Below are 57,671 nucleotides of genomic sequence, written 5' to 3'. Positions count from 1 at the left end.
ATTGCCACGCTCGCGGTCGCATTCGCTGGCTACCTCGGCCAGTTCCTGCCGCTCTCCGTTTGGGAAAGCCGTGCTGTCGCGGCGGGAATGGTTGTGGTGCTCGCGGTGGTGAATGTCATCGGCACCCGGCAAAGTGCGAACCTGCAGAACTGGACGACGGCGATCAAGGTCGGCGCGATTCTGCTCATGAGCGCGCTCATGCTGGCCAAAGGCGATGGACTGGCGGAAGTTCATTTGTTGACTACGCCCAGCGAATCTTCCTTGCTGTTGGGAATGGGCGCGGCGCTGATCGGCGTGATGTGGGCCTATGAAGGCTGGCACTGCATTACCTACTCGGCGGGCGAAGCGATCGATCCACAGCGGACGGTCGGCAGAGCGATCGTCGTGGGCACGGCAGCGCTCATTGCCATCTATTTACTGGCGAATGTCGCTTACGTCGCGGCACTCGGGCCGGAGCGTAGCGCGCAGTCCGAGCGAATCGCGGCGGAAGCCATTGAGGCGATGCTTGGGCCGCGGGCTGGCCAACTGATCGCGCTGGTGATCCTGGTTTCGATCTTCAGTGCAGCCAATGCGACGGTGCTGACCGCGACGCGCGTCTACTTCGCAATGGCACGCGACGGCATCTTCTTCGAGCGCATGGGCGAGGTTCACCCTCGTTGGCAGACTCCCGCGTTCGCAGTCATTGTGAGTTGCGCCTGGGCAGCGGTCATGGCGGCCTGCGGCGGCTTCGAAGAGTTGTTGACCTATGTCGTTTTCGCCGGCTGGATCTTCTATGCACTGGGCGCAGCGAGCATCTTCTATTACCGACGTCTCGAGGCGCATGGCACGCCGGTGTTTCAAACGCCCTGGTATCCCTGGACGCCGATCGTGTTCGTGCTCGCTGCCGGGGTCCTCGTGTCGAACACGATCGTTCTCGAGCCGGGCCGGGCATTGGTGGGCGCAGGCCTGATCCTGGTCGGCGCGCCGGCGTATTGGTTCTGGCGCAGGAAGCGCGGTGTCGTTCCACAAGAAAACTTAAGTCGAGTGAACCCGTGAAGTTCTCATTGAGTCGCACACTGCCAATGTTCGTCGCGCTTGCCTTGTCTTCGGCGGGTCCTGCTTCGGCATCGTCCGATGGATTGAGCTCGGCTCAGCGACAGCAGATCGATGCGCTGTTCGCTCAGTATGCGGATCCGGCGAGACCGGGCTGCGCTGTCGGCGTCGTGCGCAATGGTCAGGTGGCTCATGCCAAAGGCTATGGGCTGGCGGATGTCGAGCGAGGCGTGCCGATTACGCCCGCGACCGTATTCGATATCGGCTCGACGTCGAAGCAGTTCGCGGCAACGTCCGTGATCCTGCTGGAGCTCGACGGCAAGCTTTCGCTCTCCGACGATGTGCGGAAGTACGTGCCGGAGCTGCCGGACTATGGCAAGCCGATCACGATCGATCACTTGCTCAGGCACACCAGCGGGCTGCGCGATTACACGGCATTGCTGTCGCTGTCCGGTCTGGAGGTCGAGGCGGTGACGACGGATGAGCAGGCGCTGGCCATCATCGCGCGTCAACGTCAACTCAATTTTCCCACCGGCTCCAGATACGAGTACTCGAATAGCGGGTTCTTTCTGTTGTCGGTCATCGTCGAGCGCGTGAGCGGCAAGCCGCTGGGTGAGTTTGCGCGCGAGCGGATCTTCCAGCCGTTGGGAATGAATACGGCGCAGTTTCGTGACAAGCATGCCGAGGTTATTGCGGGGCGTGCACTCGGATATGCCGTTGACGGCGAGGCGCCGGAGGGAACGGTTCGTTTCAAGAACGCGCTGTCGAATTGGGAGCAGACGGGCGACGGCGCGCTGCATCTGTCCATCGAAGACTTGTTCAAATGGGATGAGAACTTCTATCAGCCTCGCGTCGGCGGGTCGGCGTTGATTGAGAAGCTGACTCATCAGGGCGCGTTGGATAATGGCGAGAAGATCACATACGCGCGCGGGTTGTTCGTCGATGAGTATCGCGGCGTGCCTCGCGTGCATCACGCGGGAAACTGGGTTGGCTACAACGCGATGCTGGCTCGATTCCCGGCGCAGCACACGTCGGTGGCCATTCTTTGCAATTTCGGGGGGGCTGAGGCGTCGGAGTTGTCGGAGAAGGTCGCGGATGTCGTCCTCGCGGACGTGCTGAAGAGTTCTGCTTCGGCGGAGAAGGTTTCGGGTGGTAAGAAGGCGTCGGGCAAACCGGTGCCGCATTCCCAGTTGGTCGGCAGCTATTTCGTGTCGACGACAGAAACTATTCTTAGCGTGGTCGAGCAGAAAGGGGCGCTGGTTCTGAACATTGGGGCCATGCCGCTGCCGCTCAACGCCACCGGACCGACGAGCTTTGAAGTGCAGGGCTTTCCGGTGAAGATTGATTTCTCGGTTAAGGCGAAGCAACCGGCGCAGGAGCTGCAGCTTCGCATCGGCAGCGACGATTCGATGACCGCGACTCGATTTGCAGCGGCCGCCCCCAGCGCGGAACAGCTGCAAGGCTATACCGGCACGTTCTACAGCCCGGAGCTGGATGTGACCTGGCCGCTCGTGATCGATCAAGGAAAGCTCGCGGTCCGCGACGAGCATCGGAAGTTCGAGACGAAAGTTCAGCCGCTCGAGCCGGCGATGAAGGATGCGTTCAGCGGCGAGGCCGGGTTGATTCGCTTCACGCGCGATGCGATGGGCAAGGTCACGGGCTTTGATCTGAGCGCGTTGAGGATGCGAGGCATTCGATTCGAGCTGCGCCAGCCCGACTGAACCAGCCAACCTTGATGACTTCCCCAACTTGGTCGCATGCAAGCGGCCGCCACGATAAGCGTCGATCAGCTCTCGATAGAACCATGCAGAAGCAAGCAAACAACGGTTTGAGCCCGGCCCATGCGTGGATTGATGGCGGCGACGGTTCGAACCTGTCCCATGCGCGGATTGATGGCGGCGACGGTTCGAACCTGTCCCATGTACGGATTGATGGCGGCGGAAGTCAGCCGCGTTGGAAACAGGGTGGCCGTGAGATTCGGCTGGCGACCGGTGTGGGCGGCGCTATCGCGGCTGCGGTTCTTGCCCTTGTGAGCAAGGGCGCGGTCGCCGCGCACGCGGAGATTCGCACTACGTCCTACGGCGTTCCTCATGTGCTCGCGGATGATTATGAAGGAGTGGGCTTCGGGCTGGGATATGCTTTTGCTCAAACCGACATCTGCGACATCGCCGCGCGCTGGGTGACGGTGAATGCCATGAGATCTCGATATTTCGGTCCCGACGAGCCGAGCACGGATGCATACCCGTCGGGGCCGGAACCTTTCACCAACGTGCAGAGCGATTTCTTTTGGAAAAGCGTGCTCGACCGCGACCTCGTCGGCAAAGAGCTGCGTTCACCTGCACCGCTAGGCCCGACGGCCGAAGTACGCGACCTCGTGCGTGGCTACGCGGCCGGCTACAACCATTACCTGGCGGAAACCGGCGTCAACAACATTCCCGATGCACGTTGCCGTGGTGCTGCGTGGGTGCAGCCGATCACTGAGCAGGATGTGTATTTGCGAGCGCTGCATTGGAGCTCGTTTCTAAGTTCCAACGCTCTAGCACAGGACTACGTGAGAGCGACGCCGCCTGCCGCCAAGACCAAGAAGAAGAGCGTGCAGCCTAAGATCAAACGGAAGGACCTCGAGTCGAGCATCACCTCGCAGTCACAGGGACCGGGCAGCAACATGATCGCCCTCGGCAAGGACGCGACCGACAACGGTCGCGGCATGATGTTTGCCAATCCGCATTGGGTGTGGCACGGGCCGGAGCGTTGGTTCGAAGCGCAGCTCACAGTTCCAGGCAAGTTGAATGTCTATGGGGGCGGCCTGCTCGGCGTGCCGGTGGTGCTCTTCGGCCACAATGACAACGTCGCCTGGAGCCACACGTTGGCGACGCCGCGGCGGTTTACGGTTTATCAATTGAAGCTGGTGCCAGGGTCTGCCACTTCATATCTATACGACGGCAAGCCCAGAGCAATGACCTCGCGCACAGTGACCGTCGATGTCCGAGGAGCCGATGGCAAGCTCGAGAAGCGCAGTCACACGTTCTGGGAAACCCATTACGGCACGGTACTGCAAAGTGCCGAGTTCGGCTGGAGCAGCGACACCGCGTACGCCGTGCGTGATGTCGCAATGAATTTCCGCTGGCTCAATCAGCAGCTGGAAATGAATCGCGCGCAATCGGTCGAGCAGTTGGATGAGGCGGGACGCAAGTATCTCGGCATCGGTTGGCTGAATACGATGGCCGCGGATTCCGCCGGCAACACCTATTACGCCGATCGCACCGGCGTGCCGCATGTCACTAACGCGCAACTCGACAAATGCGTGAACTCGGAAATCGGCCGCCGGATGCGGGAGCATCGACAGTTCGTCCTCGACGGCTCGCGGTCGGAGTGCGAGTGGGGCAGCGATGCCGATGCGATCGTGCCAGGGACGTACGGAATCGCGGCCTTGCCGACGCTCAAGCGCACCGACTACGTCACGAACTCGAACGACAGTTACTGGACCAACAATCCTCATCAACTGCTCGACGGCTATCCGCAGATTGTCGGCGACGAACGCACGCCGCGCTCGCTGCGAACTCGCAATGGTCTGCTGAAGATCGAGCGCCGGCTCAATGGCACTGACGGCTACCCGGGCAAGCGGTTCACGCTGCATCAGCTCGAAGCAATCACGATGGACAATCGCGTGTTGTCCGCCGAGCTGTGGCGCGACTCGGTGGTGTCGCTGTGTCGCAAGCTGCCGGCTCGCAACGGGCTGCCGACAGCATGCGACGTGCTCGAGCGTTGGGATCTGACGGAGAACCTCGATAGTCCGGGCGCGGTGCTGTGGCGTCGGTTCTTCGAGAATCTCGATTACAAAGCACGGAATGAAGTGTTCGCGGTGCCGTTCGATCCGGCCGATCCCATCGGCACGCCGAAGGGGTTGAAGGTCGACGATCCTCGCGTGGCGAAGGCGTTCAATGCAGCGATATCGGATCTGCTCGACTCCGGTGTTCCGCTCGATGCCAAGTATCGCGACTATCAATACGACACGCGCGGCGAGATCCGAGTCCCGATGCATGGCGGTCTTGCCGATGCCGGTCAATACAATTTCATGCACAACAAGACCGGTTGGGTGCCAGGCAAAGGCTGGCCGGAGATGTATCTGGGCTCAACCTTGATCATGTGGATGCAATTCACCGATCAAGGGCCGAAGGGTCGCTCCATCATGACTTATGGGCAATCCGACAACCCGGCGTCGCCGTACTCGCTCGATCAGGTGCAGTTGTTCTCGCAGAAAAAATCCAAGCCGATGCTCTTCAGTGAGCAAGAAATCCTCGCGGACCCGAATCTCAAACTCACGCGCGTATGCGCGCCCGCCGGCAGCTTCGAGTGCTCGCGATGATTGACCTTAAGGCCAGTCAATGAACTGAGCCACTTCGACGGCCCATTCCGCTTCAACCCGGTATGGAAGCCGTCAACACATCATCGCCAAGCCGCCCTCGCACGGCGCTGTTCCGTCAGGAAGCGATCGATGCTCGTCGGCTGTCTCTGGTCGGCGAGTCGCTGGAAGCGCACCCGGTTTCGTATCCGCGCCTGACCGCGGTCTCCGTTGGCATCGTCTCCGCTCTGGTGATGTTTGCTTGCTTCGGCGAGCTGGCCCGCAAGGCGCAGGTCCCGGGTTACCTCGCGCCGAGCGCGGGTCTGATCAAAGTGTATGCGCCACAACCGGGCACGCTCATGGAGCGGCGGGTTGCCGAAGGTCAGAAAGTTCATCGCGGCGACGAGCTGTTCGTCGTATCGCCGGAAGGTGCATCGACGCAGATCGCCGAGACACAGGCGACCGCCATCGCGCAGCTCGAGCAGCGCTTGAAGAATCTCGAAGCGGAGCGTGCCGATCAGCAGAAGCTCGCGACGGTGCAGGCCAGCTCGCTGCGCGAGTCGGTCGCCAGCCAGGAACGTGAGCTGCAGGAACTGGACGATTCGCTTGCGCTGCAGAGACAGCGCGCTGCCAGCGCCGAGCGCATGGCGAGTCGACATGCCGAATTGCTCGAACAGCACTTCGTGTCGCAGATCGACGCGGATCAGAAGAACGCCGATATGCTCGAACAGCAGTCCCGGTTGGTGGAGCTGCGTCGGGCCCGTACTCAACTCGAGCGTGAGATCAAGCAGCATCGCCAGGAGCTCGCGACCACTGAGATCAGTGCACGTCAGCGCCTGTCGGAGATCGAGCGTGAAACCTTGGCGCTGGCGCAAGAGCGCGCCGAGTACCAGTCGCGTCGATCGATTGTGATCACCGCGCCGGCGGATGGCACCGTCACCGCGATTTCCGGTGAGATCGGTCAGAGCGTCACGGATCGCACCTCGCTGCTCGCCATCCTGCCGAAGGATGCGGAGTTGCAGGCGAAGTTGCTCGTGCCGAGCAGCTCCATCGGCTTCATCGACATCGGCGACCAGGTGTGGATGCGCTACCAGGCGTTTCCTTATCAACGCTTCGGCAGCTTCAACGGTGAGGTCGTGGAAATCGCGCGCACCTTGATGGCGCCCGAGGACCTGGACGTGCCGGTGGCTACCAATCAGCCGTTCTATCGTGTCACGGTGCGACTGGCTTCGCAGCAGGTCGAGACCAAGGCGACGAATTTCCCGCTGCAAGCTGGCATGCAGCTCGATGCCGACCTCTCGCTGGAGCGCCGCCGCCTCATCGAGTGGGCGATCGAGCCGCTGCAATCCGTGACCAAGCGGATGTGAGTCGCCCAGCCATGCAACTCAACTTCTCAGGAAAACAGCGCACGCCCGTCGTGTTGCAGACCGAAGCCGCCGAATGCGGGCTGGCTTGTCTGGCGATGGTCGCCGCGTATCACGGTCACGATATCGATCTGGCGTCGCTGCGTCGTCGTCACGCGATCTCCATGCAGGGCGCGACGCTTGCTCACATCATGCAGGTGGCGAGCCATCTGCAACTCGGCTCGCGGCCCCTGAAAGTGGCGCTCGAGTCGTTGCCGAAAGCGACCTTGCCCGCAATCCTGCATTGGAACTTCAATCACTTCGTCGTGCTCGCAGGCATGCGTGGAGGCCGTGCGGTCATTCACGATCCGGCGTGTGGCGAACGGTTGCTCACGTTGGCTGAGTTGTCGCCGCACTACACAGGTGTCTGTCTGGAAGTGTCGCGGCTCGAAGAGTTCCAGCCGCAACAGGACCGTCAGCAGGTCTCAGTGCTTCAGTTGCTCGGTCGTTTGCGCGGCATGAAGGGCACGCTCGGTCAGATCTTTTGCATGGCGCTGGCGCTCGAAGTGCTAACGATCCTGGCGCCTTTTTTCACGCAGCTGGTGGTGGACAACGCTGTGGTGTCGGCGGACCGCGATCTCATCGCCGTGCTCGGCATCGGCTTTCTGATGATTGCGCTGGTGCACGTCGGCGTTACGGCCGCGCGTTCCTGGGTCCTGATGGTGCTGGGAACGCGCTTGAGCGTGCAGATGATCACCAATCTGTTCGCGCATCTGTTGCGCCTGCCGATGTCGTTCTTCGAGAAGCGTCACCTCGGTGACTTGTCGTCTCGATTCGAGTCGCTGAATGCGATTCAGCGCACGCTCACCTCGAGCTTCGTCGAGGCGCTGGTCGACGGTTCGATGGCGCTCATCACGCTCGCCGTGATGTTCGCCTACAGCGGCACGCTCACAGCCATCGTGTGCGTCGCCGCTGCTCTTTATGCGCTGTTGCGCGTGGCGCTGTATCGCCCGCTGTTCTACGCTCAGCAGGAGCAGATCGCGCACGCCGCCAATCAGCAGAGCAGCTTCCTGGAGACCATTCGTGGCATTCAGAGTGTGAAGCTGTTCAATCGTCAGGCGCACCGGCGCACGATGCACGAGAATCTGCTGGTCCGTAACTTCAATGCCGAGATCCGCACCGAGCGTCTGGATATTCTGTATCGCGGATTGAACGGCGTGCTGTTCGGCGTCGAGAACATTGCGGTGATCTGGATTGCCGCGCTGCTGGTGCTCGATTCGAAGTTCACGGTCGGCATGCTGTTCGCGTTCGTGTCGTTCAAGACGACGTTCGTTACCCGCATCGGCGCGTTCACGGACAACGTCGTTGAACTGCGGATGCTGGGGCTGCATGCCGAGCGCGTGGCCGACATTGCGCTCGCCGAGCCGGAGCCGGCCGCTACGACCGAAGTCGCGTCGACGCTTGCCGCTGATATCGAGTTTCGTAACGTGACCTTCCGCTACGCGAGCTTTGCGCCGCCGGTGCTCCACAACGTGAGCTTCAAGATTGCGGCCGGTGAATCCGTCGCCATCGTCGGCCCGTCGGGCTGCGGCAAGACGACACTGCTCAAGTTGATCCTGGGCCTGGTTGCGCCCACCGAAGGCGAAGTGTTGATCGGCGGCGTGAACATCGCGCATCTGGCGCCGGCCCATCTCGACCTCATCGGCGCGGTGATGCAGGAAGACAAGCTGTTCGCGGGCTCCATCGCCGACAACATTTGTTTCTTCGATGCGAACTCCGATCAGGCCCGCATCGAGGAGTGCGCGCGGCTCGCCGTGATTCACGACGACATCGTGTCGATGCCCATGGGCTACAACACGCTCATCGGCGACATGGGCGACGCGCTGTCCGGCGGGCAGAAGCAGCGGGTGCTGCTGGCTCGCGCCCTGTACAAACAACCGAAAATCCTGGCGCTCGACGAGGCTACCAGCCACCTCGACGTCGACTGCGAGCGCGGCGTGAATGAAGCCGTGCGCTCTCTGTCACTGACCCGAATCAGCATTGCACATCGTCCGGAAACCATCGCCATGGCGGACCGGATCGTTGCACTACCGAATGTCCCGGAACCGCGAGTAAGGGCCCACTCGCGGCATCGGACACGCCTCCCTTCCGAGGGGGAGGGCCTCGCGCAGCAGGCCCGCTCCAATTCAATTCACTCAATCAGGTAATAGGAACCATCGTCATGAACAACGAAGTGCGTATCGAAATCAAAGATCTGGACCAGGCTGTGGGCGTCGAGCTGAGCAGCGAAGAGCTGCAGGCTGTGACTGGCGGTCAGCGCATGATCCCGAGCTGGACCTCCGGCCGCGTCAAGCAGACCGACGAGTGGGACATCGTCTAATCGATGTTCTGGCGCGCTCCGCCGCTGCGGGCGGAGCGCGCTCCTTCAACTCTGCAGAGCAAGTCATGATTCTCATCGTATCCGTCGCCGACGATCCAGCCGCACAGGCCGTCGAACGGCGCCTGCGCAGCCGGGGCGTGAATGTCACATTGTTCGATACCGGCCGCTTTCCATCGGAAGCGCGCATCACGGTGTCGTACCGCGACGGTCTGCCACGCTATGTCATTCGACTGGACGGACAAGTGCTTCGTTTCGACGAGGTCACCTCCATCTGGTTCCGCCGGCCGAATCGGTATAGCGCGCATCCGTCCATTGTCGATGAAGAAGTGCGCTCCGTCGTCGAGCAGGACTGCGGCGAGTTCCTGACCGCGCTCTGGGACAGCATGAGCTGTCTGATGGTGCCGGGCAGCCCGTCGAACATGCGGATCGCGCAGCGCAAGCCGACTCACATGGCGCGTGCCAAAGCCTTGGGCTTTGAGATCGCGCCCACCTTGTTTACCAACGATCCTCAGGAATTTCTCGACGTGTATCGGGCGCAGGAAGGTCGTTTGATTCATAAGATCACTGGCAGCCTGGCGCTCAGGGCGCGCATGGGCACCGAGTTCTCCCGGCTCACGTGCGGCGTCACGCGTCGCGACGTCATGCATGCGCAATCGGTGAGTCTCGCGCCCATTGTTTTTCAGGCTTACGTGCCGAAACGTCTCGAGCTGCGCGTCACTGTCGTCGGCGATCGCGTGTTCGCCGCGGAGATTCATTCACAGCAGTCGAATCGCTCGCACTTCGACTGGCGCCGCTACGACCTCGGCGGCACGACGCATAAACCGCACGAATTGCCGCGCGAAATCGCCGACCGCTGCGTGCAACTGGTCGCTCAGTTCGGTCTCGCTTACGGCACCATCGATTTGATTCTCACGCCCGACGAGCGCTACGTGTTCCTCGAGCTCAATTCGGCCGGCGAGTATGGCTGGATCGAGCAGGTCACGGGCCTGCCGATCAGCGATGCCATCGCCGATCTCCTCATGTCACCAATGCGGGCGCAGGCGCTGCCCGTCGCGGAGCTGGCCCATGCTTGAGACTCATCAGTCCGTACTGACGGATGTTTTGTCGTGCCTCGAAGGGATTGCCAAAGAGGGCATGGCACCGTCGCAAGCTCACGGCCGCATGAACGCCTTGCGCTCACGTCATCCAGCCGCGTCCATCGAACTGGTGTGGGAGGAGCAGGCATTCGATGGCTCACGTCACTACGACGCGCTGGTCCGGCCGCAAGGATTCGAAGGCACCGTCTCGCTCAGCGTCTGTCACGACGAGGCGTTGCCCTGGCCGCTGCGAGGGCTGCAGCCCTGGCGGGATTCCGAGCTGCTGCGGGTGAACGGCACGGTCATGCCGGTCGAGAATGCGATCCGGCATCTGGATCTGCTCTGGCAGCGCAAGCCGCTGATGCAACGCTTGATCGACAGTTGCATCGTCGAAGCCGAGCTGGATCGTCGGCAGATCGAAATCACCGAAGCGGAAGTGCAAGCGTCGGTGAACGATATTCGCCGGCGTCGCGGACTGCTGACCGCCGCCGATACGCACGCCTGGCTCGTCGAAAGTGGCATGAGCATGCAAGGTTTGAAAGATCTGGCGGGCCGATTGGCGCGAGCGGCCAAGCTTCCTGAGGTCGTCGTGAGTGCGGACGCTGAGCAGTATCTCCAGGACCATCGTGCTGATTTCGACGTGATCAACACCCGCGTGTTGCAAACGCCGGACGTGCGCACGGCGCGGCAGATCGCGGATGCCGTGCGGGAAGGATCGCAATCGTTTCTGCATGCGGCGGAAGATGCGGTCTTCGGCGATAGCAGCGGTCGCACCCAATTTTTCTATCGCAGAGAGCTGCGTCATCGTCTGGCCGCTCGAATCAACGCGGATTCCTTTTCCTTTATTGCGGGCGAGCTGCTTGGCCCGATCGAGCAGGGCGACGAGCGCCTGGTGATCAATGTTGTTTCCGTCGAGACGGCGGACCGCAACGCTCAGCTGCGCAGGGCCGTCGTGACGCGTCTGTTCGAGGAATGGTTGCGTGAGCAGCGACGAAAGGCACGCATCGAGTGGTTCTGGGGACCGAACCATGCGACGCAGGCTGCGAGATAGCCGCGAGCGCAACTCGCCGCCGCCCGACGAGCCGGTGACGCCGCCCGGCGTCGACTGGTTGGAGCGAGCGCAGTTTTTCTCGCTCGCGGCCACAGCCATGCGCCGATTTCGCGCGGCTCGGGCCAAGGAAAGACGAGCTTACCGGCGAGAGGACGCATCCATGACTACCGAAGTCATGGAGAACATGGACGCGTTCGACGAGCTTCTGTCGCGCCTGGAATCGTTGGATCCGCGGCAGGCGCGGATCGTGGCGATGCGTTGCTTCGACGGCCTCACCATCGAGCAGACCGCGCACGCACTCGGCATCTCTGACGAAACAGTGGAACGCGAGTGGACGCATGCTCGCGCGTGGCTGCGACTCGAGATGTCACGAAGATCGTCCTGATGATCTTGCCCGCCAGATAGCGGGCGCGCACACTCTCGTGTGTCCGCCCCGCGTCCACCTGTAGCGGCGGTGCGCCGATCCGGCCGCTCGCCTACGAAATACTCGAGGGATAGATGAAGTATCGACTGCTGCTGGGATGGCTGTTGTTGTCGTTATCGTGGCTGGCCCGGGCCGAGGACCCGCCGAAGATCTTCGACGTGCACGTTCATATCTGGGAAGGCGAGAAGTCCGTGAAGGAATATCTCGCTCAACTGGCTGCCGCCGGACAGGACGTGACTCGCTTCGGCGGCATTCACATGGCCGTGCTCGGCAAAGTGGCTGAGACTCGTGCCAAGAATGACGAGCTGATCGCGCTCTCTAAAACCTATCCGAAGATGCTACCCATCGCCTCCGTGCATCCGTACGAAGGCGAGGCCGCGTTCGCCGAATTGCAGCGCCTGGCGGGGCTGGGTGTGCGAGCCATCAAGCTTCATCCGCACACTCAACAGTTCGATGCAGCCGACCCGCGCGTGCTCGCTATTTGTAAGCGGGCGGGCGAGCTGGGCTTGGTGGTGCTGATGGACAACGCGAATATTTTACCGGGCGACAATCAGAAGCTGTTCAACCTGGCGTTGCAGGCGTCTAAGACGCACTTTGTATTCACACACCTCGGCGCGCTCGAGTTCCGCTTCTGGAACATCCTGCCGCTGGCGCGTACCGCCGAAGGCTTGATGGAGGACAACATTCATTTCGACATTTCGGCAACGGTCGTGCTGGTCGCCGACTCGCCCCTCGAAGAAGAGTTCGTCTGGACCCTGCGTAACGTGGGCATCGACAACCTGCTGCTGGGCTCGGATTTTCCACAGCTGTCGTTGAAGAAAAGTGTCGATGCGTTGAATCGGCTGGGGCTGACCGCAGAGGAGACGCGGAAGATTCGCTGGGACAACGCTGAGCGGCTGCTGTTAAAGGAGGGACCGAAGCCGCTGCGATAGCCGCCGGGCAGAAATTCCACAGTCCGGCGGGAACTCGCGCAGCGTCCGCTCATTACCGATTCCATGGACGCGACTGCGAACCGCGACAGGCCCGCCGCGCCGGCGGGCGATGCGCTGAACCGCCGCTTGCAAGTTCCCGGTCGCCGCCTGTTCGTCGGCGGCGAGCGCAGCGTGCGCAAGACCCTCGTGTTGCGCGCGTCGCTGGTACTGATCCTGTTCGCGCTTGTGATGGCGGTCTTCTGGTTCGATCGCGACGGTCTGCACGATAACCTCGACGGCTCGATCTCATTCACCGACGTCGTCTACTTCACCATGGTCAGCGTGACGACCGTCGGCTACGGCGATATCGTGCCGGTGACGCGTCAGGCGCGCCTGGTCGATGCGTTGCTGGTCACGCCGATTCGTTTGTTCATCTGGTTGATCTTCGTGGGCACGGCGTATCAGCTGGTGCTACAGCGTCTGATCGAGGACTTTCGTATGCGACGACTACAGGCGCGGTTGCAAGGGCATGTGGTGGTGTGCGGCTTCGGGCACGCGGGCAGATGCGCGGCAGCTGAGCTGGTCGCGCGGGGCATGGACAAGCAGCACATCTTGATCGTCGACATCGATCAGCGACGAATCGAGGACGCGGCGGAGTTGGGATATATCGGCATCCTCGGCGATGCCAGTCGCGAGCAAACATTGAGCGAGACCATGCTGGAGCAGGCCAAAGCCCTGTTGGTCTGCACGGATCGCGATGACACCAACGTGCTCATCACCTTGACCGCTCGCAACCTCGCGCCCAACGTTCGCATCATCTCCCGCGTCGAGGAGGGCGAGAACGACAAGTTGCTACGTCAGAGCGGTGCGACCTCCACGGTGTTGCCGTCACGAGTCGGTGGGATTTTGATGGCGGATTCGATCGAGTCCTCGCACCTGGCTTCGTATGTGATGGATCTCATCAGCGCCGGGGGCCAGGTGACGCTGATGGAGCGCGAGCCGAAGCCCGAAGAGATCGGCCGCCGGCCCTTCGAGAGTCGGGCATTAATTCTCCGCGTTGTACGTGACCGACACAGCTACAGCTTTTGGGAAAGCGACCTGCGCATCCAGGCCGAGGACAAGCTCATCGTGATCGGTGCACACGGCGCACCCCCTGACCAAGGTCAGTAGTAGCAACGCGGGTTGCATTCGCGAGCGCAGGCGCATCTACTCGGGGCCGGGATCAGAAGAACGAATGTGCTGCGCACCAGCTCTGGGGGTCCTATGCAACGCCGCGAGTTCGTCCATTCAGCGCTCTTGGCCGCCGCCGTGCTGCCGACGATGAGATTCGTGCCGGCACTGGCTCGCTCCGGGCCGACTTCCGATATTCCAGCGGTAACTGTCGATGGGCGCGCCATCACCCTGACCAGCGCCGAGGTTCGTGAGCTCGCGGAAGCGCTGAAGGGCCAACTGCTCCTGCGGGGCGATGCGGGCTACGACGAAGCTCGCCTGTTGTTGAATCCCTCTTTCGACAAACATCCGGCACTCGTCGTACAGCCGACTGACGTTGCCGATATCCAGAAAGCGGTCAACTTCGCACGGGAGCACAACCTGTTGCTCGCAGTGAAATGCGGTGGGCACAGTCATTCGGGTCAATCGAGCTGCGATCGCGGTATGCAGATCGATCTGAAGGACTTTCGCGGCGTGACGGTCGATGCCGCCGGGCGTCGAGTGTCGGTAAAGGGCGGAAGCTTGCTCGGAATGGTCGATCGAGAGTCGATGGCGCAAGGCATGGTGACGCCGCTCGGCACGGTGTCTCACACCGGCGTGGGCGGCTTGACGCTCGGCGGCGGCTTCGGACGAATCGCGCGTCGCTATGGAATGGCGATCGATAATCTCAACTCGCTGGAGGTGGTGACCGCGGACGGTGAGTTGCGTCATGCGAGCTTGCGCGAGAACCCGGATTTGTTCTGGGGCTTGCGCGGCGGCAGCGGCAACTTTGGCGTTGTCACCAACTTCGAGTTCAATCTGCATCCGATGCAGCGGCAGGTCATCGGCGGGCGGCTGTCGTTCCCCTTCGAGAAGGCACGCGACCTGCTGACGATGTACGCGGACTACGCACCGAAGGCACCGGACGATCTATATTTCGATCCCGTGATCGTGCTGCCGCCCGGAGGCGGACCGGGCGCGGCGCAATTAGATATTTGCTACAGCGGACCGGCGAAGGATGCGGAGCGTGCGCTCGCGCCCCTTCGCAAGATCGGCACCCCGGTCAGCGACACGATCAAGCCGATGGACTACGTCGAGCTGCAACGATCCGGCGATTGGGCCGACGCACGCATGCTGGGCACCTATATCAAAGGCGGTTTCGTATCGGCAGTGCCGGGCGACTTGATCTCAGCGTTGGTCGATGGGCTCAAAGGAGACCCGCGTCGAACCACGGCGGTGTTCTTCCAGCATTGCGGTGGCGCTTGCGGCCGCATCGCCGAGGATGCAACGGCTTTCGCCAACCGGTATGCGATCGCCAACATGATGACCATGGCCGGCTGGCGACATGGCGACGATCCCACCGATCACATCGCCGCGACCAAACGTTACTGGTCGACGCTGGAGAAGTTCACCCGCGGCTTCTACATCAACGACATGCCACGAGAGGCGACGGCCAGCGACATCAACGCCAACTATCGCGGCAACTACAAGCGGCTGGCGGCGCTGAAAACGAAATACGATCCAACCAATTTGTTCCGGCTGAACGCGAACGTGCTGCCGGCGCACGCCTGATCAAATCAGGCGTGAGCGCGCCGCGCTGAGCAGGATGCGCGAATAGAGTTTGTGAAAGCCCATCAGCGCGCGATAGCTGGTGCCGAGCGTCACCTCGCCGGACTTGCGGCGCACCGGAACAACTGCGCTGCCGAAATACAAGCGCGTGCCGCCTTTGACGGGAACGACCATCAGCCACGAGCGAGTGCGACGCAGGTAGTCACACATCAATAGTTGATCGGGCGTGCGACCTTCGACAGTCCAGGCGGCGAAGGCATTGATCTCCGCACGCGACAGTCGGTGCACGTCGAGATCGCTGGAGGGCTTGTTGACGATGTGAGTGAGAATGAACCGCTCGAGCTTGAATACCCACGTCGTATAGAACGCTTCTATGTATTCAGGGAATGGGATGGAGCGGGCGACTTCAGTAAAGTAACAATCGGTGTACGCGCCCGGGTAGGCATATTTTTGCAGTAGTGCCTTCGCGGGAAGATCGGAGGGAGTAATCACTCGCTCTCTTCGGACAACCAATCGATGGCCGCCGCCTTGTCTTCATAAAAGACGCGATAGTCGCCCTCGCCGAAGGCGAGGCGCGCGAGGAATGCAAGTTTGCTATTGGGAACAACAATCGCGCGGCGGAGTTTTACGTCGATAAGTTGCTCATCCAGCGCACGCTGCACCCACGGAACACTCACGGGTGGCGGATCCATGTCGAGCGCGTCGTAAAGAACCTTGCGTACGCCGCTCTCACGGACGAGCGATAAGACTTCCGCTTGGCATTCCTGCAACACCGCTTCGGTGGGGCAGCCGCGGACGCGCGCGACGATGAGTCGATCGGCCAAGTTCACAGCGACTTGATTTTGACTGGATTCGCGCATGATGGGCAGATTCTACAGCGATCGCCACGGGTGCAACCACTGGCGGCTGCGAATCGTGTTTATCAATGTATGGGACACCGATGAGCCATTATGAATATCAACGTACTCGTAGCGGAACCCAGCGCCATTGACTGGACCGCGATTGCGAAGGGCATCAGACGACATCTGCCGGAGGCGTCGGTGCTGCGTGTAAAAGATGGCGAGCAAGCGCTGCGATTTTTGTTTCATCGCGGATTGCTGACCGCCGATCCGCCCGTGCCCGATCTGGTGTTGCTGGCGGAGGAGTTGCCGTTGATTCCGGCGGCGGGTGTGATCGCCCGCATGCGCATCGATCCACGCACTCGCCTCACGCCAGTGATCGTGCTTCGTCAGGACCTTGAGGAAGAGTCGCTGGATCCCTATTGGGATGGCGAAATCCGCTCGGCCATGACGTCGATCTGCGTCAGCGAGGCGCTGGAAGCCCGGGTCGCGGACGCGGTGAATGACCTGTGTCATCGGTATCCGCCGTTGCCAGAACGTCAAAAAGTGCTGTCACTTCGTCAATAAACCGGGCCCGACCGGGCAGCCTGCCTGCTTCTGGATGACGCGCGGCCTTCCTACCATAACCACTTGCATAACAAGCATTTGGGCGAGGATAGGAGCATGGTCGACTACGTCGGCATCGCGGACATTCAGCACCTGGTGAACGAGATCGGGCCGGGCGAATTCATGGAGCGGCTGGCCGCCCAGATCGAGTCGGACTATCGGCGGTGGGGCCAGTTCGAGAAGTCGGCGCGACTTGCCAGCCATTCCGACGTCGGTGTGATCGAGCTGATGCCCATCAGCGACGGCGATCTGTACTCATTCAAATACGTGAACGGTCACCCGAAGAACACCAGCCTCGGTCTGCTCACTGTCACCGCGTTCGGCGTGCTGGCGGAAGTTTCCACGGGTTACCCGGTGTTGCTCTCCGAGCTGACTGTAACGACCGCGCTTCGTACTGCCGCCATGTCGGCGCTGGCGGCGAAGTGGATGGCGCGCCCCAATAGCAAGAAGATGGCGCTGATCGGCAATGGCGCGCAGAGCGAATTCCAGGCCATCGCGTTCCAGCGCATGCTCGGTATCAGCGAGCTGCGCCTGTACGATGTCGATCCGCAAGCGACCGCTAAGCTCGCTCAGAATCTGCGCGGCCTGCCGGAGTTCCGAGGCGTTTCGCTGGTCCATGCGACCTCCAGCGCAGAGGCTGCGTTGGGCGCCGACATCATCACGACCGTCACTGCCGACAAACGCAATGCTGTGATCGTGACGCCGTCGATGGTTGTACCGGGAATGCACTTGAATGCTGTCGGCGGCGATTGCCCGGGCAAGACCGAGCTGCACGCCGATATTCTGCGTCGGCCCGATGCGCGCGTCGTCGTCGAGTACGAGCCTCAGTCGCGCATCGAAGGTGAGATTCAACAGATGCCGGCCGAGTTTGCCGTCACTGAGTTTGCTGACGTCGTCAACGGTGTACGGCCGGGACGTGGTACTGACGCTGAAATCACGGTGTTCGACTCGGTGGGCTTCGCGCTCGAGGACTACTCGGCCCTCAAGTTCCTCAATGAGCTGACGCGCGAGCGTCCGGAATTCTGTCGTCAGATCGATCTGGTGCCGGATCTGGACGATCCGAAAGATCTGTTCGGCGGCACGCTCGGCGCGAGCAAGCGTGGCCGGATGCGCAGAGCGGCGTAAGAGGGCTACGTCAGCCTGAATGTTTGCAAGTGGATGCTGGTCTCGGTGTTACCGACGCCTTTGATCTTCCGGATGCGCTCCAGCACTTCGGACAGCTCGGCGATCGAAGCGGCGTGCACCTCGGCCAGCAGATCCCAGCGACCGTTGGTATCGTGAAGCGAGCTCACCGCGGGCTCGCCCAATAGGCGCTTCACCACCTCGCGGGTCTTATCTCCCTCGACCGCGATACTGATCCAGGCCCGGATGCCGGTCGGTTGGCTGTGGGCACGGACCTGCACCGAATAGCCGGCGATCACGCCATTCGCTTCGAGCCGGGCCAGCCGGTTCGAGATCGTGCCTCGGGAGACCCCCAGCTTTCTCGCCAAAGTCGCCGTCGGCGTCCTGGCATTCACGCGCAACAACCCCAGCAGTTGATGGTCGAGCGCATCCAGCGCTGCATTCTTATCGTTGGTCGGCTTGGGGTCGCTCTGCATGACGCGGCATAGATTATCCGATTACAGTCGACCTCGGCAGGACCTTAGGGGCCCCGGATACGTAAGCGGCCCCCTGCAGGGCCCCACGGAGGTCCCTAGGGGTCTTACTTCGTTGCCCGCCCCGTGCAATCCGAGCCGAGTAACAATGCAAGTAGTGAATGACAGCCCGACCTCCGGCGTGGCCCGATTCTTCAAGTCGGCCTCGGTCATCGAAGCGTACGAGATGCGCGCCGTCGTGCTCAGCATGACGTTTTTCTTTCTGCTGTTCGGCAGCTATTCCGTCATCAAGCCGGTGCGCGACGCGATGGGCACGGTGTACGGCATGGACAACATCCAGCAGCTGTTCACCGGCACCTTCATCATCAGCTTCCTGGTCGCGCCGCTGTACTCGTTCATGGCGTCGCGCGTGAAGCTGTCGACGTTCCTTCCCTGGATCTACGGCGTGGTCGCGCTGTCGATCGTCGGCTTCTACGCGGCGTTCGAGTTCGGTGCGGAAGAAGACCGCTGGGTGGCGGCGGCGTTCTACATCTGGGTGAGCACGTTCAACATGCTCATCATCTCGGTGTTCTGGACCTTCATGGCCGATCTGTTCTCGCGGACGCAGGCCAAGCGGCTGTTCGGCTTCGTCGCCGCCGGGGGCACCCTCGGCGGTATCGTCGGGCCCGCCACGGCGACGTTGCTGGTGAAGTCGCTGGGTAACGAGAATTTAATGTTGATCTCCGCCGCGGGGTTCGCCTTGACCGCGATGCTCGTGCACATGCTCTCGGTGGAGAAGAGCCGCATGATCGCCGCCGGCGTCGAAGCGCAGCGGACCACGCTCGATCACAAGCTCGCCGGCAATCCGCTGGACGGCTTCAAGCTCTTGATGAAGTCGCGCTACCTGTTACTGCTCGCGGCATTCCTGCTGCTGATGACCTGGATCTCCACGGTGGTTTATATCCAGCTCGGCGACCTGATCACCAAATCGTTCGAGAGCCGTGAAGCGCGCACGCAGGCGTATGCGACGATCGATCTGATCGTGAACAGCGCGGCCGTATTCATTCAGCTGTTCGGCACCGGCCGGATCATTTCGCGGTTCGGCGTGACGACGGGGCTGCTGCTCAATCCCATCATCATGGTGATCGCGTTCTTCGCCGCGATTCTGTCGCCGGTGCTGATCGTGCTCGCCGGTATTCAGGTGACCCGACGCGTCGCGGAGTACGCCGTCGCCAAGCCCACGCGCGAAATGTTGTTCACCGTCGTCGATCAGGAGAGCAAATACAAAGCGAAGAACGTCATCGACACGGTGGTGTACCGCTTCGGCGACGTGAGCTCGGCCTGGGTCAGCTCGTTCATCCTGCCGTTCGGCGTGACGGGCCTGGCGATCTTCGGGGCCGTCGTATGTTTGATCTGGTTCCCGATCGCCTACACCTTGGGCAAGCGCTACGAGAGCGTGAGCGGCTCGACGCTCACATGAAGTTGCGGGTGTGCATGTCCGCGAGACGTTGCGCCTGATCGGCCGGGAAGCCGAGATGTAACAACCGGGATTTGCGGCCTGCGGCCATGTCGAGCTTCAGTTGTTGAGCGGCTGCGTGTCCGCGTGCGATCGCAGCTGGCGTGAGTGAGCCCGCAGCGAGCAATACCAAGGCGTCGAACACTTCTTCGTTGAGACCGGAGGTCGGTGCCAGGTCTTCGTGGCGCTGTTCGATGGCGTTCTGCAGCCGGGCCAGATAGTCGGGCTCGACCGAGAGCCGATATTTCAAATGCGCCATGCCGAAGGCCACGTGACGGGCTTCGTCGCGCGCGGCGAGTCGGCAGATCTGACGGGTCACTGGATCGGGCCCGAACTCGCACAGGAAGTTGAGCAGGTTCACGAACGTGCCTTCGCCAAGCACCGACAGCAGAAAGGTCGCGGAGGAAAAGTCGGGCGCCTGTAACAACGTGCGCAACGATGCCTGACCCCCGGCGGTCGACAGCATCGGCGCATGCCCGCGCAGGCCGAGGCGACGCGTGAAGACTTCGACGTGTCGTGCTTCGTCGGCACATTGGAGCGCGAGGACCTGCTGCACTTCACGATAGTGGGGATGTAACTGGCCGAGATGCCGTGCGGGCACAATGAGCGCCGCGTTCTCGTTCTCGACGAGGAAGGTCATGACTTGAACGACCGCGGCTTCGATGGCGGGATCGAGCTCGAACGGCGCGTCCCAATCGATGGCTGCCTGAGGATCCCATTGCGCGGCCACGCCTTGACGATAGATCTCATCGGCCGTCGTGGCCCACAACTCGTCGCGATTGCTCAATGTGAAGTTGAAGGCGGGGCTGCCTGCTTCAACCGTGGCGCCGCGTGCCGCCAGGCCCCACTCGGGTTTGGCCGAGGGGGCAGGCGACTGGCTGTGACCCGTGGCGAGCGCGTCACGCCAGCGGCCTTCCGCCCAGGGGCCGCGGGTGATGATCGCCTCACATGTGCCGTCGGGTAACGTCGATGTTTGAATCGCGTGGCCTTGCTGGCGGCACCACGCGGTCAGATGCAATTCCCAATTCGCCGCGCGACCGCGAGCATGCAGGGTGCCGGCCCCCGGCACTTGCGCCAAAGCGCGGCGGACGAGGAGCAGGGCGCCTTCGTCCAGGCCGAGCGCTTCAGTATCGATAGTCGGCGCTGCGGATGCTGCCGTCGGGTCCATAGAAGTTTTCTTCATCGACTGCGCGCTCGAGCGCGGCATAGCCGCTCGTGCGTCCCGGCAGCCATTGTTTCAAGCCTTCCAGTTCCAGCAGCGGGCGGACCTCCGGATCGTCCCAGCGCATCGACAGCAGCAGATCGACGAATTGCGAGATCGCGTAGGCCGGCGCGTCGGGGCTGGTGGTGAAGTTGCAATGATCGTAAGGCATGGTCTTCAAGATCACACGAGTGCTGCCGGCCGGCAGCGTGCCGTCCAGGCTGAAAGCGAGCAGGTTGCTGTCGATCATGCAGGCGGCGTCGATCTCATCGCGTAACAGCGCGAGCGCCGCGTCGCGCTCGCCGCCGATGTGATCGCCATGCTTGCCACCGAGCGCGTCGAAGCGGCGGACTTCAAAATCGCGACCATCGACCAGGTCGGACGAGCGCAAGTGATGCAAAGGAAGCAACGTCGCTTGCGGCGAATCGATCGCGCCGACACCGAGCGTCCGATGGCGGAGATCGGCGGTGCTCTGTATCGGTCCATCGGCTCGAGTGACGATCACTGAGCGAAGATCGCGGTCGGTATCGCGCATGGCTATTGCTTGCACGGATTGTCCGAGGCTGCGAGCGATACGATCCGCGCGCACCCAGGCCAGCGGTGAGTTCCAGGCCAGATGGATCGAGCCGTTGAACTGCGCCTCGACCTGGGCTTCATAGTTCGAATACAACACATAGTCGAACTGCAAGCCGCGCTGCTGGAACCAGGTCTTGAAGCCTTCCCAGATGGTGACGACTTTCGGCGCATACGCCACCGCGCCCAGGACCAGATCGGGTGGATTCATAGCTGAGCCTCAGAACAGCGGCAGGCCGGTGATTGCTTTGCCGATAAAATCGTAGAGCACGTCGGACGTCGGAGCCATCACGCTCGCCGCGCGGGCATCGCGAAACAAACGTTCGATGCCGGCCTCGCCCCGAAACGCGGCGCCACCGCACACTCGCATTGCTGTATCGGTGACTTCGAGTGCGGCTTCGCCGGCGGCGGCTTTGACTTCCAACACCCGGAGCATGGTGTCGCTGCGATTCGTGGTAATCGCGGTGACGGTATCGTTGAGTAACGCGTTTACCGCGTCCGTGCGAATGCGGGCGCGTGCCAGATAAGCACGAATGGTCGGCAAATCGGCCAGCGATGTTCCGATGTGTTGATGCTTGGTGCGGGCGACGTGAGCGACAGCTCGAGTGAGCGCGCCTTCCATCAAGCCGACGGAGCACGCGGCACTGAGCGTTGAAAACCACGGCAGCACGACACCCATCATGATGTCAAAGCCTTTGCCGTCTTCGCCCAATCGATCACTCGCACGAACGCGTACGCCTTGAGCAGTGATTGGCGTGGACGCGTTGCCACGCAGACCGAGGCCGTCGAATGCGCCCGGTTGGCTCAAGCCGGATAGCTTCGCGTCGACCAGCCACAGCGTGCTCGCGCCTTCTGCGGCCAAAGGTTTGCTCGACCAAATGTAGCTGTCTGCTTCGAACGCGGAAGTGACCCAGCTCTTGCGCGCATCCAGCACCACCTCGTTGCCTTCGGCTCGTGCCGTGCTGGCCGGTGCCCAGAAGTGACTGCGCGACTCCGCTTCGGAGAACGCGAGTGTCGAGAGATGTTTTCCCAATGCAATCGCTTCACGCAGTTCGTCGGTACCGAGCTGATCCAACACGGCGGTGGCGCAATAGTGCATGCACACCACCATCGCGGTGGAAGGACAGGTTTGCGCGACGCGCGAAACCACTTCAGTGGCTTCGCGCAAGCCCAGGCCCATGCCGCGCACACGCGTCGGCAAAGTGAGGCCGAGCAGTCCCGATTCACCTAGTGCACTCATTACCTCTCGGGGGAAGCGGCCTTCCTCGTCAGTGCGCTGAGCGAGCGGGGCGAGGGTGGTATCGACGATCTCATCGAGGCGGGCGAGGTGATGCATGAGTACGTCCACATGAGGGAGAAGACGTGGCGGAAGAGGTAGGAGTCGAACCTACCGAAGATGCATGGCACCTTCCTCCGAGTTTGAAGTCCGGGCACCCCGCCGGGGATGTTTCTCTTCCGCGGCTATGGTGCATTCGTGCGGCCTGCATTGTCCAGTTGGGGCCGGGCGCTGTCGCCGACCACGAGGTGGTAGTCGGGGCGCACTTTGCGGCAGTCGCCGTCGCGACGTGTGACGCCGATGCTGTCGAAGAATTCGAGGATGCGGATCGTTTGATTGCGGCCGATGCCGATTGCATCCCGGTACTGAGCGGCGGTGAAGCCTTTGCCGCCGAGTTCTCGAGCTAGCGTGGCGGCGCGTTCAGCCAGAGCCGCGACCTGATCGCGCAACATGAAACGCTCGTCGTCGATGCGCCAGACGTCGCCGCTGCTACGACGCCGATAGAGCAGAGCCTTCATGACCGGCTCGCTGATCTTCGTATCCGCCGCCAGTTCGCTTGGAGAAAACGGCAGCGCGCCGCGGGTTTGCACGAGACGTTGCACCTTGTGCCAGCGCTCATCTTCGGCTGCGCTGAAGCTAACGGTGTGGCCGGGCAGTCTGATGACGGAGCCGCTTGTTTCGATGACGTGCTTCTCGACCAGATGCTTTTGCACGGCCAGAAACGCGTCGGCGGAGAGCGGTGTTCTTAGCGATGCCTTGAGCTCACGTGAGCTCATGCCGCGGGCATCGGGGTTGTCGCGGTGGAATGTTTTGAGCGAATCGGCAATATTCTCTGTGATCTCGGCGAGGCGCTTGCCTGGTATCGCGAGCGGGGCCGGGGTGCCGAGTAACACGGCGTCCGCCTCTCTATAAAGAGTTTGAGCGGCGGCGGAGGTGAGATTGAAGCGGCGCTCGAAGTCGACGGTATTTACTTCATAGCCCGGAAGAGCGAGTAATGCCGCCAACGCCGCCGCCGGGTCTATTAGTTGCAGAGCCGCTGAGGTCTCGGCACGGTGGTTCTGCTTGCGCCGCTCGGTCGGCGGGAGCGGATCGATGATCGTGCCGCCGCCGATGAGCGACCGTCCTGAGTGATCGCGCAAGACAAAGCGGTCGCCGACGATGGCGCAGGTCGGGTGATCGAGGGCGAGTTGGACGATGGCTTCCGTTCCCGAGGCGATAGAGCTTTGTCGCGGGACGAGCACGCGGGCGGGAATGTCTGCTGTGCCGAGATGAAGATGGACCGGCGTGTTGTGCTTCAACACGGCGCTACAGTCGCGTGCTTCAAGTCCACGGCTGGGAACGTCAACGGTGCGACCGTCGAGCAGCTTCAGTCGTACCTCGATCCGCGTCGTCGGCGCATGCATCGACGGGACGAGCAACCAATCGCCGCGATGGATATCGGCGACTTCCACGCCGGCGAGATTGATTGCACATCGTTCGCCCGCTCGAACCTGTGTGCGCGGCTGACCGGCGCTTTGCAGACCACGGACGCGTGTTTCCAAGTTGCGAGGTGACAGCACCAGATGAGCGCCGACCTCGAGCGCCCCGTCACGGACAGTGCCTGTGACGACGGTGCCCGAGCCCGTGACCGAAAACACTCGATCGATTGCGAGGCGGAAATTGCGCTCGTGCGTGGCTCGCTGGTGCTCTGTGCGATTGGCTTCGCGCAGAGCGGCGGCGAGCGCAGGCATGCCGTCGCCGGTCGTCGCGGACACTTCAAACATCGGCGAGTGGGCGAGGGCGGACATGCCGTCGCTAGTCATAGCTGACACTTCAAACATCGGCGAGCCGGCGAGCGTAGTGCTGGAAAGCAAAATTTCGACTTGCTGGCGCACTTCAGCGATGCGTTCTCGTGAACTACGGTCGCATTTCGTGATCGCGACGACACCTCGCTCGATGCCGAGCAGGTCGAGAATCTGTACGTGTTCTACGGTTTGAGGCATCGCTCCGTCATCGGCGGCGACGACGACCAGCGCGAAATCGATGCCGCTCGCGCCGGCCAGCATATTGCGGACGTAGCGTTCGTGGCCCGGCACATCGACGAAGCCGATGATCGGGCCGTCGTCGGGCCGCCAGTAGGCGAAGCCCAGATCGATGGAAATGCCGCGTGCGCGCTCTTCCGGCAGCCGATCCGTCTCAACACCGGTGAGCGCGCGGATCAGCGAAGTTTTGCCGTGATCGATGTGGCCTGCGGTCGCGACGAGCATAAGGTAACGATATGATGGGCACTGCTTGCCGGGCAACGCGGACCCCGATCTATGGCCACTCAGCCGACCAGTCCTTTCCCGTCTGTCGATCGCATCGTGCGGTTCGAAGCCGTGGCCCGCCTGTGCGAGAGCTACGGCCGCGGCGCAGTGATCGATGCGATCCGAGCGGTGCTCGACGATTATCGCGCACGTATGAGCCAGCCGGAATATCTGTCGCCAAGTGACAAGGAGTTGTCGCAACAAATCGAAGATCGCTTGAGGGCACGCTCGACACCGCGACTGCGCCGAGTGTTCAATCTGACGGGCACCGTGCTCCACACGAATCTCGGGCGCACACAGCTCTCGTCGCGAGCGATCGAGCATGCCGCCATGGCGATGCGCGAAGCCTGCAATCTCGAATTCGATCTCGACAGCGGCGGTCGCGGCGAGCGTGACAGCCTGGTCGAAGACATTCTGATCGAGTTGACCGGCGCCGAAGCGGCGACGGTAGTAAACAACAATGCGGCGGCGGTATTGCTCGTGCTCGCGACGCTGGCGCAGAGGCGCGAGGTCATAGTGTCGCGGGGCGAGTTGGTGGAGATCGGCGGAGCGTTCCGGATTCCCGATGTCATGCGCAGTGCCAATACTCGATTGATCGAGGTGGGCACCACCAATCGAACCCACGCCGCCGACTATCAGAAAGCCATCGGTCCGAAAACTGCCGCGCTCATGAAGGTACACACCAGCAACTACAAGATCAGCGGATTCGTTGCTGATGTCGCGGAGCCCGAGGTCGCTCGCATCGCGCACGAGCACCAGTTGCCGTTCATCATCGACCTGGGGGCCGGCAGTCTGATCGATCTGACTGCGTATGGTCTGCCGAAGGAGCCGGTGGTGCGTGAGACAATCGCGAGTGGCGCCGATGTCGTTACATTCAGTGGCGACAAGTTACTCGGCGGTCCGCAGGCCGGTTTGATCGTGGGCAAGAAGGCATTGATCGACAAGATCAAGCGTCATCCGTTGAAGCGCGCTCTGCGCGTGTCGAAGCCGGTGCTGGCCGCACTCGAAGGAACGTTACTTGCGTATCGCACGCCCGATCTGTTGGTGCAGGAGTTGCCGACGCTACGTTTGTTGACGCGGCCGGTAGCAGATATCGAAGCGCTCGCGAATCGGCTGCTGCCGCACCTTGCCGCCGCGCTGGGAACGCAATGGCAAGTAACGGTGACGCCCGTTGCCAGCCAGGTCGGCAGCGGCTCGTTGCCCGTCGAGATCATTCCGAGCATGGCGCTGACGTGTCGTCCCACGAGCGCCAAAGTCGGCACGGCGTTACAGCGCCTGTCCGCCGCACTACGCAAGCTGCCGACGCCTGTGATCGGACGAATCGCAGATGATGCGTTGGTGCTCGATCTACGCTGTCTGGAAGATGAGCCGGGCTTTCTCGCGCAACTCAGTCAGCTTGTCACGAAGTGATCCTCATGAATCCATCCGCTGAACCCCGCCTCAGTTCTCTGTCTCACGGCGGCGGCTGTGGCTGCAAGATCGCACCGGGCCTGCTGTCGCAAATTCTCAAAGGCACGTCCGCGCTGCCCATTCCGCCGGAGCTGATGGTCGGCATAGAAACATCCGACGACGCCGCGGTCTATCGGCTCAACGATGAGCAGGCGTTGATCGCGACCACGGATTTCTTCATGCCCATCGTCGACGATCCGCACGACTTCGGCCGCATCGCCGCGACCAACGCGATCAGCGATGTTTATGCGATGGGCGGACGACCCATCCTGGCACTGGCCATCGTGGGCATGCCGATCAATGTGCTGTCGCCGGCCACCATCGGGAGAATTCTCGAAGGAGGAGCTTCGGTGTGCCGGGCGGCCGGCGTTCCAATCGCGGGCGGGCACAGCATCGATTCCGTCGAGCCGATCTATGGATTGGTGGCGCTGGGGCTCGCTCACCCCGATCGCATCAAACGAAACGCCGATGCTCAGCCCGGCGATGTCCTGGTGTTGGGCAAGCCGCTCGGTGTCGGCGTGTTATCCGCTGCGCTCAAGAAGGGAGCATTGGATGCGCAAGGCTACGAGCAGATGCTGGCGACCACGACTCAGTTGAATACTCCGGGTCCCGATCTCGCGGCGCTGCCTGGAGTGCACGCACTGACCGATGTCACCGGCTTTGGGCTCGCCGGTCACACGCTGGAGTTGGCGCGGGGTGCGCGATGTGACGTGCAGATTGAGTGGTCGACAGTGCCTTTACTGAACGGCGTGCGTGAACTGGCGAAGCAAGGTTTTGTCACGGGAGCGTCGGGCCGCAATTGGTCGGGCTATGGCGCGGAGGTGGTTCTACCGCCGACCTTTGCAACGGAAGACAAAGCACTGCTCAGCGATCCACAAACCAGCGGCGGTCTGCTGGTGTCGTGCTCGCCGTCCGCGGTGGATGAAGTGCTCGGCGTGTTTCGGCGCCATGGTTTCGAGCACGCCGCGAAGATCGGCTCGGTCGCTGCGAAGAGCGCCAAGCCGACCTTGATCCTTGGTTAAAGCCGGTAGTCCAGCCCGATCAGGAATGTCCGGCCGCGCAGGTCGTACTGCGTGAAGTCGTACGGTGCACGGATGCCAGGAAACGAAGCGTCGTACGGCGGCTGCTCATCGAACAAGTTCTCGACTTTGGTGTACACCGTCAGGTTGTCGGATCCCGCCGTCCAGCCCGCATACAGATCGAATTGCTCGTAAGCATCGACGCGCGACTGAACAGCCGTCGCCGCGGCGCTGGCCTTCTGATCGTAGCCACCGGTGTGATACCACGTCAGCGCCGTTCTGATGGCCGCGATGTTCCATTCGACCGTGGTCGTCGCCTTGTTGGCGGGCAGCGAAAAGGACGCGCCCAGGTTGGTGCCGGCGTAGTCGACCAGCGGTCCGCCGGTGGTTTGCGGGCGGCGATAGTCGTGCACGTGGGTGTACACGGCAGTGACACCGAACTCGCCGACGTTCTGCGTCCGCCAGCGTTGCCGCAATTCCACGTCGACGCCCGACGTGGTCAGCTCGCTGAGATTCTGATAGCGGTTGTACACGGCGACCAGTTTGCCGCGAGCGTCGCGCACCACATCGGCTGGACGGTTGTTTTGCACGATGGTGGTCGTGTTATCCGTGCCGATCAGATTGTCGAGCTCGATGCGATACCAGTCGACGCTCAAGCTCGATCCCTGCCACGGCGTCAGCACGACGCCGAGGTTGTAGCTATGAGTCCGCTCCGGATCGAGGTTGGAGTTGCCAACCGTGAAGAACGTCGGATTCTGTCGCGAGCCGGGCACGTCCGGATCGTATGGATCGACCACTGAGCCATAAGAAATATTGGTGCTCGCCGAATTCTCCGATAGGGATGGCGCACGGAACCCACGTGAGGCCGCGCCCCGCACGGCAAGCACATCCAGAGGCTGCCAACGCAAGCTGGCCTTCGGCGAGAACGCGCTGCCGAAGTCGCTGTAGCGATCGCCGCGACCCGCCAACTGCAATTCCAGCGTGGAGAACACGGGAACATTCACTTCGGCGTACGCCGCCGTGACATGACGCTTGCCGTCCACCGCCGCGATCGCGGGACGGATCTGCAGGCCGGCGTCGATCTGCCAGGGATTGCGCGACTCCAGTTCCTCTTCGCGCCATTCGAGCCCGGCCGCGAAGCCGACCGGTCCCGCCGGCAGCTCCAACAGGTTGCCGGTGATTTTGAAGTCCGCGCCATTCAAACGTGAGTCCGCCGGACGCACGGTGCTCAAGCGGATCGAATCGATGACGGACGGCGGCGTGCTGGAAGGATCGTGCAAGTTATAAGTGCCGTTGGCCAGCGCCGCGGCCAGGCCCCAGCGATTCGCGAAGCCGCCCGACACTGTTTCTTCCTCTTTACTACGAGCCGAGAAAGCAGAAGCCTCCCAATCCCAACGTTCGCTTCGACCTCGCACGCCGGCGACGACTCGATACGCGTCGGAACGATTGGTCTTCACCGATTGGCCCAGATCGAAGAATGTATATTCGATCGAGGTGTTGACCCCGTAAGGATTGTAAGGATTGTTGGCGGGCAACACGGCGGCCACGGGCTCGGCGAGCCCGGTGTCGGCGTTCAACGCGAACCGTCCACCCTCCAGCGTGAAGTACGGGCTCGAGCCGAAGATCGAAGCGCCGCGAATGTGGCTGTAGATCACTTCGCCGAACGCGTCGACGTTGTCGTTGAGTCGCAGCGTGCCGTTGATGTAGCCCTGATAACGTTCGGTGGACGGAATCAAAGTGGTGTAGGGCGCGAGGTTGATCGCGCAGGTGTTGCCGGCCAGACCGTCGATGGGCGCGCTGGCGGTCAACTGCATGCCGTCGGGGCAGTTGCCTTGGGCATCGAGCAACGGCACTGAGACACCGTTGACCAGAAAGCGGGCGCCCTTGGCGCTCCAGCCGTTCCAGCGACCGCCGGGCAGATCGGTGTAGATACCCGACCTGGTGAGATCGCGCTCGTCTTGATCGAGGCGCTCCCGATCGTAGGCCTCGAAGCTGAAGAGCACGTTGTAACCATCGGCGTTCTTGTCGCCGATTCCGCCGAGGAATCGCGCACGTTTGGTGTCGAGACCGCCTTCATCGGTGGTGCTGAAGCTGCCGCCGGCCTCGAAGCCTCGATAGTTCTCGCGAGTGATGATGTTGACCACGCCCGCGACCGCATCGGAGCCGTACACGGCGGACGCCCCGTCCTTCAGCACATCGATGCGCTCGACCGCGACCAGCGGCAAAGCGTTGAGATTTACGAACGTGTCGGAGAGGCCGTTCGCGGGGAAACCGTAGTTGGCAAGTCGACGGCCATTGAGCAACACGAGCGTGTTCTTCTGCGACAAGCCACGCAAGCCGATGCCGGCCGAGCCGGAGGCCCAGCCATTGTTGGTGGTCTCGTTGGTGGCGTTGCCGGTGTTGGCGGACACCGAGCGAAGCACATCGGCCACGGTGACTTTGCTCGACGTCTCCAGTTCCTCGCGGCTGATGATCTGCACTGGATTCGGTGCGTCGCTGCCGCTGCGCTTGATGTTCGAGCCGGTGACGACGACGGTGGCCAGTGTTTCGTCGCCGGCCGCCGTCGTCTGGGTCTGAGAGAAAGCTGCACCGCTCACCCCGCCGCCGAGAATGACCGTGAGCGCAGCGGAGAGAGGCGTGAATCGTCGCATGGAACTACCTTGGATCCGGGAAAATTTGGGGGCGTCAAGGTAGCCAACCTCGAGGGGCGGAAAAATATCGGTTCGGCATCAGTTCATGATTCGTAACCGCCGCTGACCGCAATCAAACCGGCCGGCGCAATCGTCGCCACGCAAGGTTCATGCGCGAGGCTGCGGGGTAGCCGTTTTTTTCGAATAGAAAAACCCGGGGGCTCGCGTCACCATGCATGGATGACCTTTATTCGTGCGTGCCTATGCGCCTTCTACTGGCTTTATTGATTGCGGTGGCGGCCCCGGTCGGGGTGTCGCTGGGGTCGGCGCCGGAGCGCTATGTCATCCTCGACGCCGACGGCGGCAAGGCCGGCGATATCGAGGTGACGCCTCGGGGATCGGGCCTCGAAATCGTCTGGGACTCCAAGAACAACGGTCGCGGCACCGAGACTCGCGAACAGCTGGAGCTCGACGCCGCCGGCCTGCCCAAAACCTGGCGCATCGAAACCAAGACCGACCTCGGTGGAACGACCGGCGCATCGTCCGGCGTCGGTGTCACGACGTTCGAATCCAAGGCCGGCAAGGCGGAGTGGACGGTGGGTTCGACCACCGACGGTCGCAAACTCTCGGCACCCGCGATCTTCGCGCCTGCCGATGCCAGTCCATGGGCGCTCGGTGTTTATGCGCGTGCGCTGCTGAAGCAATCGGGCATGACGCTCGCGTCGCTGCCGACGGGAACGCTGAAGCTCGAAAAGCAGCGGGACGAGACTGTCGCGGGCAAGGCCGTCGCGGTTTATCTTTTGAGCGGGCCGGATCAGCGAACAGAAACAATCAGGCTCGACGCGCGCGGCGAATTGGTTGCGGTCGGCGATGGTCGTGTCGTGCGCGCTGGCGAAGAAAGTGTAGCCAAGGCTTTGCGCGACGAGGTTCGAGCGAAGGAACGAGCGGCGCATCTGGCGCTCCAGAAGAAACTGCTGCACGTCTTCGACACTCCGGTCCGCGTTCGCAACGTGCGCATCTTCGATCCGGTGTCCGGCAAGCTCGGTGCGCCGTCCTCCGTCATCTTCTCAGGCGACAAGATCACGGCCATCGAACCGTTGTCAGTCTCCACGCCTGGCGAGACTGTGATCGATGGTGCGGGCGGCACACTCATTCCCGGTCTGCACGACACGCATTTTCATGTGAGCCTCGGCGGTCCTGAGGGCGCGTGGCTGTCTCTGGCTGCGGGCGTCACGACCGCGCGTGACATGGGCTCGAACAACGAGACCATGGCGCAGTATCTTGCCGACGTTGCCGCTGGCCTCATCCCCGGTCCGCGCATCATTCCGAGTGGAATGATAGAAGGCGCGAGCCCATTCTCACTGAAGTCCAGCGGCTTCCTGGTCGAGAGCGAAGCCGATGCATTGAAGGCCGTGCGGTGGTACGCCGATCACGGCTATTGGCAGATCAAGATCTACAACTCGGTGAATCATGCGTGGGTCCCGGCGATGGCGCGCGAAGCTCACGCGCATGGCCTGCGCGTCGCGGGTCACATCCCGGCTTTCTCGACTGCGGATGAAATGATCGAGGCGGGCTACGACGAAGTCATTCATGCCAATCAGCTGATGCTCGGCTGGGTGCTGAAGCCCGGCGAAGATACGCGCACGCCGATCAGACTGACCGCGATGTCGCGCTTCGCCGATCTCGATCTGAACAGTGCGCCGGTGCAGAAGACGCTGGATCTGATGCAGTCCAGGAACATCGCCTTCGAGCCGACGCTGGCCATCATGCGACGCCTGGTGATGAATCGTACCGGTCAGGTCGAGCCGGCGGATCGATGGTGGTACAGCCATTTGCCCAAGGACTTCAAGCCGGGTCGCATGATCACCGTGTTGCCGGGCTTCACCATCATGCCGATCAAAACGCCGGCGGACGACGCGGCATATAACAACGCCGCGGCGAAGATGATCGAGCTGGTGCGCATGATGAATGCCCGAGGCATTCGTGTGTTCGCGGGCTCCGATGACAACAACGGCTTTGTGATTCAACGCGAACTGGAACTGCTCGCCGAAACAGGCATGACTCCCGCGCAGGTACTGACTCGCGTCACGTTGGAGTCTGCTCGATATCTGGGCGGCGAGGCTGCCTGGGGCACGATTGCGCCGGGAAAATCGGCGGATTTCTTCCTGGTACCTGGCGATCCGACGGCGGACCTCAAAGCCATTCATTCCGTGCGGATGACGGTCGCGCAAGGTCGCGTTTACTTTCCCAATGAGATTTATCAAGCGCTCGGTGTGCAGCCGTTCGTCGAGCCGCCCAAGGTCGATAGGAACTGACTCTGATGAAAACAAAATTGCTGTCGTGGGTCGTCGGTCCGTGGCTGTTGCTGGGCTCGCATGTCACACCGGCGCTGGCGGAGCTGCCGCGTCCATTCGTCGAGCAGCAGGAATCCGTCGTCGTCACGGAACATCAAGCTCGCATTGGCGATCGACAAGTCAGCTATCGGGCACGCGCCGGCAAGTTGCCGATTCGCGATGTCGGTACGGGCGAGATTCGTGCGTGGATGTTCTATGTCGCTTATGACTTGAAACCCGAGGCGGGCGCGAAGCCGCGGCCGGTCGCGTTCTTGTGGGGCGGCGGTCCGGGTGGCCCGGGCGTGCCGATGGATCTCGGCTACTTCGGGCCGAAGCAGTGGCGTGGCAGTGAGTTGAGCGACAATCCCGCGAGCTTGCTGCCGGTGGCGGATCTGGTGTTCATCGATGCGATCGGCACCGGCTTCAGCCGGGTGACCAAGGCGGATTTCGAGAACGAGTTCTACTCGGTGCGCGGCGATGCCGCCTCGTTCGCCGAGTTCATCCGCATGTGGTACACGATATACGCGAACACCGACGCGCCGGTGTATGTCGGTGGCGCGAGCTACGGCAGCTGGCGTAGCGGCATCGTGACCGAGCTGCTCGAGAAGGCTGGCCGTCACGTCACCGGCTCGCTGCTCATTTCCGGTGGCATTCTGCTCGGACAGGATTTGCTCTCCGCGCAAGAGAAGGCCGCTTATCGCGTCCCGGCTCAAGCGGCCACGGCGCTCTATCACAACCGCCTCGATCCCTCGATCGGGCGCGACATCGACGAAGTGACTGCGAAGGCGAACACGTGGGCGCGAGACACCTATTTGCCGGCGCTGCGACGTCTCAAAGATCTGAGCAAAACCGAGCGTGACACGATTGCGCAGGAGCTGTCGCGTTACACCGGCTTCCCGGTCGATAAGATCGATCGCAAGGTGCTGGCGTTCTCGCAACCCACGTATCGGGAGAATCTGCTGCCGCAGGGCCCCAAGCTGGACATCATGGATATGCGGCGCACGTCATCGCAGCTCGATCCGCCGGAAGTGCGGGCGCGCATCGCTCGTTACGTTCGCGAAGTGCTGCGCTATCCGAGCGAGCTGGCCTATGCGGGCGTGGAGCAGGGCTATTCGTCGCAAATCGGGCCAGAGGTCAAAGACCTGGGCAGTCGCTGGCTCTATGACACCGGCAAGGACAACAAAGTGGCGCCGTCCCCGCTCAATGACGGGCTCGGTCCTTCCGTGGGCGAGCCCTGGATTCTTCGCTCGATTGCCATGAATCCCGCGCTCAAAGTATTCGTCGGTGCCGGCCTGTTCGATTCGATGAACACGTGCTTCGGCAATGAGGCTTCGGTGCGTGCAATCGACGCGGACAGCGCGCGTCACTTGACGACGCGCTGTTATATCAATGGCCATCGCATGGCCGTCGATCCCGACAACATCGCGCGACTGGCGACGGATGTGCGTGCGTTCATCGCAGCGCCGCCCATTCAGGGCAACGCTGGGCAGTAGCGTTACAGCGATCCTCGCAGCGATACCGAGATGCGGCGTGGCTCACCGAAGAAGTTCTGTCGAGTGGGCCCGCTGACTTTTTCCCAGTAGCTCTTGTCGAACAGATTGTCCACGTTGAAGGACAATCGATACTTCGGTGTGATGTCATAGCTGGCGCCGAGCTGAAACACGGTGTAACCCGGTCCGCGCACCAGCTGGGCGCCGGTGCCGTTGTAAAAGTCGCTGACCGATCGCAAGCCGAAACCGATCTCCACGCCCTGCACGATGTTTTCACTCAGGGTGTGATGAATCCACAAGTTGCCGCTGTGCTTCGGAGTGAAGGAGTTGATCGGCTGGCCCTGCTGTGCCGGCGTGCTGCGTAGATATTTGGTTTCGGTGTACGCGTAGCCGCCGCTGACCGACCATTGCGGAGTGATTTCGCCGCGAGTATCGATTTCGAATCCTTGCGCCCGGGCTTTACCGGACGGGATGGAGAAGGTGAGGTTGGCGGGATCGGCAATGGCGCGATTCTCATCGATGAGTCGATAGATCGCTGCCGTGTACAGCAGCTGACCTTCGGCGGCTTCGCCTTTCACGCCCAGCTCGACCTGGCGACCGGTGCGCGGCTCGATCTGATCTCCGGAGACCGTGCGAGCATTCTGCGGTTTGAAGATCTCGTTGTAGCTGGTGTACACGGCGATGGATGGAGTGACATCCACGATGGCGGCGACATACGGTGTGAATTCCCCGTCTGCGTCGTAGCCGCTCGGCACGGCGTTGGTCACGGTCTCGGATTCCCACCAGCTCAAGCGCCCGCCACCGATCAGCGTCCACGCCGACGCGACTTTGTAGCGCAGTTGCGCGTAGGTGCCGTAGGACGTGACTTCGGTGTCCGTGACATTCGCGCTCAAGTCGAAGTTCGGCTTGGGAATGGCGCGACGATCGACGTCGAACAGGTTGATCGAGCCGTTGATGAGTGCGCTGTACGGGGCATAGTCCGTTTCGTTCTTCGAGCGGCGATAGTCGGCGCCGATGAGCAGGTTGTGAGTCTGACCGCCCCAGGTCAGCGGCTTGCTGTAGTAAACATCGAAGGTGCTGTCGGCGTCGTCGCGTTCGAACGCCGACACGGACAACGCGTTCATCGTGCCGTTCGCGGAGGGAATGGACGGGTCGAGATAAGCGGCTTCGTTCTTACGCTGCAGATGGCGCAGGGCCACTTTGAGCAGCGCGTCGTCGTCGCCGCGATGTTCCAGCTCGACGAAGGCGCTCCTTGAGTCCAGCTCCTGATAGTTCCAGTCCATCACCGGCATCGTCGAGCGCGGCATGTCGATGAGCTGTGCGTTCGCGAAGGTGGGCAGGCCGCGCGACAACACAGTGTCGACGTTTTGCCAGGTCACGCCCAGCGACACCGTGGTCTGCTCGCCGAGGTCGGTTTCCAGCGTGCCGTAGATCAAACGTTTCTTGTTGTCGTCGATGCCGTCCATGAAGGTGTCGAAGTTCTGCACGACGGCGACGACGCGGCCACGCACCGAGCCGTCGTCATTCAATGGGCTGTTGAGATCGAGGTCGAGCCGACGATCGTTCCAGGAGCCGGCCGTCAGTCCGCCATCGAGTCGGAACTCCGACCAGGCGCGTTTGCGCGCCATGTTTACTGTGACACCCGGCTCACCCGCGCCGCTGAACAGGCCGGCGGCGCCACGTTGCACCTCGACGCGATCGTAAGCTGCGAGATCGAAGTAGATGCCGTTGGTGTCGGTCTGCACGGTCAGCCCGTCGAGCTGATAGGTATCGGCAGCGTAGCCGCGGGCCATGAATTGCGTGTAGGTGCCGGTGGCGTCGTAGCGTTGGATGGTGACGCCGGTGACGTTCTTCAGCGCCGCCTCGACCGTGTTGATGTTTTGATCGGTGAGTTGTTCGCGCGTAATGATGGTGACCGAGTGAGGCAGCTCTCGCACCGAGCGTGTGTCCTTGCCCAGTGTGGTGGCGGAGGCGGCGTAGCCCGTGCCTTCGGTCGAGGCATCGACAGCTTCCGCAGCCTGCACCTTGATCTTGGACATCGTCTGTTCCTGCGACGCTTCCTGTGACATCGCGACGAAGGGCAGGGCGGCGAGCGCAAACGTGCACGCCGGGACGGCGGAGCGAATTTTATTCATGGAGCCAGCTCTTGTTGATTGATCGTGCAGCGACTGGCTGGCGATATGCGGACCCGGGGGCGGGTCGCAGGGGCTGGCGGCGTGCCCTATGTGATAACTTGGGCAGCGGCGCAATGATAGCGATTCTCGACTAACATGCAAATGATGAAGACCCGTCTGGTTTGTCTCGCGACGCTGATCGGCACCGTCGTGTTCAGTGGTGCTTCCGCCGACGCGGTCGATGCAAAGCGCATGTCGGACGCTGTTCGTGTGCTCGCCTCGGATGAGTTCGAGGGGCGTGCGCCGGGGACGCCGGGTGAGACCAAGACCGTCAATTATCTGGTCGAGGCGTTTCGTAGCCTGGGTCTGGAGCCAGGCGGAACCCAGGGCTCCTGGACGCAGGAGGTGCCGCTGCTGCGAACTCAGGTCGGAACGCCGCGGGCTTTGCAGGTGACGATCGATGGCAAGGCACAGTCGCTGAGCCAGGCGAAAACCATCTATCTCAACACGGTTCAGGATTCACAGAAAATAACGATCGACCGTGCGCCGCTGGTGTTCGTGGGCTACGGCGTCACTGCGCCGGAGCGTCAATGGGACGACTTCAAGGGCGTCGACCTGCACGGCAAGGTCCTGGTGTGTCTGGTTAACGATCCGGACTTCTCAGCGCAGCCGGGCGAGGCCGTCGCAGGAAAATTCGGCTCGCGGCGCATGACCTACTACGGTCGCTGGTCCTACAAGTACGAGGAAGCCGCGAGGCGGGGTGCGGTCGCGGCGCTCATCATTCACGACACCGAAGGCGCCGGTTACGGCTGGCCGACGGTCATCGCGGGTGGCGGCGAGAACTACGCGCTGATGTATCCGGATGCTTCCAAGGCGCCGCCCACTGTGAAATTGCAGGGATGGCTGGAGGGCGCGGCGGCGACTGAGTTGTTTCGTAGCGCCGGCCTGGATCTGGGCGAGTTGCGCTGGAAGGCGCGCAGCGCGGACTTCAAGCCGGTGGAATTGAAAGGCGCAACGTTTACCGCCGACGTGCCGGTGACGACCACTAAGAGCATCAGTCACAACGTGCTGGCGAAGATCACCGGTAGTGAACATTCCGACGAAGTTGTGATGATGTCGGCGCATTGGGATGCGTATGGTCTCGGCGCGCCGGATGCGCGGGGGCGCAAGGTTCGGCCGGGTGCGAATGACGATGCGCTCGGGGTCGCTGGCGTGCTGGAGCTGGCACGCGTCTTCAAGGCCGCGCCTCGCCCGAAACGCACGATGGTGTTCGCTGCGTGGACGGCTGAGGAGCGCGGCCTCATCGGTTCGCAAGCTTATGCGTTGAATCCGGTGTATCCGTTGCCGAAGACCGTGACCAACCTGACGCTCGATGTCCTGCAGACCGCAGGGCTGTCGCGCGATGTGTTGCTGGTGGGCGCTGGGCAGAGCGAGCTCGAAGATGACCTGGCGCGAGCAGCGGCGAAACAAGATAGAACCATTACGCCGGAGACGCTGCCGGAGCGCGGATTGTTTTATCGCGCCGATCATTTCTCCCTGGCGAGGCAGGGCGTGCCCGTGCTGTTGCTGATGGCGCTCAGCGGTGCTCCCGATCTGCGCGAAGGCGGTCGGGCGGCCGGTGAGAAATGGCTGACGGACTACATGCGCTGTTATCACCAGACTTGCGATGCGTGGGATGCGAGCTGGGATTTGCGCGGCGCCGCTCAGGACGTCGAGCTGTTTCATACGATCGCGGCCGATCTTGCCAACTCACGTCGCTGGCCGCAGTGGCGCTCGGACTCTGAGTTTCACGCGATTCGCGAACGGTCCCGTTCGCAGCGCTGAATGTTTGAAAATTATTCGTAGAAAGAAGTCAGCGTAGAACCGCAGCGACAGTTTGCGCAACGTCGGCGGTCGCTAATAAGTTCCCCCGCGCACGCCCAATGATTCACCGGACACGCGCATCTTTCCGATAAGAGTTTGCGTCGCCCGGGCTCAGCGGCTTCAACAACAATCTGCTAGGGGATTCAACCCATGTTACGGATGCATGCATTCGCTGCAGCGGTATCGCTGTCGCTGTCTCTTGTCGCAGGCAGCGCCGACGCCGCCAACCCTCTCGGAATCGCTTTCAAGACCGTCACCAATGTGCCTCTCTACGGCAAGCCTACGGGCATGCTCATCGCCGGACGTTGCAACCGCAACGACCCGACGTTTCAGGAGGCGCGGCAGAAGGGCGCTGAAGTGCTCGCCTATGTCAATCCGGTCGCTCGCCCGGATCATTTCGTGTGTGCGCTCGACACTCAGTTCTACATGAATGACATCGGTCAGGTGCCGTTGTGGCCGTACCCGACGTATGGTCAGCGCAGCCCGTGGCCGAATACACGCATGACGGATATTCGCGCCGGCTCGGACTGGTCCGATTGGGTCGTGAGCTACGTCGAGCGCTTGATGCGCGAGAAGAAAGTCGATGGCGTGTTCCTCGATGCGGTCGGCGTCCGGCCGTGGGCCAGCCTGGCCGAGTGGAACTCGTGGCCGCAGGCCGAGAAGAACGCGTTCGCCAACGGCAACCTGGATCTGGTGCGGCGCCTGGATGCGAAACGCCGCGCGATCAATCCGGACTTCATCATCGTCTCGAACAATGTTTGGGAAGCCGGCACGATGAACTTTACGGCGGCCGAGCGTTATCTCGACGGTGTCGTGATCGAACATCCCAAGCCGCTGTCGCCGTGGCATGTGAACTACGTGAACAAGCCTTTCGGCAATCTCGGCCATCGGCGCGTGCTGGTGATCGCGAACAGCAGATCGGAAGCGCAGGCGTGGGCCAAGGTGCAGGGCGTGACCCATGTGTCCGATCAAACGTCGGCCCAATACAAAAATCCGAACGTGCCGGCGGTGGCGTTTCAACGCTTGACCGATCGCTAGCGTCGGCAAAGGAACCCTCCACCATGGTCAAACATTGCAAAGGCTGGGTGCATCGTCGCCCGCCACAATGTCGATCATGGGGGAGGGGACCGTGCGCGCGAGAATTTCAGGAGTTTTCCTGGCGGGTGTCGTTGCCTTGGCAATAGTCACAGGGGCGGCGTCGGCGTCGCCCCTCAGCAGGCCGGTACCGGCCACGAATAAGGCCGACAACGCGTTGCGCCAGCAACCGTGGAACACGGCCGCAAAGATTCTCACGTCCGAGTACGAGTATCACGAGCCGACCAATCAGTCGAAGAATCAGCAATACGGCATCCAGGTCGCATTGAGCGGCGACGGCAGTACGCTGGCAGTTTCCGATATCTGGTATTACGGCGGCAGCGAATGGCCCTGGTATGGGTCAGGCGCGGTCTATGTTTATCGACGAGCGCGCAACGGCTGGACGCTGGAAACCAAGCTCGAGCCACCGGCGGCGCGGGGCTATGACTTCTTCGGTTCGGATGTGGCGCTCAGCATGTCCGGCAACGTGCTCGCAGTGGGCGCTCAGTACGAAGGCTACGACGCGCCCAGTCAGGACGCCGGACCGGGCTCGGTGTTTGTTTATAAACGTCGCAATGGCGCCTGGACTGAAGAGACGATGCTGAGAGCCAGCCGCCCGCAGGACGCGGCATCGTTTGGGCGGACTGTCGAGATCAGCGCGGCGGGTGACGTTGTCGCCGTCGGCGCGCCGTATGAATCGATCGATGCTGACGGTGTCACGCAGTCGGACGCCGGGGCGGTGTATGTATTCGCGAAACAATCCGGCACCTGGACCGAACAGGACGCCTTGACTGCGCCCGCGCCCCACAGCAGCGACTGGTTCGGTTGGGGCGTGCGCCTCAGCGACGATGGCAAGGTGTTGGGGGTGCTCTCGGCCGAGCAGAATCCCGATACCGAAGATTTCGACGTCGGTGGTTGGCCAGGTAGGGTCAACACCGTTTATCTATTCCACAAATATAACGACGGCACCTGGAATCTCGCCGCCGAGCTGGAGGGCTCCGCGAGCGAGCCGCATTTCGGCGGTACCGCCTATGAACCGGAAGGGCAGACCGAAGGTTTCGACTTGAGCGCTGACGGCCGGTCGCTCGCAATTGGATCCCCATACGCTGCTGCCTCGGATGGCTCGACAGGTGTGATCCGAATGTACCGACGACCGGTGGGCCAGTGGTTGCCCACAGGCACGGTCCTCAAGCCCGATCTTCCGGAACGCCGCTCGTTCGGCACTCGCGTCACGCTGAGTGCGAATGGCAAGACGCTGGTCGCCTTCGCGGACCAGGACGACGGCGCCTATGGAATCCCCTATGTCGTTGCGTTCGACCTGAAGCGGCATAGTTGGCAGCAGACCGCCGTGTTCGAATCGCCCGCCGCGGTTCCTGTCTCCACTGGCTTTGCGAACTCACTGGCGTTGTCGTGGAGCGGTCGCTATTTCACGCTCGGGGCACGAACGTATGCCACTGAGACGACCACGTGGGGCGCGGCGTTCAATTATGAGCGCAAGCCAAAGTAAGGTCAGTCCTTCACCACGAACTGCAGCCGCTTGAGCAGCTGACCTTGCGGCGTTCTCACGTCGACGGTCCAGCGGCCGGGCGCGTTGGCGGGGAACAGCGTCTTGCGGGAGTAGGTGCGCCAGCCGCTGTCGTTGCCGCCGTGAATTTCGGCGGTGATGCGTTCGACTTCGCCGGCATGGCGCCATTCAAAGATGATGGATTGAGCGACGCCGCTCGGTGCGCGAATCGCAGCGAAGGCGACGACGCCGGCGCTGAGCTCGGCGCTCGTGAGGGAGCGTACGGCGGGGCCGGGCGTTCGATCGACAATGGACTGGGTGATGACGGCTTGTGTCACTGCGAGTCCCGCCGGTGGAACGTGGGCGCGTAACACCCACACCAGCAGCGGGGCGAGTATGGAACAGGCGACCCAGATCAGCTTGTGACGGGTCGATCGCAAGGACCGCAGCGACATCGGTGCTGTCAGCAACAACCACACAACGACGGCGCCGAGGGACAGCGGCAGCGCTTGCTCGAGCGACAGATGCACGACCATCGGCACGACGACGACTGCCACGATCAAGCTGCAATACGCGTGAAACAGCAACCGTGTCGCCGCGCGGGCTGCGATCCAGCGCTCGTAGAGGGGATCTAACGCGGTGAGTAAGGCGGCTGCCGCGGCGATTGCGATGAAGACGATCTGTCCCACATCGCGCTGTAACGCGCCGAACAGAAACGGCAGCGAGAAGAACAGTACTTCCTGTTGCAACGACTGTGTCAGGAAGTTCGATACAAACTTACCGATGCCCGAGCGGCGCCGCTCCAGAAACCGCCGGACCAGGGGCTCGATGAGCAGCCACACCCAGCCGGCCAACGCGGCAATGGCGATGACGCGTGCGAGGTCCGCGCCGCGCTTGACCATCACGAAGCCGATCACGCCCGTGATGAAGCTGAGGGTCGGAATGAGCCAGGGAACGCGCTCGAGGAAGCGCGCGATGCGAGTGAGCTTTCGCGAGGACTCGACTTCGTCGGCCTGAGGTTCTGAAACCGTCGTCGGTATCTCCATCGTGAGCGGCAAGTAAGGATGATCGCCGTCACGATAGCGAATGCGCCGCGCCCGGGGAAGGGCGGCGGCGTGCCTCGCAGGCGAGATTCGCCCCAGATTAATCCCCCGATCCCTAGGCTATGTGAATTAGACAACTAAAACAATATTTGTTATTCGTATAACAAAGACACATAACACGGGGAGTGGCCATGACGATGCGATCGAACCGCTGGCTGATGGCGATGACGGGTTTAGCCGCGACCACGGCGTGGGCTCAGCAGGAGCCGGCTGGAGTGCTCGATGAAATCACGGTGACGGCGACCCGGCGCGCCGAATCGGTGCAGGACGTGCCCTACAACATTCAGGCGATCTCGTCGCAGACGCTCGATGTCATCGGGGCGCTGGAACAACGCGACTTCGCACGCATGATTCCCGGGCTGTCGATGGTCGACAGCGGGGCGCGCAGCGGCGTCGAGTTTGTGCTTCGAGGGCTGACCACCGGCAGCAACAGCGGCGCACTCGGCCAGACCACGACGACGTACGTCGATGAAACCCAGGTCGATCTGTACTTCGGCCTGCTGGATTTGAAGCTGCTCGATGTCGATCGCATCGAAGTGTTGCGAGGTCCGCAGGGCACGCTCTATGGCGGCGGTGCCATCGGCGGCACGTTGCGTTATATCTCTACCAAGCCCGATCTGCATGAGACCGACGCCCGGATCAGCACGATGGCATCGTCGACGGAGGGCGGCGGGACCAATCAGGATGTGAGCGGAATGCTCAATCTGCCGCTGGTCGAGGGCAAGCTCGCACTCCGCGCCAACCTCGGTTACTTCGACAACGACGGTTATATCGATAACGTCCGGTTGGGTACCAAGCGGATCAACTGGGACCGCACGACTTCCGGCCGGGTTGCTCTGCTGGCTCAACCGATTGATTCGATACAGATCGATCTGACGCACTATTACCAGCGTAGCAACTACGGTTCGCCCTCGGATGCGGACGAGTTCCTGGGCGGCCGACGCGTCGATAGTTACGCGCCGGAAGGAGAAGCTCAGCGCCGGGCCGGCTTGACGAACCTGTCGGTGAAGTTCGATTTCGGCTGGAGCGAGCTCACGTCCAGCAGTTCGTACGTGCGCGAGCGCGGACGCAACTTCGACGACAACACTTACTTCCTGCGCGACAGCGTGTTCGCGAGCTTCCTGCCTCCGGAGTTGTTGCCCGAGCTCACGTTGAGCACGGAACGATTGCGCGAAGGGCGGACGTTTACTCAGGAATTCCGCCTGGTGTCGAAGGATACGCAGCGTTGGGATTGGCTGGCCGGCCTGTACTGGTACGACAGCAAGACTTCCGAGGCCTTGCAGGAGCGCGTGACTCGTCCGTTCCCAGGCCAAGCGGATTTCGAGGACATCGTCATCGGTGCGCCACTGAACGACGACAAGGAATATTTCTTCACCTCGGACCCGACCAAGATCAGCCAGTGGGCGGTGTTCGGCGAGATCGGCTACCGAATCACGCCGGAGCTGCGCGTATCGCTCGGTGCGCGCCACTTCGACTATCGGTTGCGCGAGACGTTCTACGCGATCGATCAGTTCTTCGGTCCCGATGCTCGCGATGCGAACGGCCTGGCGCGTACCACGCCGATTCCCGAGGAATACAGTTTCGGGCGCGCGGACGATGCCGATGAAATCTACCGGCTCAATGCTTCTTACGACCTGACCGACGACGACCTGGTGTACGTGACGATTGCCGAGGGTTATCGCCCCGGCGGCTTCAATCTCGTCACGCCCAATACTGGCGTGCCGCTCGATGAGCGTCAGTACGATCCGGACAGCATCGTGAGCTACGAAGTCGGCGGCAAGATGTCGCTGGTCGATCGGCAGGTGTATCTGAGCACCGCCGTGTACTACATCGACTGGTCGGACATTCAAACATTGGTGCCGACGGACCTTGGCTTCACCATTTTTGGCAATGCCGGCAAGGCGACGGCGCGCGGCTTCGAGCTGGAGATGCAGTCCCGCGGGCTGTTGGCGGACGGGTTGTCGATGTCGATCGGCTACTCCTACACCAACGTGCAGCTGGAAGAGTCGATCGTCAACCTGGGATTGAAAGGCGATCACGCGCCTCGCGTCCCCGAGCATGCCGGCTCGCTGATGGCGGACTATGAGATCAAGAGCAACGCGGCGTGGACCGCGGGCGTCAATATTTCCACCAGCTATACCGGCCGTTCGGCCAGCGCGTTCGGTCCGCTCGTCCCGGAATTCGATGGCACGCTGCGGGCCAACGAGCTGTACCTGGAGCAGGAGGCGTACTGGCTGACCAACGTCGCTGCCCGCTTCCAGCTGAATGCGTGGACGGTGCGCTTGTTCGTCGACAACGTTTTCAACGAGGACGTTGACCTGCGGCGAGTCAGAGAGATGTCGGACTCCCAGTACCGCAGTCCGTATGTGATTCGAGGCGTGAATCAGCCGCGAACCGTCGGTCTGCAGCTGACCTGGGATCTTCGCTAGTGGAGCGCGGCTCCGGCCTGTCTCGGCTGTTCGAACGCAAGTCCATCGAGTCGCTGGTCGCACAAGCGCCAGCGTCGGCGGCCTTGCCGCGGACGCTGAGTTTCTTCAGCCTGACTTGCTTCGGCGTGGGTAGCACGATCGGCGCGGGTATTTTCGTGCTGACCGGTACTGTCGCGGCCGAGCATGCCGGGCCGGCGGTCGTGCTTTCGTTCGTACTTGCGAGCATCGCGTGTGCCTTGGCGGGGCTGTGTTACGCGGAGTTCGCGTCGATGGTGCCCGTCGCCGGCAGTGCCTACACCTATGCGTATGCAACGTTAGGGGAGGCGGTTGCGTGGACCATCGGTTGGTGTCTCGTGCTCGAATATCTGTTTGCGAGCTCGTTGATCGCGATCGGTTGGGCGGGTTACGCGACGTCCATGGCTGCGGACTTCGGCTTGGTGTTACCCGCGGCACTGACGCAGGCGCCATTGGATGTGACAGCGAATGGACTCGTTGCGACGGGCGGAATTTTCAACGTGCCGGCGGCAGCAGTCGTCGTGTTGTGTACGGCGTTGTTGCTCGCGGGAACGCAGCTGTCGGCGCGCGTCAACGATCTCATCGTGGTCGTGAAAGTTGTGGCCATCCTGATCGTCGGCATCGCGGGGCTGATGTTCGTGCAAGTCGACCATTGGACGCCGTTCCTGCCCGCGAACACCGGCACCTTCGGTAACTTTGGCCTCAGCGGCGTGGCGACGGGAGCTGCAATCGTTTTCTATGCGTACGTTGGCTTCGATGCTGTTTCGGCGATGTCGCAGGAAACGCGTGAAGCTCAACACGTCGTGCCGTGGGCGTTGATCGCGTCGCTGGTGATTTGCACCGTGCTCTATGTATTGGTTGCGCTGATGGTGACGGGGCTGACGGACTATCGCGAGTTAGGCGTCGCCGATCCGGTCTACGTTGCGCTGGCCGCTGCGGGGCCTGCGCTCGCATGGACGAAGCCACTCATCGGAGCGGTCGTCGTCGTCGGCCTGATCTCGGCATTGCTCGTCACACTGCTCGGTCAGGTGCGCATCTTCTACGGCATGTCGCGCGATGGTTTGTTGCCGCCGGCGTTTGTCGCGGTCCATCCGCGATGGCGCACCCCGCACATCGGCACGCTCGTCACTGGCGCGAGCGCGGCCCTCATTGCCGGCGCATTTCCACTGCAATTGCTGGGGGAATTGATTTCGATCGGCACGCTGCTCGCGTTTGCGATCGTGTGTCTCGGCGTGATCGTTTTGCGTCGGGGGCGGCCGGATCTGCCGCGTCCTTTCCGCGTCCCGGGTTATCCCTTAGTGCCCGTTGCCGGCATCCTGGTGTGCGTGGCATTGATGGCGAGTTTGCCGCGGGATACCTGGGTGCGCCTCGCGATATGGTTGCTCATTGGCGCCGCGCTGTATGCGGCGTATGGACTGAAGCACTCGAAGTTGAGGCGCTCTTGAATCGTCGGCGCCGAGGTGCATGATAGCAACACAATGGATAAAGACAGCTCGACGCAAGCCCGGCACGTGCATCGGTATCAATCGCTCATCCAGTCGCGGTCGGCGGAATTGAGCACGGCCGAACAGGCGGTCGCGGCGCATCTGGCCGCCCACCCCGAGCAGCTGCCGTTCGAGACGGCGGATTCGATCGCCAAACGATTGGGCGTGAGCTCGATGACCGTCGGTCGCACGCTCAAAGCCTTGGGCTACCAGGGCTTGGGAGAGCTGCGGTCGGAAATGCGTTCGGAGATGCCGGACGCGACCCGCGCGCCCTGGGTCAAGCGCGGCGCTACCGCCACCGCGCCGGTGCCAAAAAATCTGGAGCGGGCGCGAGCCATGCGCGCCGAGTTGGAAGCGGTCGAGTCAGTGCATGCGCTGGCGGAGACGCCGATGTGGCGCGAGGTCGTCAAAGTCATTGCGGCCGCCGACAAGGTGTTCGTCGCGGGCTTTCAGACCGAGCGCGGTCTGGCGATGGCGTTTGCCGATCAGCTCGCGTACGTGCGACCAGGCGTCCGTTACTTATCAGTCGACAGTCGTGCCTTCGCGGATTTGAAAACCGAGGCGAGCTCCCGCAGCTGCCTGTTGATGATCGATTGTCGGCGTTACTCGCGGTGGTTTCGTTTGCTGGCGCAAAAGGCGACCACTCTCAAAGTGCCGCTCGTGCTGGCCACAGATGCGTACTGCCGTTGGGCGAGCGAAGTGACGCCGCACGCGTTGCAAGTGCGGACCGACTCGGGGCGTTTCTGGGACAACAACGCGCCCATCACGAGCCTGTTGAATCTGTTGGTCGAAGACGTCATCGAGCAGCTGGGCGATTCGGTTTATGAGCATCTGGATGCGGCCACCGAATTCGGCACGACCTTCGTCGGCTTCGATCGAGTGCATCGGCAGCGCGGCGCTGAAGATGAAAAATCGTCGCGTAAGGCCGGGCAGCGCGGCGCGACCAAGAACGGCACGCGTGCCAAGGGGCGTTGAGTGTTGAATCTGAGTTGCGAGCGCGGCCGCACGATCGCGTTGAATCCCGAGACGACCGCGCTCGTCTGCATCGACTTCCAAAGAGACTTCGTGTCGCGCGACGGAATGGCTGCGGCTCGCGGCGCGACTGTCGATCGTTTGCTGTCGGCAACAGCCGCGGCGCGTGTCACGTTGGATGTTGCTCGTCAGCTAGGCATGTTTGTATGCCACACCCGAGAGATCTATGCGCCGGACCTGTCGGATCTGAATCGGTTCCGCCGGAAATTCGACAGCATCGTGGGCGAGGCCGGTCCGCTCGGAAGATTTCTCATTCGTGGCGAGCCGGGCAGTGAGATCGTCGATGAGATGCGGCCGCGAGCGGATGAGCCAGTGATCGATAAGGCCGGCTTCAGCGCCTTCCACCAAACGTCGCTCGAAAACATTCTGAGCGAGCGGCGCATCGAAACATTGCTGCTGACGGGCGTTACCACACAGTGTTGTGTGGCTTCGACGTTGCGATCGGCCGTCGATCTCGGCTACTGCTGCGTGCTGCTGGAGGACGCGTGCGCCGCCTATGATCCTGCGGATCACGAAGCGACGCTACGCGTGATTTACAGCGAGGGTCACACCTTCGGATGGGTGAGCGACACGACCCGTTTCAGGGACTCACGAACGGGTTGATGGTCTTGATCGTGCCGTCCGGGTTGTAGAACAGCTCGGTCACTTTCACGTTGCGCAGACGGGTCTGCCCCGACAGCTGCGAGTCCGCATAGAACAACCACCAGCGGCCGTCCGACTCGACGATGGAGTGGTGCGTGGTCCAGCCTTCCACCGGCTCGAGAATGCGGCCGGCGTACTTGAACGGCCCGTACGGCGAATCGCCGATGGCGTAAACGATGTAATGCGTGTCGCCGGTCGAGTAGCTGAAGTAATACTTGCCGTTGTACTTGTGCATCCACGACGCCTCGAAGAAACGGCGGTCGTGGTCGCCGCCAAGCAGCGGCTTGCCGTTCTCGTCCAGAATCACGACATCTCGCGGCTTCTCGGCGAACTCGAGCATGTCGTCGGTCAGCGCCGCGACCTTCGCAGTCAGCGCGGGCTGATCGTCCGCCTGGAGATCCGTCTTGGAACCGTTCGGATCGTACGTGCCCGTGGTATTCCGTTGCAGCTGACCGCCCCAGATGCCGCCGAAGTACATGTAAGTGCGACCGTCGTTATCCGTGAACACGGCCGGGTCGATGGAGAAGCTGCCTTTGATCGGCTCAGGACGCGGCTCGAACGGACCGGTCGGCGACTTGGAGGTCGCGACGCCGATACGAAACGCGCCTTGTTTGTCCTTGGCCGGGAAATACAGGAAGTAGGTGTCGTTCTTTTTCGCGGCGTCGGGCGCCCACATCTGCTTGTCGGCCCAAGGTACCTGACTCACGTCGAGCGCAACCGGATGTAATGTCACCGGCCCGCCGATCTTGTCCATGCTCAGGATGCGATAGTCACGCATCTCGAAGTGCGCACCCAGGTCGTCCTCTGGCGTCGTGCCGTCGATGTCGTGGCTGGGATAAACAAAAATCTTGCCGTCCCAGATGTGAGCTGAAGGATCGGCGGTGTAGATCTCGGAGACCAGCGGCTGCGAGAGATATTCGCGCTTTGCTTTAGCAGGTCCCTGCTGATCCGCCTTCGGGTTGTCCGCGGCGGGCGGTTCTTTGGAAGAGCATGCGGTCAGCACGACGAGCACGGCGCATGCGAGCAGATTCATCGGCGAACGATTCATGGGTTCCCCTGACATCGAGATCGGATGGCGGCGAAAGGTAGCACCATTTCAATGCCGCTGGTAGCGGTATCAGAAATGTCCCGGACGCGGGCGCTAACGCCAGAAGGGCACAAGAATTCTTCTCGAAGCTGTCCTCGCGCTGGCTCCGGAATGGCTCGAGAGACAGCGCGCGAGCGCAGAAAACCCTGTTGACAACGATGGCCAATGAGGTTCACGGTGGCGCCCGTCCAAGGAACGAGCAACGTCGTTGCGACCGTAGCGCGGTCAACAATGCGCGCGGCCGACGACTCATCAGGGGGTGACACATGAACGGATTCAAGTGGTCTCCGCTGCGACGGACTGTGCTCTGGGCAGCGCTGTTGTTGTTGCCGACGGCGGTCTGGTCGCAGACTTTGCCGACGGCGACGCAGGTTGCGGCACAGATTCAACTCGGCTGGAACCTGGGCAACACACTCGAAGCTCAATGCGGCGAGACGGCGTGGGGCAATCCGGCCGTCACTCAGGCATTTATCAACTCGGTGAAGGCTGCGGGCTTCAACGCCATTCGCATTCCGGCCGCCTGGGATTGTCACGCCAATCAATCGACGATGACCATCGACGCGACCTGGATGGCGCGCGTCAAACAAGTCGTCGACTACGCGCACGGTCAGGGCATGTACGTCATCCTGAACATTCATTGGGACGGCGGCTGGCTCGAGGAACATCCGCTGTACTCGTATCAGACGGCGAACAATCAGAAACAAAACGCCTACTGGACGCAGATCGCGACCACGTTCCGCGATTACAACGAGCGACTATTGTTTGCGGGAACCAACGAAGTGCACGCCGACTACGGCACGCCGACCGCCGAGCACATCGCCGTTCAACAGTCCTACAACCAGACTTTTGTAAACGCCGTGCGTGCCACCGGTGGCAATAACTCATCCCGCACCCTGGTCGTGCAGACCTACAACACCAATGCCTGGCACGGGCTGAATTATTTCTCGATGCCGACCGACACGATCGCCAGCCGGTTGATCGTCGAGATTCACCACTACGATCCGTATGACTTCACGCTCAACCCGAGCGGCAGTTGTTTGTATTGGGGCGCACCGTATCCGAGCCAGAGCGCGTGCACCTGGGCGCAGGAGGCTTATCACGACGATCTGTTCGCGCAGGTCAAGACCAAGTGGGTCGCGCAAAACATTCCGGTGATCATCGGCGAGTACGGCGTGGCCATGCGTGCGAACCTCAGCTTGCCGGCACGTCAGTACTATCTTGAGTACGTCAATCGAGCCGCGGCCACGAACGGGATCAAGACGTTCTATTGGGATAACGGCGTGCAGCCGAGCCAGACCAACGGCTTCGCGATCTTCGATCGCAACAGCGGAGCCGTCGTCGATCAGGGCGTGCTGGACGCGGTCAAGCGCGGCGCCGGCATCGGCACTCCAGTGACCTACACGCTCACCGTTACGAAAGCGGGAGCGGGCAGTGGCACAGTCACTTCGACGCCATCAGGAATCAATTGCGGCGCTACTTGTAGCGCGAACTATTCAACCGGCACGTCCGTCACGCTCACCGCGACGGCTGCGAGTGGTTCCGCGTTTGCAGGTTGGAGCGGCGCATGTTCAGGGACTGCTTCGTGCACTGTTTCGATGACGGCGGCACGGGCAGTCACAGCGACTTTCAACAGCACTGCGACGACCTTTTCTCTCGCCGTGACCAAGACCGGTACTGGCACCGGCACGGTCACATCGTCGCCATCCGGTATCAATTGCGGCAGCACCTGCACGGCGAACTATGCGAGCGGCACTTCTGTAACGCTGACCGCTGTTGCGGCGAGTGGCTCAGCTTTCGCCGGGTGGAGCGGGGCATGCACGGGCACGAGCACATGCACGCTGTCCATGACCGCGGCTCGGAATGTGACCGCGACATTCAACACGAGCGGTACGGGCGGCACTTGTTCCAATCCTGTCTCGTTCACTTTCAACACCGGCAACTTCAATACCACGGGTGCGGTTTGCTATCGAACCAGCCAGACCATCAACGGCTGGGGCTGTTCGAACTTCGACGGCCGGACCTTGACGGTCGGCGGGGTGGCCAGAACCTGCGGCCAGCTGCCGCTCACCCGCTCGGCGGATGGTTATTACTACTTCTCCGTCACGGGCGGCACGTATCCCTGGGCGAGCATTTACGCCTGGTAATGGACAATGGATGTCGAGCGGACGACACGAGCTCGTGTGTAGCGCAGTTCTACAAAAATAGCGGCCAGGAAGCTTTATCGACTGGCCGCGATAGAAATGTTGTCCATCGGTAGACATTTGTCCGAGTTAAGGCGTATGATCATTAGTGAACAATATTTCATTGCCGATCCGGGGTTGCGCCGGGTCGGCGACGATGACGAGTGGGGGACGGCGACGATCGCGTGAGACAAGCGCGGCGTCGCGCATGGCACGCCCTCAACGATTGGCACGACAGGTCAAGCAATGGGGGATACGTTGTTATGGCTGAGGTGAGTTCACACGGGGCGGAGCACGGATCGTCCGTAACTATCGCCGTGCGCCGCGCACTACATCTTCGTAACGCGGCGTCGACAGTACCGGCACTGGCGATATTGCTGGCGTTATCAACGACACCGGCACAATCGCAGAATGCTTCGGGGGCGTCTTCCGAAGTGGAAGAGGTCGTCGTTACCGGCATTCGCGAGCAATTGAAAACATCGCAGGCTCGCAAGGCCGAAGCGGAAGAAATTCTCGATTCGATCACCGCCTCAGACATCGGCGCGTTGCCCGATCGCAGCGTCACCGAAGTTCTACAGCGCATTCCCGGCATAGCGATCGGGCGAGTGCCCGAGGCGCGTGATGCCGATCGCATCGCTGTAGAAGGAGCGGGCGTCACTGTGCGCGGGTTGACCTGGGTGCGCAGCGAGTTGAACGGTCGGTCCGCGTTCTCCGCGAAGAAGAGCCGCACGCTCGGATTCGAAGATATTCCGCCCGAGCTGATGGCCGCGGTCGACGTGTACAAGAATCCATCGGCGGCGATGATCGAAGGCGGGCTGTCGGGTGCCGTGGACCTGCGGACCCGATTACCCTTCGATAGTCCCGACCGCGCGATCGGTGTGTCGGCGGAATACGCGGTGGGCGATCTTGCGAACAAGGAGCGTCCGTCGGGTTCATTTCTTTTCAGCGATCGCTGGAACACAGGCATCGGCGAGTTGGGTTTCCTCATCTCAGGCAGCGCATCGCAGCTCACGAGTCAGACGCATACTCTGCATATCGACAAGTACTACTCGCGCACCAACTTGCCGGGCTACGAAGGCCAGACGGTGTTTGCACCTGGCGGCGTCGGTTGGCGTGAGCTCACCGTGGATCGCGATCGCCTCGGCGGTTCGTTGGCATTGCAATGGCGGCCGAGCGATACCGTGGATGTATCGCTGCAGTATTTCATCGCCGACGCAACGTTCGAACAGAACGAGAACGCTTTGTGGACCGAGCAGGGCAACGGCCTGACCGGGAGCAATCTGCAAGTCTCCAATGGCTATCTGGTGGGGGGCGACATCGCCAATAACTTTTTCAACGGCTCGGCACGCTACAACGAGCGTGAAAGCAAGAACCATGACGCGGCTTTGCATCTGACCTGGCACCCGGGCGATCGATGGCGCTTCGACATGGACGTGCAGCGAGCGCTGGCGGACACGGACGCCGCCGACCTGACGATCGGATCGCCGACCTTCGCGCAAAGCGATCCCAATGCGCTGGCAGTCAACCTGCGCCTGAATGGCAGTAACGAGCCCAGCATCCGAGTCAGGCCGAACAGCGTGATGACCGATCCTGACCAGTATTACTACGGCTGGGCGATGGATCATTACGAGAAGAACGATGCCGATGCCTGGGCGTATCGCGCCGACGGCGAGTACACGTTCGATAACAACGACTGGATGGATCGCATCCGTTTCGGCATTCGTCACGAGGATTACAACTCGACGACGCGGGAAACGGGCTATCGCTGGGGAACCGTCGCTCAATCGTGGGGCGGCGGCGCCACGACGTTCGGCGATGGGGGCGTGCCTTATGTCCAGCAGGGATTTTCGGATTGGTTCCACGGCGGGCGGGCGCCGAGCACTTATCTGTTCCCGCGATCCTCGGCGTTCAACAGTCGCGCGGCCTTCGAAAGCACGATTCACACCGTCGAAACTCTGGGCACGAACTGCTGCGACTGGACGCCGTGGAATGGCGATTTCGCCGATACGACGCCCGGCAACGACGGCCTCGGCATCAACACTCAGAATCAAAAGACCTTGGCCGGCTACGTGAACGCGCATTTCGGCAAAGGCAAGCTCGACGGCAATCTGGGCGTGCGCGTGGTGCGGACCGAAAATTCCGGGACGGGACTGCTCACCTTCAGCGGCGCCAACCTGATCGGTGCACCGGATGAGTCGGCGTTCGCGAACGGCGCGTCGATGGAAGCGACCGATGAGAACACCTATACCGATGTGCTGCCGAGCCTGAACGTACGGTTCAAGGTGCAAGATAATGTGTTCCTGCGCCTGGCGGTCGCGCGGTCGCTCGCGAGGCCGGATTTCCCGCTGTTGTTACCGGCGATCAACATTCAGGCCAAGCTCGGCGTGATGGTCAATGGCACCTGCAACGAGCTGCCCGACGGCGCGGGCGTGGGCAACTGCGTGTCTCAATACAATGGCTTCTCGGGCAATCCGGATCTCGAGCCGATGCGCTCGTGGCAATACGATCTGGCGGCGGAGTGGTATCTCAATCCCACGAATTCTCTGACCGGTGCAATTTTCTACAAGCAGCTCGAAGGGTTCATGGAAACGTCGTTGAACTCTTCGGTGGAGTACACCAACAACGGTCAGACGCGCACGGTTCGAGTATTGCGACCGGAGAATCAAGGTAACGGCTATGTGCAGGGCTTCGAGGTCGCTTACAACAGCTTCTTCGATTTCCTGCCGGGGTTCTGGAAGAACTTCGGCGCGCGAGCAGCGTTCACTTATGTGGAGAGCGGCGGGACGCGCAATGTGGCGGCGAATCCGTACGATCAGAACCAGCGTGACAACTCAGCGCTCGATAACTATCCGCTCGAAGGGTTGAGCAAGACCAGTTACAACGCCGAGCTGTACTACAGCACGCAGCGCTTTGAGGCGCGGCTGGCTTACAACTGGCGTGAGAAATATGTGCTGACGATGGCGGCGGCCAATCTGAACATTCCGGCCTGGGCCGACGACTACGGTCAGCTCGACGGTTCCGTGGTGTGGAATGCGACGCCGAAGCTCAAGGTCGGCTTGCAAGCGGTCAACCTCACGGACGCGCCGTATCGTATTCTGGTCGATAACTTCGTCGATCGGACCGGGCTCACTTATCACAACTGGGTGAGCGCGGACCGGCGTTACAACGTGTTTGTTAGGTGCACCTTCTGACAGTCGACAAGCGTCTATGCATTTCGTGATCGTCGGCGGCGGCTCCGCGGGTTGGATGGCCGCCGCCGCGCTGGCCCACGCGCTCAAGGGCACCCATCGGATCAGTCTGATCGAGTCCGAGGAGATCGGCACGGTCGGTGTTGGCGAAGCGACGATTCCGCCGCTGCAATTCTTCAACAAAGTTCTGGGGATCAACGAGCGGGAGTTTGTTCGGGCCACACAGGCCAGCTTCAAGCTGGGCATCGAGTTCCGTCACTGGGGCCATGCCGGACATCGTTACTTTCATCAGTTCGGCGAGTTCGGCGCCAACATCGATGGCATTTCGTTTCATCAATTCTGGCTGCGCCTCAAGGCGAACGGACATCCTCATCCGCTCAGCGATTATTCGCCGGCGGCAATTGCAGCTGAGCAAGGCAGGTTCCTGCCACCGTTTCCGACCATGCCCAAGGACATGCCACAGCTCGCATATGCCTACCACTTCGATGCCGGGCTCTATGCTCGATTCCTTCGAGGCTACGCGGAACAGCGCGGCGTCGTGCGCCATGAAGGGCGTATCGTGCATGTCGACCGCCATGGCGAAAGTGGCTTCATTGAAGGGCTACGGCTGCACGATGGTCGGGCGCTCAAAGGCGACTTCTTTATAGATTGCTCCGGGTTCCAGGGGCTGCTGATCGAGCGCACGCTGGAAACAGGTTTCGAAGACTGGTCCCATTGGCTGCCGTGCAATCGCGCACTCGCCGTTCCTTGCGAAAGAAACGAAGCAGGCTTCGTCCCGTACACGCGTTCGACGGCGCACCAGGCGGGTTGGCAGTGGCGCATCCCACTTCAGCACCGCACGGGCAACGGTCACGTCTACTGTTCGAACTACGTGACCGACGACGAAGCGGCGCGCATTCTGCTCGATAACCTGGATGCCAAACCTCTCGCCGAACCGCGGCTATTACGTTTCACCACCGGGCGGCGGAGGAAATTCTGGAATGGCAATTGTGTAGCATTGGGATTGGCGGGCGGCTTCATGGAGCCGCTCGAGTCGACCAGCCTGCATCTGGTGCAAGCAGCGGTGTTTCGTTTTCTGTCATTGATGCCGCTGTCCGCCTCGGTCGATCCGGCAGCGGAGCAAGAATTCAATCGACTCAGCATCGCGGAGTACGAGCAGATCCGCGACTTCATCATCCTGCACTACGTCGCCAATCGGCGCGACGAGCCGTTCTGGCGCGACTGTCAGCACATGTCCATGCCCGATACGCTCGCGCATCGGCTGGAACTGTTTCGCTCGCGAGGTAAGGTCGCTCGACATGACGGGCAGCTGTTCGCCGATGCGAGCTGGGTCGCGGTCATGCTGGGGCAGGGGATCGAGCCGCAGCGGTGGGATCCGCTGGCCGATATCCTGCCGCTCGCCGAGCTACAGCAGCAGGCCGAAAGACTGCGAAGTCATCTACACGCCGCCATCGAACACATGCCGAGCCATCGGCAGTTCATCGAGCACAACTGCAAAGCGGCGTGATCACAAACCTCCAGGGAACAAACGCATGATTCCGATGAATCGTTCGGCGATGGTTGCGCTGACGCTTTGCTTTAGTGGCATGGTCACCGCCGAGCCCTTGGGCTTGCTCGATCGCAACGGCAGCTTTGTAGCCATCGAGCCGTACGCACCCAACATCGTGCGGGTGACATTGAGTTTGGAGAAGGACCGCGTGGTTGCGCCCGCTGGCTACGGGTTCATTGCCAATCCCGACGCCAAGGGATGGAAGCATGATGTCGCGGCATCGGGAGATATCTTTTCTTCGTCGGCGTTGTCCGTCGAGGTCAAGGTTCAACCGAACCCGGGGCCCCCGAATCAAATGCAGCGTTACTTCGCGCCGTCGCTGCCGCCCGTGTCGCTAACGGTCCGCAAGCCGGGCGGCGAGACCATTGTCGAAATGAGCGGCTGGGAGCTGGCGCCTCACACGGTGAATGGCGAGCAAACATTCCGCGTCGGCGCGAGCTTCGTCGCGCCTTCCGATGAGCACTACTACGGGCTAGGTCAGAATCAGGAGGGCATTCTCGATCACCGCGGTCGAACGATCGACTGCAAGCACAACTACGATGCGCCCGCCGGTGAAACGGTCTGCGTGCCGTTTCTGGTGACGAACAAAGGCTACGGCATTCTTTGGGACAATCCTTCCGGCACGACGATCTCGGCCGGGCTGCAAGGTCGCACGTCGTGGCAATCGAAAGTCGGCGAGCGGGTGTCGTATTTCGTGATCGCAGGCGAGACCGCTGACGCTCTCTACGCGGGTTATCGAAAGCTCACAGGTGTCACGCCGTTGCCGCCCAAGGCTGCGTTCGGTTACATCCAGAGCAAGGCGCGTTACGAGAGTCAGCAGCAAGTGCTCGATGTTGCGGCGGGCTATCGTCGGCGTGGCTATCCGCTCGACATCATGGTCGTCGACTGGTTCTACTGGACGCGCATGGGGCAGCTCGACATCAACCCGGTCGATTTCCCATCGCCGGCGACCATGAACAAGACGCTCAACGAGCAGGGCGTGCGCTCGATGATCAGCGTCTGGCCGCGCTTCGAGCTCGAGTCGCGCTATTTCGATCTGCTGGCGTCGAAAGGCTGGTTGTTGAAGCATGCGGACGGCCGACCGGTCGATGGGCTGCCGATCCGCAGCGATCGCGCGGGAGCCTTGCTCGACAGCACCAATCCCGAGGCGCGCGAATGGTTCTGGGGCAAGATCCGGGACAACATCGCTTCGCAAGGCTTCGATTGGTTCTGGCTGGACGAAACCGAGCCGGACCTCGTGCCCGACGGTTATTTCTATAGTATTGGCACCGGCGATCGCTATCGAAATCTGTATCCGCTGGTCCACACCCAGGGCGTCGCCGAAGGCTCGCGACGCGATCGACCCAACAAGCGCAACTTGATCCTGGCTCGCGCGGCGTACATCGGCTCGCAACGCTACGGAAATCTATTCTGGTCCTCGGACATTCATCCGACCTGGGAAGCATTGAAGCAGCAGGTCACGACCGGTTTGAACTTCACCGCGTCAGGGCTGGCTTACTGGGGCAACGACATCGGCGGCTGGCAGTGGTACACGCCAGCTCACAGGTCGGAGCACAAGCCGCTCGTCGATCCATCCGACGCGCGCAATGTCGTCGGCAACTACGATGACTATCCGGAGCTGGCTGTTCGTTGGTATCAGTACGGAACGTTCTTGCCGACGATGCGAGCGCACGGCCTGCGCAAGGAAACTGAGGTGTGGTCGTATGGCAAGGAAGCCGAGACCATCATCAGTCGATATCTGAAGCTGCGTTACACCTTGATGCCGTATCTGTATTCGTTGGGCAAGCGTACCTATGACACGGGTGCGCCATTCATGCGGGCACTGTTCATGGACTTCCCGAGCGATCCGAAGGTGTTCACTATCGGCGATCAATATATGTTCGGCCCGGCTTTCCTGGTGGCGCCGGTGACAGAGCAGGGGAAAGAGAGTCGCGAAGTGTACTTGCCGGCCGGCAGCGATTGGTACAACTACTGGACCAACGAGAAACTTGCGGGTGGACAAACGGTCACGGTCGCGGCGCCGATCGATGTGATTCCTCTGTTTGTTCGCGCGGGCTCCATCGTGCCGATGGGCGTGGATGTTTCCAGCACCGCGACACCTCAGTCGCTCAAAGAAATTCGGATCTATCCGGGCAAGAATGCCGAGTTCACGCTCTATGACGATGACGGCGTGTCGTACGACTATGAAAAAGGAATCGGGCGCACGACCCGATTGAAATGGGACGACAAGCTGGGGCAGCTCTCCGCTGAAGGCGATAAAGGTGTCAGTCGCGCCGTTCGCGAGCTGATCAAGATCGTTC

41 protein-coding genes and 1 tRNA gene (2 of these 42 cut by a window edge) are annotated in these 57,671 nt (G+C 61.7%); 30 read left to right on the top strand and 12 right to left on the bottom strand.

The window, feature by feature from the left end:
- The 12 genes from ACFPN2_RS27140 to ACFPN2_RS27085 all read left to right on the top strand — a co-directional run.
- Nucleotides 1-1,035, top strand: the 3' portion of a protein-coding gene (locus ACFPN2_RS27140; RefSeq protein ID WP_380602483.1) for an APC family permease. The gene continues 315 nt to the left of window position 1, outside the view; only the last 1,035 of its 1,350 coding nucleotides appear in the window; its start codon lies beyond the left edge, outside the window; the stop codon is at nt 1,033-1,035.
- Nucleotides 1,032-2,753, top strand: coding sequence for a serine hydrolase domain-containing protein (locus tag ACFPN2_RS27135; protein WP_380602481.1), 1,722 nt, complete (start codon nt 1,032-1,034; stop codon nt 2,751-2,753). Before ACFPN2_RS27140 ends, ACFPN2_RS27135 begins: the two co-directional genes overlap by 4 nt.
- An 83-nt stretch (nt 2,754-2,836) precedes the next feature.
- Complete coding sequence (locus ACFPN2_RS27130; protein WP_380602480.1) at nt 2,837-5,398, top strand: penicillin acylase family protein; 2,562 nt, start codon at nt 2,837-2,839, stop codon at nt 5,396-5,398.
- 62 nt (nt 5,399-5,460) lie between these two features.
- Nucleotides 5,461-6,741: an HlyD family secretion protein gene (locus tag ACFPN2_RS27125; protein ID WP_380602478.1), complete on the top strand. Its 1,281-nt coding sequence runs from the start codon at nt 5,461-5,463 to the stop codon at nt 6,739-6,741.
- Nucleotides 6,742-6,752: 11 nt separating this feature from the next.
- A complete protein-coding gene (locus ACFPN2_RS27120; protein WP_380602476.1) occupies nt 6,753-8,924 on the top strand; it encodes a peptidase domain-containing ABC transporter in 2,172 nt (723 codons plus the stop codon).
- A gap of 14 nt (nt 8,925-8,938) precedes the next feature.
- Nucleotides 8,939-9,097: a hypothetical protein gene (locus ACFPN2_RS27115; RefSeq protein WP_380602474.1), complete on the top strand. Its 159-nt coding sequence runs from the start codon at nt 8,939-8,941 to the stop codon at nt 9,095-9,097.
- A 65-nt stretch (nt 9,098-9,162) separates the two neighbouring features.
- Nucleotides 9,163-10,170, top strand: a complete 1,008-nt coding sequence (locus tag ACFPN2_RS27110) for an MvdC/MvdD family ATP grasp protein (RefSeq protein ID WP_380602472.1) — start codon at nt 9,163-9,165, stop codon at nt 10,168-10,170.
- A complete protein-coding gene (locus ACFPN2_RS27105; protein ID WP_380602471.1) occupies nt 10,163-11,224 on the top strand; it encodes a TIGR04500 family putative peptide maturation system protein in 1,062 nt (353 codons plus the stop codon). Before ACFPN2_RS27110 ends, ACFPN2_RS27105 begins: the two co-directional genes overlap by 8 nt.
- The gene (locus ACFPN2_RS27100; RefSeq protein WP_380602469.1) at nt 11,202-11,609 is read left to right on the top strand and encodes a sigma-70 family RNA polymerase sigma factor; all 408 of its coding nucleotides are present in this window, start codon (nt 11,202-11,204) and stop codon (nt 11,607-11,609) included. The genes ACFPN2_RS27105 and ACFPN2_RS27100 overlap by 23 nt, the downstream gene beginning before the upstream one ends.
- Before the next feature lie 113 nt (nt 11,610-11,722).
- On the top strand, nt 11,723-12,580 hold the full coding sequence (locus tag ACFPN2_RS27095; protein WP_380602467.1) for an amidohydrolase family protein: 858 nt from the start codon (nt 11,723-11,725) through the stop codon (nt 12,578-12,580).
- Nucleotides 12,581-12,643: 63 nt separating this feature from the next.
- The gene (locus tag ACFPN2_RS27090; RefSeq protein WP_380602465.1) at nt 12,644-13,729 is read left to right on the top strand and encodes a potassium channel family protein; all 1,086 of its coding nucleotides are present in this window, start codon (nt 12,644-12,646) and stop codon (nt 13,727-13,729) included.
- Nucleotides 13,730-13,822: 93 nt separating this feature from the next.
- Nucleotides 13,823-15,319 (top strand): FAD-binding oxidoreductase, encoded by a 1,497-nt coding sequence (locus ACFPN2_RS27085; protein WP_380602463.1) that lies wholly within the window; start codon nt 13,823-13,825, stop codon nt 15,317-15,319.
- Here the strand turns inward: ACFPN2_RS27085 and ACFPN2_RS27080 are convergent, their stop codons facing one another.
- Nucleotides 15,320-15,808 (bottom strand): hypothetical protein, encoded by a 489-nt coding sequence (locus ACFPN2_RS27080; protein ID WP_380602462.1) that lies wholly within the window; start codon nt 15,806-15,808, stop codon nt 15,320-15,322.
- A complete protein-coding gene (locus ACFPN2_RS27075; RefSeq protein WP_380602460.1) occupies nt 15,805-16,176 on the bottom strand; it encodes a hypothetical protein in 372 nt (123 codons plus the stop codon). Before ACFPN2_RS27075 ends, ACFPN2_RS27080 begins: the two co-directional genes overlap by 4 nt.
- Nucleotides 16,177-16,266: 90 nt before the next feature.
- On the opposite strand from ACFPN2_RS27075, the gene ACFPN2_RS27070 reads away from it, so the two are divergent.
- Both ACFPN2_RS27070 and ACFPN2_RS27065 read left to right on the top strand, forming a co-directional pair.
- Nucleotides 16,267-16,722: a response regulator gene (locus ACFPN2_RS27070; protein ID WP_380602458.1), complete on the top strand. Its 456-nt coding sequence runs from the start codon at nt 16,267-16,269 to the stop codon at nt 16,720-16,722.
- A 96-nt stretch (nt 16,723-16,818) separates the two neighbouring features.
- Nucleotides 16,819-17,886 carry an ornithine cyclodeaminase gene (locus ACFPN2_RS27065; protein ID WP_380602456.1) on the top strand — a complete coding sequence of 356 codons (1,068 nt, stop codon included), beginning with the start codon at nt 16,819-16,821 and terminating at the stop codon, nt 17,884-17,886.
- 5 nt (nt 17,887-17,891) lie between these two features.
- Here ACFPN2_RS27065 and ACFPN2_RS27060 read toward each other — a convergent pair whose 3' ends face one another.
- Nucleotides 17,892-18,317: an Lrp/AsnC family transcriptional regulator gene (locus tag ACFPN2_RS27060; protein WP_380602860.1), complete on the bottom strand. Its 426-nt coding sequence runs from the start codon at nt 18,315-18,317 to the stop codon at nt 17,892-17,894.
- A gap of 187 nt (nt 18,318-18,504) precedes the next feature.
- On the opposite strand from ACFPN2_RS27060, the gene ACFPN2_RS27055 reads away from it, so the two are divergent.
- Entirely contained in the window at nt 18,505-19,815 is a 1,311-nt protein-coding gene (locus ACFPN2_RS27055) for an NTP/NDP exchange transporter (RefSeq protein WP_380602454.1), read from the top strand.
- On the opposite strand, the gene ACFPN2_RS27050 is transcribed toward ACFPN2_RS27055, so the two are convergent.
- The 5 genes from ACFPN2_RS27050 to selB form a co-directional block, all read right to left on the bottom strand.
- Nucleotides 19,808-21,034 carry a ferritin-like domain-containing protein gene (locus tag ACFPN2_RS27050; RefSeq protein WP_380602452.1) on the bottom strand — a complete coding sequence of 409 codons (1,227 nt, stop codon included), beginning with the start codon at nt 21,032-21,034 and terminating at the stop codon, nt 19,808-19,810. The two genes, ACFPN2_RS27055 and ACFPN2_RS27050, sit on opposite strands and share 8 nt — an antisense overlap.
- The gene (locus ACFPN2_RS27045; protein WP_380602450.1) at nt 20,976-21,836 is read right to left on the bottom strand and encodes a phosphate/phosphite/phosphonate ABC transporter substrate-binding protein; all 861 of its coding nucleotides are present in this window, start codon (nt 21,834-21,836) and stop codon (nt 20,976-20,978) included. Before ACFPN2_RS27045 ends, ACFPN2_RS27050 begins: the two co-directional genes overlap by 59 nt.
- 9 nt (nt 21,837-21,845) lie before the next feature.
- Nucleotides 21,846-22,961, bottom strand: coding sequence for an acyl-CoA dehydrogenase family protein (locus tag ACFPN2_RS27040; protein ID WP_380602448.1), 1,116 nt, complete (start codon nt 22,959-22,961; stop codon nt 21,846-21,848).
- Nucleotides 22,962-22,988: 27 nt separating this feature from the next.
- Nucleotides 22,989-23,082, bottom strand: a tRNA-Sec gene (locus ACFPN2_RS27035).
- A gap of 4 nt (nt 23,083-23,086) precedes the next feature.
- Nucleotides 23,087-25,147: a selenocysteine-specific translation elongation factor gene (gene selB, locus ACFPN2_RS27030; protein ID WP_380602446.1), complete on the bottom strand. Its 2,061-nt coding sequence runs from the start codon at nt 25,145-25,147 to the stop codon at nt 23,087-23,089.
- Between the two features lie 51 nt (nt 25,148-25,198).
- Between selB and selA the strand changes: the two genes are divergently transcribed.
- Both selA and selD read left to right on the top strand, forming a co-directional pair.
- Nucleotides 25,199-26,596, top strand: a complete 1,398-nt coding sequence (gene selA, locus ACFPN2_RS27025) for an L-seryl-tRNA(Sec) selenium transferase (RefSeq protein ID WP_380602444.1) — start codon at nt 25,199-25,201, stop codon at nt 26,594-26,596.
- Between the two features lie 5 nt (nt 26,597-26,601).
- On the top strand, nt 26,602-27,657 hold the full coding sequence (gene selD / locus ACFPN2_RS27020) for a selenide, water dikinase SelD (RefSeq protein WP_380602442.1): 1,056 nt from the start codon (nt 26,602-26,604) through the stop codon (nt 27,655-27,657).
- On the opposite strand, the gene ACFPN2_RS27015 is transcribed toward selD, so the two are convergent.
- On the bottom strand, nt 27,654-30,305 hold the full coding sequence (locus ACFPN2_RS27015; RefSeq protein WP_380602440.1) for a TonB-dependent receptor plug domain-containing protein: 2,652 nt from the start codon (nt 30,303-30,305) through the stop codon (nt 27,654-27,656). The genes selD and ACFPN2_RS27015 overlap by 4 nt on opposite strands.
- A 242-nt stretch (nt 30,306-30,547) precedes the next feature.
- On the opposite strand from ACFPN2_RS27015, the gene ACFPN2_RS27010 reads away from it, so the two are divergent.
- The gene (locus ACFPN2_RS27010) at nt 30,548-32,599 is read left to right on the top strand and encodes an amidohydrolase family protein (RefSeq protein WP_380602438.1); all 2,052 of its coding nucleotides are present in this window, start codon (nt 30,548-30,550) and stop codon (nt 32,597-32,599) included.
- A 5-nt stretch (nt 32,600-32,604) separates the two neighbouring features.
- Complete coding sequence (locus ACFPN2_RS27005; protein ID WP_380602436.1) at nt 32,605-34,110, top strand: S10 family serine carboxypeptidase-like protein; 1,506 nt, start codon at nt 32,605-32,607, stop codon at nt 34,108-34,110.
- 2 nt (nt 34,111-34,112) lie between these two features.
- On the opposite strand, the gene ACFPN2_RS27000 is transcribed toward ACFPN2_RS27005, so the two are convergent.
- Nucleotides 34,113-36,242 (bottom strand): TonB-dependent siderophore receptor, encoded by a 2,130-nt coding sequence (locus ACFPN2_RS27000; protein ID WP_380602434.1) that lies wholly within the window; start codon nt 36,240-36,242, stop codon nt 34,113-34,115.
- A gap of 141 nt (nt 36,243-36,383) precedes the next feature.
- Here ACFPN2_RS27000 and ACFPN2_RS26995 point away from each other — a divergent pair, with 141 nt between their 5' ends.
- The 3 genes from ACFPN2_RS26995 (at nt 36,384) to ACFPN2_RS26985 (ending at nt 40,665) form a co-directional block, all read left to right on the top strand.
- Entirely contained in the window at nt 36,384-38,045 is a 1,662-nt protein-coding gene (locus tag ACFPN2_RS26995) for a M28 family peptidase (RefSeq protein WP_380602432.1), read from the top strand.
- A gap of 189 nt (nt 38,046-38,234) precedes the next feature.
- Nucleotides 38,235-39,122: a hypothetical protein gene (locus ACFPN2_RS26990; protein WP_380602430.1), complete on the top strand. Its 888-nt coding sequence runs from the start codon at nt 38,235-38,237 to the stop codon at nt 39,120-39,122.
- 91 nt (nt 39,123-39,213) lie between these two features.
- Nucleotides 39,214-40,665, top strand: a complete 1,452-nt coding sequence (locus ACFPN2_RS26985; RefSeq protein WP_380602428.1) for an FG-GAP repeat protein — start codon at nt 39,214-39,216, stop codon at nt 40,663-40,665.
- Between the two features lie 2 nt (nt 40,666-40,667).
- On the opposite strand, the gene ACFPN2_RS26980 is transcribed toward ACFPN2_RS26985, so the two are convergent.
- On the bottom strand, nt 40,668-41,708 hold the full coding sequence (locus ACFPN2_RS26980; protein ID WP_380602427.1) for a DUF5924 family protein: 1,041 nt from the start codon (nt 41,706-41,708) through the stop codon (nt 40,668-40,670).
- Between the two features lie 188 nt (nt 41,709-41,896).
- Here ACFPN2_RS26980 and ACFPN2_RS26975 point away from each other — a divergent pair, with 188 nt between their 5' ends.
- The 4 genes from ACFPN2_RS26975 to ACFPN2_RS26960 are packed head-to-tail and all read left to right on the top strand — an operon-like array spanning nt 41,897 to nt 47,328.
- Complete coding sequence (locus tag ACFPN2_RS26975) at nt 41,897-44,194, top strand: TonB-dependent receptor (RefSeq protein ID WP_380602425.1); 2,298 nt, start codon at nt 41,897-41,899, stop codon at nt 44,192-44,194.
- Complete coding sequence (locus ACFPN2_RS26970) at nt 44,194-45,654, top strand: amino acid permease (RefSeq protein ID WP_380602423.1); 1,461 nt, start codon at nt 44,194-44,196, stop codon at nt 45,652-45,654. The genes ACFPN2_RS26975 and ACFPN2_RS26970 overlap by 1 nt, the downstream gene beginning before the upstream one ends.
- 33 nt (nt 45,655-45,687) lie before the next feature.
- Nucleotides 45,688-46,668 (top strand): MurR/RpiR family transcriptional regulator, encoded by a 981-nt coding sequence (locus ACFPN2_RS26965; RefSeq protein WP_380602421.1) that lies wholly within the window; start codon nt 45,688-45,690, stop codon nt 46,666-46,668.
- Entirely contained in the window at nt 46,669-47,328 is a 660-nt protein-coding gene (locus ACFPN2_RS26960; protein ID WP_380602419.1) for a cysteine hydrolase family protein, read from the top strand.
- Here the strand turns inward: ACFPN2_RS26960 and ACFPN2_RS26955 are convergent.
- Complete coding sequence (locus tag ACFPN2_RS26955; protein ID WP_380602417.1) at nt 47,306-48,415, bottom strand: glycoside hydrolase family 43 protein; 1,110 nt, start codon at nt 48,413-48,415, stop codon at nt 47,306-47,308. The two genes, ACFPN2_RS26960 and ACFPN2_RS26955, sit on opposite strands and share 23 nt — an antisense overlap.
- 305 nt (nt 48,416-48,720) lie before the next feature.
- On the opposite strand from ACFPN2_RS26955, the gene ACFPN2_RS26950 reads away from it, so the two are divergent.
- The 4 genes from ACFPN2_RS26950 to ACFPN2_RS26935 all read left to right on the top strand — a co-directional run.
- Nucleotides 48,721-50,598 (top strand): cellulase family glycosylhydrolase, encoded by a 1,878-nt coding sequence (locus ACFPN2_RS26950; protein WP_380602415.1) that lies wholly within the window; start codon nt 48,721-48,723, stop codon nt 50,596-50,598.
- A 299-nt stretch (nt 50,599-50,897) separates the two neighbouring features.
- A complete protein-coding gene (locus ACFPN2_RS26945; protein ID WP_380602413.1) occupies nt 50,898-53,825 on the top strand; it encodes a TonB-dependent receptor in 2,928 nt (975 codons plus the stop codon).
- 16 nt (nt 53,826-53,841) lie between these two features.
- Nucleotides 53,842-55,329, top strand: a complete 1,488-nt coding sequence (locus ACFPN2_RS26940; protein WP_380602411.1) for a tryptophan halogenase family protein — start codon at nt 53,842-53,844, stop codon at nt 55,327-55,329.
- Between the two features lie 34 nt (nt 55,330-55,363).
- Nucleotides 55,364-57,671 carry the 5' portion of a glycoside hydrolase family 31 protein gene (locus ACFPN2_RS26935; RefSeq protein WP_380602858.1) on the top strand. The gene runs 5 nt beyond the window's last position, so the window shows 2,308 of its 2,313 coding nt (coding positions 1-2,308); the start codon lies at nt 55,364-55,366; its stop codon lies beyond the right edge, outside the window.

The sequence above is a fragment of the Steroidobacter flavus genome (assembly GCF_042651805.1).
GTDB lineage: Bacteria > Pseudomonadota > Gammaproteobacteria > Steroidobacterales > Steroidobacteraceae > Steroidobacter > Steroidobacter flavus.
The sequence above is the reverse complement of the archived record's forward strand: the minus strand, read 5'-3'. Positions and strand labels throughout refer to the sequence as shown.

What these genes read in the sequence shown, in the direction of transcription:
- ACFPN2_RS26975 (WP_380602425.1), top strand. Translation starts at nt 41,897, where the DNA reads ATGACGATGCGATCGAACCGCTGGCTGATGGCGATGACGGGTTTAGCC.
- ACFPN2_RS27110 (WP_380602472.1), top strand. Translation starts at nt 9,163, where the DNA reads ATGATTCTCATCGTATCCGTCGCCGACGATCCAGCCGCACAGGCCGTC.
- ACFPN2_RS27090 (WP_380602465.1), top strand. Translation starts at nt 12,644, where the DNA reads ATGGACGCGACTGCGAACCGCGACAGGCCCGCCGCGCCGGCGGGCGAT.
- ACFPN2_RS27015 (WP_380602440.1), bottom strand. Translation starts at nt 30,305, where the DNA reads ATGCGACGATTCACGCCTCTCTCCGCTGCGCTCACGGTCATTCTCGGC.
- ACFPN2_RS26945 (WP_380602413.1), top strand. Translation starts at nt 50,898, where the DNA reads ATGGCTGAGGTGAGTTCACACGGGGCGGAGCACGGATCGTCCGTAACT.
- ACFPN2_RS27050 (WP_380602452.1), bottom strand. Translation starts at nt 21,034, where the DNA reads ATGAAGAAAACTTCTATGGACCCGACGGCAGCATCCGCAGCGCCGACT.
- ACFPN2_RS27085 (WP_380602463.1), top strand. Translation starts at nt 13,823, where the DNA reads ATGCAACGCCGCGAGTTCGTCCATTCAGCGCTCTTGGCCGCCGCCGTG.
- ACFPN2_RS26955 (WP_380602417.1), bottom strand. Translation starts at nt 48,415, where the DNA reads ATGAATCGTTCGCCGATGAATCTGCTCGCATGCGCCGTGCTCGTCGTG.
- ACFPN2_RS27075 (WP_380602460.1), bottom strand. Translation starts at nt 16,176, where the DNA reads ATGCGCGAATCCAGTCAAAATCAAGTCGCTGTGAACTTGGCCGATCGA.
- ACFPN2_RS27130 (WP_380602480.1), top strand. Translation starts at nt 2,837, where the DNA reads ATGCAGAAGCAAGCAAACAACGGTTTGAGCCCGGCCCATGCGTGGATT.
- ACFPN2_RS26995 (WP_380602432.1), top strand. Translation starts at nt 36,384, where the DNA reads ATGATGAAGACCCGTCTGGTTTGTCTCGCGACGCTGATCGGCACCGTC.
- ACFPN2_RS27000 (WP_380602434.1), bottom strand. Translation starts at nt 36,242, where the DNA reads ATGAATAAAATTCGCTCCGCCGTCCCGGCGTGCACGTTTGCGCTCGCC.
- ACFPN2_RS27100 (WP_380602469.1), top strand. Translation starts at nt 11,202, where the DNA reads ATGCGACGCAGGCTGCGAGATAGCCGCGAGCGCAACTCGCCGCCGCCC.
- selB (WP_380602446.1), bottom strand. Translation starts at nt 25,147, where the DNA reads ATGCTCGTCGCGACCGCAGGCCACATCGATCACGGCAAAACTTCGCTG.
- ACFPN2_RS27045 (WP_380602450.1), bottom strand. Translation starts at nt 21,836, where the DNA reads ATGAATCCACCCGATCTGGTCCTGGGCGCGGTGGCGTATGCGCCGAAA.
- selA (WP_380602444.1), top strand. Translation starts at nt 25,199, where the DNA reads ATGGCCACTCAGCCGACCAGTCCTTTCCCGTCTGTCGATCGCATCGTG.
- ACFPN2_RS26940 (WP_380602411.1), top strand. Translation starts at nt 53,842, where the DNA reads ATGCATTTCGTGATCGTCGGCGGCGGCTCCGCGGGTTGGATGGCCGCC.
- ACFPN2_RS27115 (WP_380602474.1), top strand. Translation starts at nt 8,939, where the DNA reads ATGAACAACGAAGTGCGTATCGAAATCAAAGATCTGGACCAGGCTGTG.
- ACFPN2_RS27095 (WP_380602467.1), top strand. Translation starts at nt 11,723, where the DNA reads ATGAAGTATCGACTGCTGCTGGGATGGCTGTTGTTGTCGTTATCGTGG.
- ACFPN2_RS27010 (WP_380602438.1), top strand. Translation starts at nt 30,548, where the DNA reads ATGCGCCTTCTACTGGCTTTATTGATTGCGGTGGCGGCCCCGGTCGGG.
- ACFPN2_RS27005 (WP_380602436.1), top strand. Translation starts at nt 32,605, where the DNA reads ATGAAAACAAAATTGCTGTCGTGGGTCGTCGGTCCGTGGCTGTTGCTG.
- selD (WP_380602442.1), top strand. Translation starts at nt 26,602, where the DNA reads ATGAATCCATCCGCTGAACCCCGCCTCAGTTCTCTGTCTCACGGCGGC.
- ACFPN2_RS26950 (WP_380602415.1), top strand. Translation starts at nt 48,721, where the DNA reads ATGAACGGATTCAAGTGGTCTCCGCTGCGACGGACTGTGCTCTGGGCA.
- ACFPN2_RS27105 (WP_380602471.1), top strand. Translation starts at nt 10,163, where the DNA reads ATGCTTGAGACTCATCAGTCCGTACTGACGGATGTTTTGTCGTGCCTC.
- ACFPN2_RS27065 (WP_380602456.1), top strand. Translation starts at nt 16,819, where the DNA reads ATGGTCGACTACGTCGGCATCGCGGACATTCAGCACCTGGTGAACGAG.
- ACFPN2_RS27120 (WP_380602476.1), top strand. Translation starts at nt 6,753, where the DNA reads ATGCAACTCAACTTCTCAGGAAAACAGCGCACGCCCGTCGTGTTGCAG.
- ACFPN2_RS27055 (WP_380602454.1), top strand. Translation starts at nt 18,505, where the DNA reads ATGCAAGTAGTGAATGACAGCCCGACCTCCGGCGTGGCCCGATTCTTC.
- ACFPN2_RS27040 (WP_380602448.1), bottom strand. Translation starts at nt 22,961, where the DNA reads ATGCATCACCTCGCCCGCCTCGATGAGATCGTCGATACCACCCTCGCC.
- ACFPN2_RS27125 (WP_380602478.1), top strand. Translation starts at nt 5,461, where the DNA reads ATGGAAGCCGTCAACACATCATCGCCAAGCCGCCCTCGCACGGCGCTG.
- ACFPN2_RS26965 (WP_380602421.1), top strand. Translation starts at nt 45,688, where the DNA reads ATGGATAAAGACAGCTCGACGCAAGCCCGGCACGTGCATCGGTATCAA.
- ACFPN2_RS26990 (WP_380602430.1), top strand. Translation starts at nt 38,235, where the DNA reads ATGTTACGGATGCATGCATTCGCTGCAGCGGTATCGCTGTCGCTGTCT.
- ACFPN2_RS27070 (WP_380602458.1), top strand. Translation starts at nt 16,267, where the DNA reads ATGAATATCAACGTACTCGTAGCGGAACCCAGCGCCATTGACTGGACC.
- ACFPN2_RS26980 (WP_380602427.1), bottom strand. Translation starts at nt 41,708, where the DNA reads ATGGAGATACCGACGACGGTTTCAGAACCTCAGGCCGACGAAGTCGAG.